Source organism: Aestuariivivens sp. NBU2969 (genome assembly GCF_019931125.1).
In the GTDB taxonomy this organism is placed as follows: domain Bacteria; phylum Bacteroidota; class Bacteroidia; order Flavobacteriales; family Flavobacteriaceae; genus Aestuariivivens; species Aestuariivivens marinum.
Window position 1 is genome coordinate 173,015 of record NZ_JAIOUU010000005.1, and the last position, 50,736, is coordinate 223,750.

Sequence of the window (50,736 nt, forward strand, 5' to 3'; positions counted from 1 at the left end):
TTGGTATTGCCTTCTAAATACAATTTGCATAAAATTTATGAGGCCTTAGGTAAAAAAGATGAATCTGAAATAGCTAAGAATGAAATCATTACCAACTACCCAGACTCTAGATATGCAATCATTTTAACCAATCCAGAATTGGCTGGTTTAGCGGATGACAACAGCCCAGAAAGTTTATACGAGGTACTTTATGAACAACATTTAAATCAAGATTACGAAACGGTAATAGCCAAGAGTGAGGAATATATAAATGCATTTGATGGCGACCCTATTGTTTCTAAATTTGAGCTATTGAAGGCAACGGCAACTGGCCGATTATATGGATATAAGCCGTATAGTGAAGCCATTAATTATATAGCTGTTACTTATGCAAACACCTCAGAAGGGATAAATGCCCAAGAAATACAATCTAGGGTGTTGCCGCAGCTATCAAGTACAGAGTTTGTGCAGGCCAACGATAGCATTTCAAATCATTATAAAGTTGTTTTTCAGTTTGATAAAGCGGATAGGGAAATCATGTTAGGCTTTCAGCAGGAATTGGATACTGTACTAAAAAACATGAAGTATTACGACCTTAAGTCATCTGTAGATGTTTATAGTCCTGAAACAGCTTTTGTACTTGTTCATGGGTTTAACAATGGACAAGTAGCACAGACATTTGACCAATTATTGACTAAGGAAGATAAACGTAAAATAGGAAAACCATATTTTGCAATATCATCACGTAATTATCAAATTATTCAAATCCATAAGAACTTGGAAGCATATTTAAGTTTAAATAACAATTAAGTTTACAAATTATGTTTACTGAAAACAAAAAAGACAAAAACATGACAGAAGGAGCATCAAGTCAAAACATTATTGCACAAGGCACCAAAATTGTTGGTGATATTAATAGTGAAGGAGACCTAAGAATTGATGGTGCCATTGAGGGCAATTTAAAAACCACAGGTAAGGTAGTTGTTGGTAAAAAAGGAACTATTAAAGGAACCCTTCAAGGGACAGAAGCTTATTTTGAGGGTAAGTTCGATGGCAAATTAGCCCTTTCAGGAACTTTAACCCTTAAAGCTACTGCCTACATTCAAGGCGAAGTGGTAGTAGGCAAACTGGCTGTAGAACCAGGTGCAACGTTTAATGTGACCTGTATGATGAAAGGAGCAGTAAAAGAAATGAACAATGGTCAACAACAAAGACAACAAGGATCAGGATCCGAAAAAACAGCTTAAAAATGTTGCAGCACTTTCTGGTGTTGCAGTGCAAATGGGTGTTACCATTTATCTATTCGTGCTTTTAGGTAAATGGTTGGATGTGAAATACAACAATGGAGACAAGCTATATATAATAATTATGACACTTCTGGGCGTTGGCGTTTCACTTTATGTAGTTCTAAAACAAATCAACAGAATTAATAATTAATGCAGAACCCTTTTTATCGCTTCGCTGTAAAAGTAACAGGTCTTTTGGCAATTACTTTAGTTTTACACTTGGGGTTTTTAAAACTTTTTGAACAGCCTTTGTTTGAAAATAAAATTGTATTATCCTATATCGTAAACCTGTTACTGGTAATTGGGGTTTTTGGACTACTTTATATTTTACGAAATAAGTATAAAAGTCAATTGGGATTTTTGTTTCTTGCAGGTAGTGTATTAAAGTTTACCGTATTCTTTATTGTTTTTTATCCTATTTATAAGCAGGATGAAGATGTTTCTAAATTAGAATTTGCTGCATTCTTTGTACCTTATGCAACGGGGTTGATTTTAGAAACCTTAAGTCTTAGTAAATGGCTTAATGAAATTGACCAATAAGTATTGTCTATAGCTTTTAACGCTATTGATAATTAGATCTATAGCTTTAAGAATCCCTATTTTCCCAGAAGCAAATTTCATTAAAAACCCCAATTCATTTTGCTCGAGGAAATAAAAGAAAAAATTGTTTTTGTTTTTGAGATAAAAAATTACCTTTGCAGCGATTTTTAAGCCACTCTTATATAAAGTGATATGCGAAAAAAAATAGCTTTAAAACCAATAACAGCATTACTTTTTTTATTAACCTTTGTCTCTTATGGAAAAGAACAGCATGGACACGATGAGTCTAAAGGAGATTTAAGGACTGAGATTAAGGAATATATCCAGCACCACTTATTAGATTCTTATGATTTCGGATTGTTTTCATATACTACTCATGAGGGTGTAGAAAGTCATGTTGGGTTTCCGTTACCAGTAATTCTATGGGATGATGGTTTAAAAGTATTTTCGTCTTCAAAATTCCATCATGGTGAAACTGTAGCTGAAGTAGATGGTAACCACTATATTTTGTATCATAATAAAATATATAAAACGGATGAAAGTGGCACTATTAATTATGATGCCGAAAACCATCCGACAAATGCAAAACCGTTAGATTTTTCTATTACTAAAAATGTGGCATTAATTGCTATGGTTTTTGCTATTTTATTTTTTATGTTCAGCAGAATGGCTAAATCATATAAAACCAATAATGGTATGCCAAAAGGGGCGGGGCGTTTTTTAGAACCTATTGTGTTATATGTACGTGATGAGATTGCCATTCCAAACATTGGGGAGAAAAAGTATAAAAAATACATGAGTTATTTGTTAACTGTATTCTTCTTTGTTTGGATAGTAAACTTATTTGGGTTAACACCAATAGGGATGAACGTGACTAACAATATAGCGGTGACTTTGTGTTTGGCATTAATCACATATTTTATCACTACGTTTTCAGGAAACAAAAACTATTGGAAGCATATTTTATGGATGCCAGGGGTTCCTGTGCCAATGAAAATCATATTGGCTCCGATTGAATTATTGGGGACCATTATTAAACCTTTTGCCTTAATGATTCGTTTGTATGCAAACATTACAGCGGGTCACGTGGTAATCATGAGTATTATAGGGATGATGTTTATTTTCAATAACTGGTTAGGTAGTTCATTGTCGTTTTTGTTGGCTTTTGTGTTGGGGATTTTGGAGTTGTTGGTTGCAGCATTACAGGCTTATATTTTTACAGTGTTGTCAGCATTGTATTTTGGTATGGCGGTCGAAGAACACGATCATCATTAATATTGAATGTTTAATTAATTAATTATATATTTTATGGAAATTCCAGCTATCGTAGGTGCAGGTTTAGTAGTAATAGGAGCAGGTATTGGTATTGGTAGAATCGGTGGTTCTGCTATGGAAGCAATCGCTCGTCAACCTGAAGCTACAGGAAAAATTCAAACCGCTATGCTTATTGCAGCAGCGTTAATTGAAGGTATTGGATTTGCTGCACTTTTTGCAGTGTAAAACAACTAGGAAACAGCTATAACGGTTGGTTATAGCTGTTCTTTTTAAATTAAATTAAAAAAACATGCCCTGAGCTTGTCTATGGGTAAAAATATAATTTATTATGGAAGAATTATTTGGAGGCTTTTCTTTAGGATTGTTCGTTTGGATGGCAGTTTTGTTTTTGGCTTTAGTTTTTTTGTTAAAAAAGTTCGCATGGAAACCTATTTTGGATGCTGTAGAAAGTAGAGAGGAAGGTATTAAAAATGCATTGGATGCTGCCGAAAAAGCCAAATTGGAAATGGAAAATCTTCAGGCAGATAACGAAAAGTTGTTAAAAGAAGCCAGAACAGAGCGTGAAGCCATGTTGAAGGAAGCTAGGGAAATGAAGAATAAAATGATTGAGGATGCCAAAGACGAAGCTAAGGAGGCTTCGGCTAAATTAATAGCTCAAGCACAAGCTTCTATTGAAACAGAAAAGAAAGCAGCTATAGCAGACTTAAAAGCGCAAGTGGCTAACCTATCTATAGAAATAGCAGAAAAAGTAGTTCGCGAAGAATTATCTAACAAAGACAAGCAAGTTAAATTGGTTGAGTCTATGTTGGGTGAAGCAACATTAAACTAGGGATAATGGCAGGAAGCAGAGCAGCAATACGTTATGCAAAAGCAGTTTTGGCATTGGCATCAGAGCAAAAGAAAGCCGATGTTGTGAATGATGACATGAAGTTGATCACCAATACTATTGACCAAAGTGCAGAACTTAGCGATCTATTGAATAATGCGGTAACAAAATCTGAAACTAAGAAAGCAGCATTGTTGGCTGTCTTTCCAAAGCTTAATGCTATTACAACGGGATTGTTCGACGTATTGATTACTAACAAAAGAATTGATATTCTAAATGAAGTGGCTAAAAAGTACAGCGTGCTGTTTGATCAATTAGAAGGTAAAGAAGTGGCCAAGGTAACAACAGCCTTTCCAATGACCAATGATTTAGAACTTAAAGTGCTGGCGAAAATCAAGAAATTAACAAATAAAGCGGTAGAGCTTGAAAATATAGTAGATGAAAACATTTTAGGGGGTTTCATTTTAAGAATTGGAGATCAGCAATATGATGCTAGTGTTTCTAACAAGCTTAACAAATTAAAAAGAGAATTTACATTAAACTAAAAAGTTGGTGACTAAGATTCTCGAAGTCACCTCGAATTAAATTAAAATAAGATGGCAGAAGTAAAACCAGCTGAAGTATCAGCAATCTTAAAACAACAACTTGCAGGATTTGAGGCGTCAGCTTCATTAAATGAAGTAGGAACAGTACTTACTGTAGGTGACGGTATTGTACGTGCATACGGATTGTCTAATGCACAATATGGTGAGTTAGTAGAGTTTGAAGGTGGCTTAGAAGGTATTGTACTTAACCTTGAGGAAGACAACGTTGGTATCGTGTTATTAGGGCATTCAAAGAACATTAAAGAAGGCTCTACTGTAAAACGTACCGATAAAATTGCTTCCATCAATGTAGGAGAAGATATTGTAGGCCGTGTTGTTGATACCTTAGGAAACCCGATTGATGGTAAAGGGCCAATTTCAGGAAAGACTTATCAAATGCCTTTAGAGCGTAAAGCACCTGGGGTAATATTCCGTGAGCCTGTAACCGAACCATTACAAACAGGTATTAAGTCTATCGATGCAATGATTCCTGTTGGTCGTGGGCAACGTGAGTTGGTAATTGGCGACCGTCAAACTGGTAAAACTACGGTTTGTATCGATACTATCTTAAATCAAAAGGAATTTTACGATGCAGGTGATCCTGTATACTGTATATATGTTGCTGTAGGTCAAAAGGCATCTACCGTAGCAAACATTGCTAAAACATTAGAAGATAGAGGCGCCTTGGCCTATACTACTATTGTTGCGGCAAACGCATCCGATCCTGCACCAATGCAAGTATATGCGCCTATGGCCGGTGCTGCAATTGGAGAGTATTTTAGAGATACAGGTCGTCCAGCATTAATTATTTATGATGATTTATCGAAGCAAGCAGTAGCATATCGTGAGGTATCTTTATTATTACGTCGTCCACCAGGACGTGAAGCGTACCCTGGAGACGTTTTCTATTTACACTCACGTTTATTGGAGCGTTCTGCAAAAGTGATTAATGATGATGCTATCGCTAAAAACATGAACGACCTTCCTGAATCGTTAAAGCCAATCGTAAAAGGAGGAGGTTCCTTGACCGCTTTACCGATAATCGAAACACAAGCAGGTGACGTATCGGCCTATATCCCAACTAACGTAATCTCTATTACAGATGGTCAGATATTCTTAGATGGTGATTTGTTTAACTCTGGTGTACGTCCAGCGATTAACGTAGGTATTTCGGTATCTCGTGTGGGGGGTAATGCTCAGATTAAATCCATGAAAAAAGTGGCAGGTACATTAAAATTGGACCAAGCACAATACCGCGAGTTAGAAGCGTTTGCTAAGTTTGGTTCAGATTTAGATGCTTCTACTTTAAATGTAATTGAAAAAGGTAAGCGTAACGTTGAAATCTTAAAGCAGGCTCAAAACGATCCTTATACAGTTGAAGATCAAATTGCAATTATATATGCAGGATCTAAAAACTTATTAAGAAATGTTCCTGTTGAAAAAGTTAAAGAATTCGAAAGAGATTTTATCGAGTTTTTAAATGCAAAGCATAGAGACGTTCTAGATACGCTTAAAGCTGGAAAATTAACTGATGAGGTTACTGATACTTTAACAAGTGTTTGTAAAGATTTAGCTGCGAAATATTAAGATTAAAGGTTAATAGTTAATGGTTAATAGGAAAACGTAAAACACCTATTAACTAATAACCAATAACTAATAACTAAAACCAAATGGCAAACTTAAAAGAAATACGTAACAGGATATCATCGGTATCTTCAACGATGCAGATTACCAGTGCCATGAAAATGGTATCGGCTGCGAAGTTAAAGAAAGCACAAGATGCTATTACGGCAATGCGTCCATATGCCGATAAGCTTACCGAGCTTTTACAAAGTTTGAGTGCAACGCTTGATGCTGATTCTGGGAGTAAATTTTCGACACAACGTGAAGTAAACAAGGTTTTAATTGTAGCTATAACTTCTAACAGGGGGTTAGCAGGAGCATTTAATTCCAACATTATCAAAGAAGTTAATAGATTAGCTTCTCAAACCTATGCAGGTAAAGATGTGTCTTATTTAGTAGTAGGCAAGAAAGCTAACGATGCGTTTAAAAAGACCAATAAGGTTATAGCCAATAAAAGTGAGGTATTCGATAGCTTAACTTTTGATAACGTTGCAGAGATTGCCCAATTGTTAATGGATAAGTTTGTTGCTGGTGAGTTTGATAAAATTGAAATTGTTTACAATAAATTCAAGAATGCAGCGACTCAAATTGTAATGACCGAACAATTTTTACCAATTGTTCCTGTTGAAGGAAGTGCCAATACAAACGCCGATTACATTTTTGAGCCTGGAAAAGTAGAGATTGTTGAGCAATTAATACCGAAGTCTTTAAAAACCCAATTATATAAAGGTATAAGAGATTCTTTTGCTAGTGAGCATGGTGCACGTATGACGGCCATGCATAAAGCTACCGATAATGCTAAAGAGTTAAAAGATCAATTAACTTTATCATATAATAAAGCACGTCAGGCAGCAATTACCAACGAAATCTTAGAAATTGTTGGTGGAGCGGAAGCCTTAAACAATTAAGTATAATCATGCTGAACTTGTTTCAGCACCTCTATTATATATAAACCTTACTGTTTCTAAGAATAGTAAGGTTTTTTTATGGAATAGAATTTGATTAATTACCTTTAAATAAAACCTTAAAGCCATGATTTTATTTCGTAACTGTATTACCTTAAGTATAATTGCCATTGTGTCTTTAAGTTTTTCTCAATGTGCCTCAATATTAAAATTACAAGATACAATTGCTGTAGATATAGGAGAAGTGTATTACCAAAGTTGGGTTGCAGGAGTAAAAGAAGGAGGTTCTGGTATAAATATTTATATACCTATTAAAAATAAGTCGGCGGAAATTGTTTTAGACAGTGTTTATTTTAAAAGGAAAGGGGTTAAATTAGAAGAAACAAACCCAAATCTTTATATTGGGAGGTTCTCTATAGCCACGACTAAACCAGATATTGTAATGACTAACAAACCCTTTGCTGAATATGGTAATAAAGCACCAAAAATAAAACAAGACAGCCCTTTTGATTTGAAGGAGGATGAATGTGTGTTGAGCTTTACAGAAAGAGGGAAAAGAAAATATTATAAAATTACTGGGATTATTAAAAATAAACCTATCTTTTATCCCAGCACCCCATCAAAGAAGCTTTAACTTATCTTTGGTCAGCGTTTTCTAAAAATGTATTTTTAGCGATATAAAAGGTATATATTTGAGTACATTAAGAACGTTTTTTAAAGACACCATTATTTATGGTTTAGCAACTGTCTTACCAAGATTAATGAATTTTATTTTGGTGCCTTTACATACAAGCACTTTAGAAACTTCTAGTTATTCTGACAATACTACGTTTTATGTTTACGCAGCCTTTTTTAATGTATTATTAACTTATGGAATGGAAACTGCATTTTTTAGGTTTTTTAGCAATAGTAGTGAAAAAGGGAAAGTGTTTTCAACGGCATTGATTAGTTTAACAGCAACTACAGTACTATTTTTTAGTATTGTTTTTAGTTTTAATGAGCAATTAGCTGCTTTAGTAAACCTTAAATTAAATTATTTCAATTTATTAATTGGGGTGCTAGTATTAGATACACTTGTGGTAGTTCCTTTTGCGTATTTAAGGGCAATAGGAAGACCTATCAAGTTTGCTGTAATAAAGCTTTCCAATATCACTATTTATGTAGTGCTCAATTTCTTTTTTCTTTGGGCTATTCCCAAATTTGGAATTCAGTTTTTTGATTATGACAGTAACGATTTGGTAAAATACATCTTTATTGCTAATCTATTAGCCAGCATAGCAACCTTAATATTGTTATTACCTTACTTCGTTAAGTCAAAAATTCAGTTCGATGTTACCATTTTTAAGCAATTATTTCGTTATGGCTGGCCGATAATGGTAGCAGGATTAGCCTATGTTATAAATGAGAATTTTGACAAATGGTTGTTGCCTGAAATGTTGGGAAAAGATATAAATGGAGCTTATAGCGGATGCTATAAAATTGCAGTATTCATGACCATCTTTATTCAAGGATTTAGATTAGGGGCAGAACCTTTTTTCTTTAAACATTCAAAGGAAACCAATGCTAAAAACACTTATGCACTTATTATGAATTACTTTGTAATTTTTGGAAGTTTTATGTTAATTTTCATAGTGGCCTACCTCGATATTTTCAAAGTTTTTTTAGTTAAAGACAAAAGTTATTGGATAGCTATGGATATCGTGCCTATAGTACTTTTGGCCAATTTATGCTTAGGTATTTATTTTAATTTGGCAATCTGGTATAAACTTACTGATAAAACACGGTATGGGATGTATTTATCAGTTATTGGAGCATTAATCACTATCGCGTTTAATTATATAATGATACCTAAAATGGGTTTTATGGCTTCGGCATGGGCAACATTGGCAGCTTACGGTGTAATGATGGTTTTGTCTTATATTTTAGGACAAAGGTTTTATCCTGTACCATACCAATTAAAAAAAATAGGCGCTTTTTTAGCTTTGGCTCTTATAATTTCTCTTTTAGTCTTATATACCAATAGTAATTATTACTTGAATACTGTTTTTGTTTTAGTATTTTTGGGAATTGTATTTTTTTCTGAGAAAAAGCAAATCAAACAATTGTTAAAACAATAATATGAATATTAAAATCATTAATAAATCCAATCACGATTTACCCCATTACGAAACCTTAGCATCAGCAGGGATGGATTTACGGGCTAATTTATCGGAACCAAGAACTCTAAAACCTTTAGAGCGTAGTATAGTAGGCACAGGATTGTTTATAGAACTTCCTGTAGGTTATGAAGCTCAGGTTCGTCCAAGAAGTGGTTTGGCAGCTAAAAAAGGCATTACAGTATTAAATGCACCTGGAACTATTGACGCCGATTATAGAGGTGAAATAGGAGTGATTTTAGTGAATTTATCCAATGAGGATTTTGAAATTCAAAATGGGGAACGCATTGCACAATTAGTGATTGCCAAGCACGAACGTACCGAATGGATTGAAGTTGAAGCATTATCTGAAACTCCAAGAGGAGAAGGTGGCTTTGGAAGTACTGGGGTAAAATAAATAGAGAATTACAATTAACGATTTTTGAAACCAGAATGTTAAATAAAACATTTGTTTACCTATCTGTTGACAATAGGTGTTTGGAAAAATTAAATTGACAACTAATAGAAAGACGACTTAACTCATAAAATGAAAATAATAGTCCCCATGGCAGGTCGTGGTTCCAGATTACGCCCACATAGTTTAACCGTACCAAAACCTTTAATTCCGGTGGCAGGAAAACCTATTGTACATAGGTTGGTAACAGATATTGCTAAGATATTAAAGCAACCAATAGAAGAGATCGCCTTTGTTTTAGGAGATTCCGCTTGGTTTGGAAATGATGTGATTGATAGCCTGGAAGATTTGGCCAAAAGCTTAGGTGCCAAAGCCTCTATTTATCGTCAAGATAAACCCTTAGGAACTGGTCATGCTATTATGTGTGCCGAACCTTCTTTGTCTGGACCTGCGGTAATTGCTTATGCCGACACACTAATTCGAGCGGATTTCGATTTGGACAATCAGGCCGATAGCGTGATTTGGACTAAACAAGTTGATAATCCAGAAGCTTATGGTGTGGTAAAGCTTAACGATAAAAAGGAAATTGTTGAGTTGGTAGAGAAACCCAAAATTTACGTAAGTGATCATGCTGTTATTGGCATATACTATTTTAAGGATGTGGGGGTTTTAAAAAACAAACTACAAGAGGTTTTAGATGAAAATATTACTAATGGAGGGGAGTACCAAATTAATGATGGTATAAAACGAATGATGGCCGAAGGCTTTATATTTAAAACAGGAAAGGTAGATGAGTGGATGGACTGCGGCAATAAGGCCATTACTGTTCAGACAAATGCCAAAATGCTAGGGTTTTTGCAGCAAGATGGCGAGGAACAATTGGTTGAGCCAACTGTTCAATTGGAAAATTCCCAAATTATTGAACCTTGCTTTCTTGGAGATAATGTTAAACTTATAAATACAACTATTGGACCTAATGTATCCATTGGTGAAAACTCGATAATAGAAAATTCCAACGTTAAAAATAGCTTAATCCAAACCTATACAACTATTAAAAACGCTAATTTAGACAACGCCATGATTGGCAATCATGTTACGTATAATGGAAATTATATTTCGGTTAGTATTGGCGGTTATTCAGTATTGGAATAATATTTTGTCATTCCCTTGAAGAAAGTAATCCTAATTAATTTAAATTTTTGGAATACTATTTGAAAAAGATTTGTTATATCCCATAATTTATGCAGACAAGGACCTATATAATTATTTTATCTTTTGGAATACTATTTCTTGTTCCTCGGTTTAATTCTGCTCAAGTGGATTTTAATAAAACACCTGATGATGATTTAGGTAATATTGAAGATCAGTTTCAGGAATATTTTTATGAAGCCTTAAAGCAAAAGGGGATAGAAAATTACGACCGTTCAGTTGAGGCACTTTTAAAATGTATTGGTTTAAATGATGAACCAGCTGTATTGTATTTTGAGCTTGGAAAAAATTACAACAAACTTAAAAACTTTGCTGCTGCCGAAGACGCCTTAAAAAAAGCGGTCAGCAAAGCACCTGATAATGAATGGTATTTGGATGAACTATATGGGTTTTATGCTGCTCAAAACGATTTCGAAAAGGCAATAGAAACCATTAAGCAACTGGTTAAGCACCACCCTGATTATAAAGAGGATTTGGCCACACTTTATGTAAGGACGAAAAAATATGATGAGGCATTAGCACTTTTAAACGAATTGGATAAAACACATGGCATTTCAGCAAACAGAGACCGGTTGCGTAATCAGATTTATAAAGCTACGGGACGTAAAAAAGAACAGATTAAGAATTTGGAACAGCGTGTTAATGATACTCCTAAAAAGGAATCCAATTACTTAGCACTTATTTTTCACTATAGTGAAAACAATCAAAAAGATAAAGCTTTTGAAACCGCAAAAGAGCTATTGAAAATTAACCCCAATTCCCAATTGGTGCATTTGGCTCTCTATAAGTTTTATTTAGACGACAACCAATCAGAGCAGGCCATTGAATCCATGAAGATTATTTTAAAAAGTAAAGAAGTCAAGCCCGACGCCAAGCTTAAGGTGTTATCCGATTTTGTAAAGTTTGTAGATAAATACCCGGAATACGAGGCCCAATTGGTTGAAGCTACGACCTTGGCAGAAAGTCAGAGCGACATTAAAACATTGGAAGAATTGGGGCAATATTACTTGGTCAAAGGAAACAAAGAAAAGGCCTTGAATTATTTTGAATCAGTGTTGCGATTAGACAATAATAACTTTAGTGTACTGCAAAATGTTTTATTATTGAAATTGGATCTAAATCAATTTGAACATGTATTGGAGCAAAGCTCTGATGCACTTTCAAAATATCCGTCACATCCACTATTTTATTTAATCAGCGGCGTTGCTTTGAATGCATTGAACCAACCAAATAAGGCATTAGAGGTTCTTGAAGAAGGCATAGATTATATTGTCGATAACACTAAAATGGAAATCGATTTTTATAACCAATTAAGTAAGTCTTATACTTTGTTAAACAATACAGCAAAGGCCAAAACGTTTAGTGATAAGGCGAAACAATTACAAACGTCTAATAAAAAATAGATTCTTGAAAAAGCACCATTATATACTCTTTTTATTTTGCATATTAGTATTAAACTGTAAGTCTTACAAAAGCTTAAGTTTAGGCGAAGCGAATTTAAATTTGACGACAAAGCAAGTTATAAGGGAAAATATTAAACGAACCCCAAAATTTAAAACTTTAGCTTCCCGGGTTAAAATTGATATTATTAATGGTAATTCCTCAAAAGGGTATACTGTTAACTTGCGTATGGAAAAAGATAAGCAAATATTATTGACTTCATCACCAATATCGTTAGTAAAAGTGCTTATTACACCAGATAAGGTGAGTTTTTATAACAAGTTGGACAACACTTATTTTGATGGTGATTATAAGTACTTAAGCAAAATTTTAGGTACTGATTTAGATTTTGAAAAGGTTCAAAATTTGCTTTTGGGAGAGGCACTATATAGCTTAAAAGATGGTTCGTATAGTTCATTCATTCACGATAAGAAATATGCCTTACAACCTAAAAGACAGCAAGGACTTATCGATATTTTCTATATATTAAATCCGTCGCATTTTAAAATAGAATCACAACAAATCTCTCAGTCAGTGTTATCAAGACATTTACAAATAGATTATTTACAATATCAGGAAGTGCAAAAACAATCATTTCCAGAGCGTATAAAGGTTATTGCTGTTGAAGCAATTGAGGAGTTAACGGTTGAACTGGAATTTAAAAGTATGTCATTAAATCAGGACTTAAGGTTTCCTTTTAAAATTCCTTCTGGATATGATGAAATACAATTGTAATGACTAAAAATAAGCACATATTTAGAGTTATATTAACCATGTTATTTTGTTTCACAACACTAGCTTTTTCACAAAACAGAAAGCTAGAACTTGAAACTCGTAGACAGGAATTACGTAGGGAAATCCAAAAAATGAATGCCTTACAAGCTGAAAACAAGTCAAAGGCCAAATCGGAATTATCACTTATAGAGGATTTCAATTATAAAATTAGTGTGCTTAATAATTTAATAAAGATCACTAACCAGCAAGCTAACTATTTATCTAGGGAAATCAATGCCAATCAAAAAAAAATATCTGCTTTACGTGATGAATTAAAAGCCTTAAAGGAAGATTATGCTGCCATGATAGTGAAGTCCTATAAGAGTAAAAACAAACAAAGTAGGGTTATGTTTTTATTGTCTTCAAACGATTTTAAGCAAGCTTACAAGCGCTTACAATACATTAAGCAATACACCAATCACCAGAGGCAACAAGGCGAAACCATTAAGGCAAAAACTCAAGAACTGCAACAGACAAATCAGGATTTATTGAAACAACGGGCAGAAAAGGAAAAGCTGATTGCAGACAATAGAACAACTCAAAAAACACTTGAATCTACAAGGCAACAACATGAAGTGTTGATGCGTTCCATTAAAAAGAATATTAATAAATATACGGCACAAATAAGAGCGAAACAGCAAGAGGCAGCCCGTATAGATAGAGAGATTGAAAAAATAATTAAGGCAGCCATAGTACTTTCAAATAAGCGGGCGGGTAAATCTACATCATCAACCAATTTTGCCCTAACACCCGAAGAAAAAATATTGGCCTCAAACTTTTTGGCCAACAAAGGAAAACTACCTTGGCCAGTAGAAAGTGGCATTGTAAAAGTACGTTATGGTACCCAACCCCATCCTATTAACAGGTCACTTACCATAAAAAGCAATGGTGTACGTATCGCAACTGAAAAGGGGGAACAGGTTCGCGCGGTATTTAATGGTGAAGTCATAGGTGTCATTTCACTTAAAAATGTGAATCCATTGGTTATGGTACGCCATGGCAATTATATTACTACCTATAAAAACCTTTCCAAAGTTTATGTAAAGGAAGGAGATAAGGTGAGTACTAAACAGGTTATAGGCGAAGTGGCTACCAATAAAGCTTCAGGGGAAACTATACTTAGTTTTGTGGTCTCTAAAGAAAGTACTACTCAAGATCCATCAACTTGGATTTATAAGATGTGAAAAATTCTAGCGAGTTAAATACAACGCCGTAGTAGGAGGGAAGGCAGTAATTTTTTTATTTGTCCAATATTAATTGAATATTTGTAAATACTTTATTTAAACAAAGCCTTTAATTCACTAGCATCGGAAGGTTTTATTTTACCTGCTAACAAAAGGCTTAATTGTTTACGGCGAAGAGCGGCATCAAAGCGTTCTTTTTCCAAAGCAGTTTCAGGTTTAATCTCAGGAACAGCAACGGGATGGCCTATATCATCAACAGCAACAAAGGTGTAAATGGCTTCATTAGCTTTAGTTTTTTCGCCTGATTCACGATCTTCAATCCATACATCAATGAACACTTCCATAGAGGTTTTAAAGGCTCTGGATACTTTAGCCTCAACAGTTACTACACTACCCAAAGGCACTGCTTTTGTGAAGGCCACATGGTTAACCGAAGCAGTCACTGTAATGCGTCTGCTATGGCGTCTGGCCGCAATACTGGCCGCACGATCCATACGGGCCAATAACTCGCCACCAAATAAATTATTTAAGGGGTTAGTCTCACCTGGCAAAACCATATCGGTAAGTACAGTTTTGGACTGTTCGGGTGTTTTTACATGCATTATTCCTGTTGTTTTAATGCTACAAAGGTAATATGCTTTTAAGTTTTAAGATATAAAAACAAACTTAAATTTTTATTGTCTCCAGTCTAACCAAAAGGTAAATGAAAAATCTTGTTATTTCTCCACCTTTACAATAAACATTCTGTCATGGGATGGGCTATTAGCTTTTAATTGCAGTGCTTTGGTAGCTAATTTTAAATCGTTAAAAGATTCATTGTAAATAAAGTAATAATTACTTTTGGAATCAAAGAAAAAGCGAATGTTTGGATACCCATAAGATTCTAAACTTTTTATAAAATCATCTCTTTTAGAGGCTTCTTTAAAAGCATCCAAAACTAAATAAAATCCGCTATTAATATTATCTATACTTTTTGCAATGTGAATAATGTTGGGACTTTTTCTAAAGTCAAAATCATCTCCTGTATTTGTATGCGCTAATTCAGAAGAAATTTCATCTATATCATTTTTTTCTGGTTGGTGAGTATCAACAGGACTAAAGTTATTGTAAAAAGACTTTTCATCTGATATTCTATCCACATCAATCCAGGCATCTTTATTATGGGTTTTTCGTATCTCCCTAACAGCTTTTAATGCATCGGGTCCAGTTTCGTAGCTGGCATAAACAACTTCGTGTAATCCATATTTATTAACACCTTTATATCTTGCTGGATAACCTAAGCTTTTAAGTTGATGGACCATTTTCACAGCGTTTTCCTCAACTCTAAAAGCTCCTGCGACAATATGATAGTTTCCTGCTTGTTTAATGGCATTAAGTGTAATTGCAGGAAGCGTATTTAAACTAAAAGTGGCCTCTTGGATTTTAGTTTCAAGTTGGTGATTAGCTTCTTCTTGGGCAACTTGGTTATGGGTTTCAATTTTATTCACATAATAATTTGAAGCTACATATCCACCTAAAGTCAAAGCAATTATAGCTACAGCAGCATACCTTAAATAAGACTTGTTTTTACGCTTTTCTGGAGTAACTCCAATAGGGATAACACGCTCAATAGCTTCAGCAGTTTCTTTATAGATTTCTCGAGCTACAGCTGGCGATTCAAACTTAGACAGACCAAAAGCATCAGTTAGATAGTTTAGCTGGTAGGTTGGCTCAAATAAAATTTTACCTTCCGTATTAAAAACTATTTCACCTATGTTTTTAAAAGTAAGTGTCTCACCTTGAGTTAAGTAAGACTTTAAAAGTTTTACGCGTTTATCTATTTTTTTATTGGCAACTTCAAAAGGGATTTTCTCTACTTCAGCAATATAATGGGCCAATAACCCATCATTTTTTTGGATTTGTTCATTAAAGGATAACACTTTTTTAGGAGGAAAAAAAGCATGGGTAGATTCTTCTATGCTAGCAGATACTCGGTGTGTTAAAAACGCACCAAATCCTGGGATGGTAACACATTCGTATCTGTAAAGTAAATCGCTAATGTAGGTTTCAAGTTGCATGAAAACAAAGTTAAAAAATTATGCATATTTAAGAAATTTAGAATATAGTATTTATTAACAGTTTAGAAAATTTCTTTACTTGCAGGTTGTAAAACAATGAATTTTGTATGACAGAAGATAACTTGCTTTATGCATTAGCTTTACAGCATGTGCCCAATATTGGTGATATTTTGGCCAAACGGCTTATTACCAATTGCGGTTCTGCTGAAGCTATATTTAAAGAGAAAAAGGAAAAACTACTTAAGATTTCTGGTATAGGGCAAGTTACGCTTTACGATTTTTTTAAAACAGATCATTTAAAAGCGGCTGAAGTAGAGTTAAGGTTTATAAAAGATAATGATATTAAGGTGTCCTATTTTGAAGATAGTTGCTACCCAACAAAGTTAAAGCATTGTATTGATGCACCCATATTGCTATTTGAAAAAGGGAATATTAATTTAGATTACTATCCTGTTATCAGTATTGTTGGTACACGTAAGATTACAAATAATGGTATAGCGTTTTGTGAAAAACTTATAGAAACCTTAAACCCCTATAACCCTATTATTATTTCGGGATTTGCTTATGGCACAGATATTACTGCACATAAAGCCGCCATTAAAAATGGTCTGCAAACCATTGCTTGTTTGGCACATGGGATGAATCAAATTTACCCTAAAACCCATAAACGCTATGTTGCTGATGTAGAGAAGCATGGTGGCTTCTATACCGATTTTTGGAGTAATGCCCCGTTCGATAGAAATAACTTTTTAAAGCGTAACCGCATTATAGCTGGATTAAGTGAAGCAACTATTGTAATAGAATCTGCTGAAAAGGGGGGGAGTTTGGTAACTGCTGATATCGCCAATTCCTATAACCGAGAGGTTTTTGCGGTACCAGGGAGAACCACAGATAGCCACAGTGTAGGATGTAATAATTTAATTAAATACCAAAAAGCACACATGCTTACCACACCTTTGGATGTGCCTTACTTATTGAATTGGAAATTGAAAGATGAAACCAAACCTGTTATTCAAAAGCAGTTGTTTGTTGAGTTGAGCAAAGAAGAGAAAATCATATACAACTATCTAAAGGCAAACGAGAAACAATTATTGGATACAATTGCTTTAGACTGTAACATGCCCATATTTAAGGTAAGCAGTACATTATTGAATATGGAACTAAAAGGCGTTATTCGCCCTTTGCCAGGGAAATTATTTGAGGTTATATAGTAGCAGGACTATTAGTTTCAAAAAACCTGATATTCCTAATTGTTAATATCCAACTTTTTCACGAACCCTATGCAATACCTCATTAGCAACACGCTTAGCTTTTTCGGCTCCAACAGCTAATGCCTTATCTATTTCGTTGAGGTTGTTCATATAGTAATTATATTTTTCACGAGGCTTTCCAAATCGTGTAATGAGCAGTTCAAACAAGGCTTGCTTGGCATGTCCGTAACCGTAACCGCCCTTTTGGTAATTAGCTTTCATAGCAGCAATTTCTTCTTCAGAAGCCAATAATTGGTATAATGCAAAGCAGTTACAAGTTGTCCAATCCTTTGGGTCTTCAAGCGGTGTACTATCTGTTTTTATGGACATGATTTGCTTGCGCAATTTTTTGTCGTCCAAAAAGATATTGATGGTATTGTCCCTGCTCTTGCTCATCTTTTCACCATCGGTACCGGGTATGAGCATTGTGTTTTCTTGAATTTTGGCATCAGGCAACACAAAGGTTTCTCCACCCATTTTGGCATGAAAACGGGATGCTACATCGCGAGTCATTTCTATATGCTGTAATTGATCTTTGCCAACTGGAATAATGTTGGAATCGTATAACAATATGTCGGCAGCCATAAGCATAGGGTAGGTAAACAAACCCGAATTCACGTCTTCCAAGCGGTCCGCTTTGTCTTTAAAACTATGCGCTAAAGTAAGGCGTTGAAATGGGAAAAAACAACTAAGATACCATGACAATTCAGTGACTTGAGGAATGTCACTTTGTCTATAAAACACAGTTTTTTCAATATCCAAACCAAAAGCCAACCAAGCTGCAGCTGTAGAATAAGTGTTCATTCTAAGGGCTTCAGCATCTTTTATTTGCGTTAAGGTATGCAAATTGGCAATAAACAAATATGAATCGTTTTTAGGGTCTTCAGCCATTTTAATTGCTGGTATAATGGCTCCTAAAATATTGCCTAAGTGCGGAGTGCCAGTACTTTGTATACCTGTAAGTATCCTTGCCATATTATGACCTGCAAAAGCAGATATCTTTTTAAGGGTTAAACGAAAGAAGCAAAGGTAATTTTTTTAATAGAAATGCTCAATACAATTGTGTATTTTTGGTATCTATGACTGTGTTTAAATATCTGTTTTGGTTGCTTTACCGTATATGGTTTTATGTATTGGTGGCATTGCCTATAATCATTTTGTTACCCGTTTTGTTGATTTCCATTTCAAAGGACTCTTGGTATCCTTTCTTTTTTAAGTTGACCCGTATTTGGGCCCGGATTATTTTAATCGGTATGGGCTTTGAGGTGAAAATTGAGCGGGAGCAAACTCCGGAACAGGGAAAAAGCTATATGTTTATTGCAAATCATACGTCTATGGCCGATATTATGTTGATGCTGGTTTCGGTTAAAAATCCATTTGTGTTTGTAGGGAAGAAGGAATTGGCTAAAATCCCATTATTTGGTTTTTTTTATAAGCGTACTTGTATTATGGTAGACCGAAGTTCTGAAAGAAGTAGAAAAGCAGTTTTTTTAAGGGCGCAGCGTCGCTTGCAACAAGGCCTAAGTATTTGCATATTTCCAGAAGGCGGTGTGCCGGAAGAACATATTGAGTTGGATAATTTTAAAGACGGCGCATTTAGATTGGCGATTAACCATAAAATACCAGTAGTACCATTAACATTCTTTGACAATAAAAAAAGGTTTTCCTATACCTTTTTTAGTGGTGGCCCAGGGGCTATGCGTGTTAAAATCCATGAGTTTTTGCAAACCAACAATTTAACTATTGAAGATACTAAAACTTTAAATAAACAGGCAAGAGCAGTTATTTTGAGTCAACTTAAAAATGATGCATAAAAAACTGCCCTTATATAGGGCAGTTTAATTTGATATTGGCATTTAAAGTCTTAAAAACCAATATCCAGATCTAACCAAAAACCTAAAATTTAATAGCAAACCCTGTATAAATCCCTATAAAATAAGGTTTAAAATTACCGGAGGTATTGCTAAATGTGTTTATTTGATATTTAAATAAGGGCTCTAAATTTAAGTCCAATTGTTTTGTTATTTTGTAATTAAGACCAAGACCTAAATTGGCACTATAACTTACTTTTTTAATATTATTGGCTTCACCAATAAGTGTCCGGGAGCTACTGGTTTCAGAATAGATTTTGTTTTCATTTAAGAAAAACGAACTAAAACCGCCGATAACATTAACACCTAATTTTTTATCTAAAAAGGTGTATTGTATTTCAAGAGGAATTTCAATGAAACCAAACTCTTGATTGAGAGACGTATTGGTTGCGGTAGAAAGTAACCCGCTACTAATCTTAGAGTTAAAGTTATCTGCACTAGCGAATGACATATTATTTGAAGTGTTTACGGAATTTAAAGTGTAGTTACTGGATTCCGATTTTATATTAGGCAATGCAGCACTTATAGCGTTTTCAGGAGCTCCTATTGACTGAAAAACAACAATATTGTTAGTGTTATATCCCAAACGGACTTTGTTAACACCCGAACGGATGCGCAATCTTTTATTGACGGCATAACTAGCTTTAATACCATAACTCATATTTAGTTCGCTCGTTTTAGCGTTACTGTTAAACTGTGGATCTATTGAAGAACCTTCACCCAAACTGTTAAAATAAACAGGCGCAGCGTTTGGGGCAACACTCCACCTGCTAAATTTCTCTTCTTCAATAAGCTCTTTGATGTTCTTGTCTATTAAATCTTCAATAGAAGGTTCTGTTTTGTCTTCTGCATTAGTTTGTGCTACTGCAGAAGTGTCAGTATTTTGTGCATTAAAACCAAGATCAGTTTCTCTAAACTTGATAGGAGAAACCTTATCATTAACAGTATTTTTTTGCGGATTGTTTAAGGCTGAATTGTTATTGGCAATTTTGGTGTCCTGGTCTTGTAATACATTATCCTTTACAACGTTGGGTGTATTGGTTTCAGCATCGTTACTATTTTTGTTGCGTTTTGAAAGCTTATTATGACCTTGTTCTTTAACATGTTCTGAAGCAATCGCACTTTGATTTTGCGATACTACAGGCTTGATTAACTTAGCAGGATTATTATTTAAAATGGAATTATCATTAAAGTCATCATTGCGTTCCTCAATCTGATTTTCTTTAGAATTAGCTATAACAGCTTCAGAATCTGAAGGAGCTAGATTGTTTTCGTTATTTTCATTCTTGGAAGAATCTTCAGTTGCCTTTTCTATTGCGTTGGGCGATTCAGTTTCAACAACTTGATTGATTGGAAGCTCTATTTTATTCCCAGAATTAAAATATAAACTGCCTAAGGCAAGTAACAACACCAATAGAGCAGCTACACCAGCATAACGCCACCAAATAGGAATAACGCGTTGCTTTTTATTTTTCTTATGGAGCTTTGCTTCAATATTAGTCCAAACGGCATCGCCGGGCGTTGCCTCAAAGTCCTTGAATTTTTCTTGGAATAATCTATCTATATGTTTTTTTTCACTCATTATAATGACTGAATATGTTCGCTTAGGTTGTAATTTTCAACAGTCTGCTTCAAAATTTGCCTAGCCCGTGACAGGTTGGACTTTGAAGTGCCGACACTTATCTTCAACATGTTGGCTATATCTTTATGTGAGTATCCATCCAATACATAGAGGTTAAAAACCAACCGATACCTATCGGGTAAATTTTGAATGGCTTTTAAAAGATAATCTAATGAAATAACATCTTCGTTAACCTCTATTTCAAAATCTTCGACTTCATTTTCATTGACAATGTTAAACACCTTCTCGGCCCGATACCGTTGTAAAGCGGTATTTATAGTAATGCGTTTTAACCAACCCTCAAAAGAACCTTTGCCTTTGTACTGTTCAATTTTATTGAAAATAGTTAAAAAGGCATCTTGCAAGTTATCTTCGGCTTGCGCATAATTAGCTGAATACTTTAAGCAAATTGAGAACAACTTGCTCGAAAAGAGCTTATATAATTCTTCTTGTGCTTTAGTATCATGGTTTTTACAATGTGCTATGAGTTGCTCTAAACTCAAATTAAAAACGCATTAAAGTTATTTTTATTAATCTATAACGGGTACCTCTATGGTTAAATATTGATCTTCACCCGTATTATCCTCACCTTGCCAAAACTTAAAGATGTAAGACCCATTACTAGTTACAATAAAATTAAAAGTAGCTTCAACCAATTCGTCCTGAAGGTCAGTACAGCTATTGTTTTCCATTTCATGTTCAAATACATAGTTAATTGGTGCTACGGTACGCATATTATTTTCCTTGACATAATAAAAATCCCTAAACGCATAACAGGTAGTTGGCCTGTAATATTTTACGGTTATAGGATACGTTTTTCCCAATTCAAATTCACTAGGAATATCAACACTTTCCACAGGCATTATTTCTAAAGTATAACTTGTGGAATCGTGGTCTGTACTACAAGACAGAAAAAAAATGAACAAACAACTAAGGGCAAAAATTTTTTTCATAGTATAATTTTCAACAATCTTTTTCCTTTAGATGCTATCGTAAATAAAAGGTTGCGCCAAAATCAAAAAAATCTCGAAATATTTCGAGATTTTTTAATGCTATTCTTTTTTAAGGAGTTCCTTTATTTTGTCTTCCAACTCTTCTAAAAGTTCTGGATTATCTTTTATTATAGCTTTTACAGCATCCCTGCCTTGGCCAAGTTTAGTTTCACCATAGCTAAACCACGATCCACTTTTCTTAATGATTTCATGTTCTACCGCAACATCCAATACTTCACCTACCTTAGAGATACCTTCACCATACATGATGTCGAATTCAGCAGCTTTAAAAGGTGGTGCAACCTTGTTTTTAACCACTTTTACACGCGTTTTGTTCCCCAATACATCTCCGTTACTATCTTTAATTTGGGTAGATCTTCTAATATCCAATCGAACCGAAGCATAGAATTTTAGTGCATTCCCTCCAGTAGTGGTCTCAGGGTTACCAAACATAACACCAATTTTTTCACGTAATTGATTAATGAAAATCACGGTACAATTGGTTTTACTAATAGATGCAGTAAGCTTTCTTAAAGCTTGAGACATTAAACGCGCATGAAGACCCATTTTAGAGTCGCCCATTTCACCTTCAATTTCACTTTTAGGAGTCAATGCAGCAACAGAATCAACGATAACAATATCTATGGCTCCAGAACGTATAAGGTTATCGGCAATCTCGAGTGCCTGTTCACCATTATCAGGTTGGGAAATGATTAAATTATCGATATCCACCCCTAACTTTTCAGCATAAAATCTATCAAAGGCATGTTCGGCATCAATAAAAGCGGCAATACCACCATTTTTTTGAGCCTCAGCTATAGCATGCAATGTTAAGGTGGTTTTACCTGAGGATTCCGGGCCATAAATTTCTATAACTCGACCTCTTGGGTAGCCACCCACACCTAATGCAATATCCAATCCTAAAGAACCTGATGAAATGGCCTCTACATCTACAACTGCAGCATCGCTCATTTTCATAACAGTTCCTTTTCCATAAGCTTTATCCAACTTATCCAAGGTAAGCTTTAGGGCTTTTAATTTTGCTTCTTTTTCACTCATTTATTTGTTGTTCTCTAGTTATGTATGCTAAAGTAATATAACTTTTTTCAGAATACAATTTTATCACGCAACCTTTTTACACAATTTACATCTACTAACTAAAAAAGGGAAAAATTTGCTATGAACATATTTGGTGTTTCAGGAGCTATCTGGTTAATGGCAACTGTAAAACCGCAGTGACTAACTATAATTTTGTTAAAGAAAAGCACTTTAAGGTACTAAGGTGCTTTTTTTATGGGTTCCATTTAAAAGTTGTACTTTTGCGATTTAATACCAAATAAGGATTGGTATATATAATTTCTTTAATCTTAAAATATTAGTATAGCATGCAACTGTACAATACATTAAGTGCAAAAGAAAGGGCAAGATTAATCGATAATGCAGGGCAGCATCGGTTAACACTTTCTTTTTATAAATATGCCAAAATTGGCAACCCTCAAGTTTTTAGGGATCATCTATTCATTACATGGCAGGCATTGGATGTTTTAGGTAGGATTTATGTAGCTTACGAAGGCGTTAATGCCCAATTATCACTTCCTGCAGATCGGTTTAATGAGTTCAAAAATCATTTAGATTCTATAGGTTTTTTAAAAGATGTTCGGTTAAACATTGCTGTTGAACAGCATAACAAATCATTTTTAAAGCTTAAGGTAAAGGTCAGGAAAAAGATTGTTGCTGATGGATTAAACGATGATACATTTGATGTAACCAACAAGGGTATTCATTTGGGAGCAAAAGCCTTTAATAAACTTATTGAAGATGAAAGCACTGTGTTGGTAGATATGCGTAACCATTATGAAAGTGAAATAGGTCATTTTAAAAATGCCCTAACACCCGATGTGGATACCTTTAGGGAATCGTTAGACATTATTGAAGCAGATTTAAAGGAGCATAAAGAAACCAAAAAACTGGTGATGTACTGTACGGGAGGCATTCGCTGTGAAAAAGCCAGTGCTTATTTCAAGCATAAGGGTTTTAAAAATGTATATCAATTAGAAGGAGGTATTATTGAATATACTAGGCAGGTAAAAGAGCAAGCACTTGAGAATAAATTTTTGGGACAGAATTTTGTGTTCGACGACCGCCGTGCTGAACGTATTAGTGATGATGTCATTGCCAATTGCCACCAATGTGGGGAGCCTTTCGATGTGCACACCAATTGTGCCAACGATGCGTGCCACTTGCTCTTTATTCAATGTGATCAATGCAAGAAGGAAATGAACAATTGTTGTTCTACTACTTGTAAGGAGATAAACGCCTTGCCTTACGAAGAACAAAAGGCATTACGCAAAGGGCAGGGCAATAGTAATGATATTTTTAAAAAAGGACGTGCTGGGCATTTGTTATATAAAAAAGATTTAAGGAACATTTTTGAAGTTTTAAAAACCAATAAGAAATAGAATTATGCAGCAGATAGAATTAATGGCTCCGGCAGGCAATTTTGAATCCCTGCAAGCCGCCTTGGATAATGGAGCAAATTCAGTGTACTTTGGAGTAGAACAACTAAACATGCGTGCCAGAGCCTCCATCAACTTTACTTTGGATGACCTTCAGGAGATTTCAGACCGATGTAAAGAAAAAAACGTAAGGACATATTTAACCTTAAACACAATTATATACGATCACGATCTATCCATTATAAAAACCTTAATTACAAAAGCGAAAGAGACTGATATTACTGCTGTTATTGCTATGGATCAAGCAGTGATTATGGCAGCTCGTGAAGCAGGCATGGAGGTGCATATTTCAACACAAATCAATATTACCAATATAGAAACAGTAAAGTTTTATGCGCTATTTGCCGATACCATGGTATTGAGTCGGGAGTTAAGTTTACGCCAAGTAAAAAAGATTACCGAACAGATTGAAAAAGACCAAATAAAAGGACCGTCTGGGAAATTGGTTGAGATTGAAATTTTTGGACATGGGGCATTATGTATGGCAGTATCCGGAAAATGTTACATGAGTTTACATTCTCAAAATTCATCGGCCAACCGAGGCGCATGTAAGCAAAATTGCCGAAAAAAATATACAGTTATCGACCAGGAAACGGGATTTGAAATGGAGTTAGACAATGAATATATTATGTCCCCAAAGGATTTGTGTACAATTGATTTTTTAAATGAAGTTATAGAAGCAGGTATTAAGGTCTTAAAAATTGAAGGCCGTGGTAGGGCACCAGAATATGTAGCTAAAGTGATAAAGTGTTATCGAGAGGCGATTGACAGTTTATATGATGGGACTTACAACAAAGCTAAGGTCATAGCTTGGATGCAGAATTTGGAAAAAGTGTATAACCGAGGATTTTGGAGTGGGTATTATCTAGGACAGAAACTAGGTGAATGGAGTAAGGGTTCGGGTTCTCATGCCACACAAAAGAAAGTGTATCTGGGTAAAGGAGTGCACTATTTTCCAAAATCGGAAATAGGCGAATTCAAGATTGAAGCTTACGATATTGCCATTGGTGATACCATTTTAATAACAGGGCCAACTACAGGAGCCAAAGAAGTTGAGCTAAAGGAAATGTTTGTAAATGACCAATGTTTGGGGAAAGCCATTAAAGGCGATTCAGTGACCATAAAACTGCCGTTTAGAATTCGCCCTTCTGATAAGTTGTATAAAGTGGTTGAAAATAAAGTAGAATTTTAATGGTCGTTATTACGCTCCAAAGGCAAAAGTGTATTGGCTGCAACTATTGTGTGGAATTGGCACCACAGCAGTTTCAAATGTCCAAGAAAGATGGGAAATCGGTACTATTACATTCAGCTGAAAAAAAAGGCTTCTTTACTTTAAAATCAAATGATGAAACCATATTGGATTCTTGTGAAAATGCATCAAAAGCCTGTCCGGTAAAAATCATTTCGGTAAAACATGTTTAAGTATATGGTTTGTTCTTTTTTAAGTACTGAGAATAATCATATATTTACAAAGGAAAATAAATTATGAACCTTCAGTTCGATATAAGTTAATTATTATCGAATTCAACATATAAACTATATGGCTTGTAACAGTTGTTCAACTGGAAAAGACGGTCAACCTAAAGGATGTAAAAAGAATGGCACTTGCGGTACGGATAGTTGTAATAAACTAACGGTATTCGATTGGCTGTCTAATATGTCGCTACCTAATGGTGAAAAACCATTTGATTGGGTAGAGGTACGTTACAAAAACGGTAGAAAGGAATACTACAAAAACACCGAGAATTTATCCCTTAGTATTGGTGATATTGTGGCTACCCAGGCTCAATCTGGGCATGATGTGGGGATGGTTACCCTTACGGGAGAACTGGTGCGTATTCAAATGAAACGCAAGAACTTAAGTATTAGCAATGACGGTGCCTTAAAGATTTACCGAAAGGCCTCCCAAAAGGATATTGATATTTGGTCAGCCGCCCGCGATAAGGAAGAATCCATGAAGGTTAAGGCTAGACAGTTTGCAATAGACTTAAAGTTGCAAATGAAGATTTCAGATATCGAATTTCAAGGTGATGCCAGTAAAGCCACATTTTACTATACTGCAGAAGAGCGCGTCGATTTTCGTGAGCTTATCAAAGTGTTTGCCCGTGAGTTTAGAATCCGTATTGAAATGAAACAGGTAGGATTTCGCCAGGAAGCATCAAGATTGGGCGGGATTGGATCCTGTGGTCGTGAATTATGCTGTTCTACTTGGTTAACCGATTTTCGTTCGGTAAGCACATCGGCAGCAAGATATCAGCAGTTGTCGTTAAATCCACTTAAATTGGCTGGACAATGCGGTAAATTAAAATGCTGCTTAAATTATGAGTTGGATACCTATTTGGATGCCCTTAAGGACTTTCCTAAAACAGATATTAAGTTACAGACTGAAAAAGGTATAGCTATTTGTCAAAAGATTGATATTTTTAAGGGTTATATGTGGTATGCTTATGAAGGCGAATGGATGAACTGGCATAGAATTACTGTAGAACAGGCTAATGAGATAATAGGATTCAATAAAAAGGGCAAAACTGTTACTAGTCTGGAAGAATATGTTTCAGATGTTATTGAAGATACTAAAACCGAATTTGAAAACGTTGTAGGTCAAGATAGTTTAACGCGTTTTGATAATCCAAAACGGAATAGAAAACGTAAAAATAGTAGGAACAGAAACAATAGAAATAAAAATAGAAGAAAGAAACCCCAAAACAGTAAAGATGCGTCTAATTAGTGTATGCCTTATTTTGTTTTCTATTGCTTTAATGATGGTTTCTTGCGATTCCAATCGTGTTTTTGATGAGTATAAATCAGTACCCAACGTCTGGCATAAGGATTCTATAACCAGTTTTAAAATAAACCCGCCAGATTCAATAAACCCATATAATCTGTTTGTTAATTTAAGAAATACCAATGTCTATAAATACAATAATTTGTTCTTAATTGTTGAGATGGTATTCCCACACGGTAAGACCATAGCAGATACGTTGGAATACAAAATGGCAGACCCAAGCGGTAAATTATTGGGAACAGGATTAACCGATATTAAAGAAAATAAATTGTGGTATAAGGAAGGGGTGGTGTTTAAAGAAGTTGGTGAGTATACCGTTAACATACAGCACGCCATGCGCGAAAATGGAAAAGTAAATGGTGTTGTAGAACTGGAAGGTGTTACAGATGTAGGTTTTAGAATAGAAAAGCCATAAAACACCAATTAACTTTAAAATACTTAAGGCACTTATAATTTTAGGCACTTTAGTTATGGCGAAAATAAAAAAACAAACCTCAAAGAACCAGGACTTTTCAAAATACATTCGTTGGTTTTGGATCTTGTTTTTAGCTGGAATAATTTCAATAGTAGTATTATTCTTGGTTGCTTCATGGGGATGGTTAGGGGAACTGCCAGACCATACTGTTTTAGAAAACCCTAAAACTAATTTGGCGACAGAAATTATTTCTTCAGATGGTGAAACACTAGGGAAATTTTATTATGATGATAATAGAACACCTGTAGGTTTTGAAGAATTACCGGAACATTTAGTAGAAGCCTTAATAGCTACCGAAGACGCTCGGTTTCATGACCATTCTGGAATAGATGCTCGAGGTACATTACGTGCGGCTGTTATGTTGGGCAGTGGTGGTGGAGCCAGTACTATATCTCAACAATTGGCAAAACAGTTATTTACCAAACAAGTTTCAAAAAGTAAACTGGAACGTGCTTTTCAAAAAGTAAGGGAATGGGTTATCGCTACCCGTTTGGAACGTCAATACACCAAAGAGGAAATCATCGCTCAATACTTTAATATTTACGATTTTCTTAATAATGCAGATGGTATTCGCAGTGCAGCCCGTATCTATTTTGGCAAGGAACCTTGGGATTTGGAGTTAAAAGAATCTGCTATGTTGGTAGGAATGTTTAAAAACTCGGCACTTTATAATCCTCGTGTTAGACCTGAAATTACAAAGGATAGACGCAATGTGGTATTGGCCCAAATGGAAAAGTATGGGTACATTACTGTACAGGTAAAAGATTCTTTACAGAAAACGGAGTTGGATTTAAACTATACACCAGAATCACATAGAGAAGGTATAGCGACTTATTTTAGGGAGTACTTAAAAACCTTTATGAAAGATTGGATTGAAAAAAATCCTAAGCCCGATGGAACTAAATGGAGTTTGTACAATGATGGATTAAAAATATATACTACTATCGATTCACGTATGCAACAGTATGCCGAAGATGCAGTTCAACAACATATGCCAAGGTTACAAGCTGAATTTTTTCATCAAAATACCCCAAAGCGTAACCCCACAGCGCCATTTTTAGAGTTAACGCCAGGAGGTATAGATACTTTATTGTTGCGTGCTATGCGACAAACTAAGCGGTGGAATAGGATGAAATACGATTTAAAAAAGAGCAATGAAGAAATAGAACAATCTTTTTTTAAGCCTGTACAGATGACGGTTTTTGAATGGAAGGATGGAAAAGCTTCAGAAAAAGACACCATTATGAAACCCATTGACTCCATGCGTTATTATAAATCGTTTTTAAGAACTGGTATGATGTCCATGGATCCGCAAACAGGTCATGTAAAAGCTTGGGTAGGCGGTATTAATTATAGACACTTTCAATACGATATGGTCAAGCAAGGGAAACGCCAAATAGGATCAACCTTTAAGCCGTTTGTATATACAGCTGCGATTGATCAATTGCATTTATCACCTTGCGATGAAATACCGGATACGCCATTTTGTATTGAAAAGAACAAGTATGGAAACCCGGAAGAATGGTGTCCTAAAAATTCTGATGACGATTATGGTGGGGTACGCACTTTAAAAAATGCTTTGGCGAATTCTGTAAATACGGTTACTGCTCGATTGATAGATAAAGTAGGTCCATTGCCAGTAAAAGAATTAGCAGAAAAGTTGGGTGTTGAATCTAATATTCCACCTGTGCCATCCATTGCACTAGGAACTCCAGATTTAAGTGTTTACGAAATGGTAGGGGCTTATGCTGCTTTTGCCAATAAAGGGGTGTACACCAAACCTGTTATGGTCATGCAGATTGAAGATAAAAACGGAACCATTTTGTATCAATTTAAACCCAATACCCGTGATGTGTTAAGTGAGGAAACAGCCTATGTAACCGTAAAGCTGTTAGAGGGGGTTACACAATATGGCTCAGGGGTTCGTTTAAGAACCAAAGGGGCAGATGCTTATAGGCCAGATTATAAGGAAATTGCAACTGGATATCCTTATGAATTTACCAATCCTATAGCTGGAAAGACGGGAACCACACAAAACCAAAGCGATGGTTGGTTTATGGGTATGGTACCTAATTTAGTAACTGGTGTATGGGTAGGTGGAGAAGATCGAGCTGTTCATTTTTCATCTATTACTTATGGTCAAGGAGCAGCTATGGCCTTACCAATATGGGGTTTGTATATGAAAAGTTGTTATGCCGATGAGGAGCTAAACATCTCTAAAGATGAATTTGAACCACCTGCAGCCCTTTCTATAATTGTAGATTGTTCAGAGGAAGGGAAGAGCACCATTATTGATGATATCCAAGAAGAGGCTGTTCCCGAGGGATTGGATTTTAATTAAGTCTTCCGTCCTACAGTCCCTTCTCATTTCAGGGAAGGAATTAGGTTTGTGTTTTATTTTAAATCTTTCTCTTTTTAAGGAGAGGAAGTCTATATGGTTTTAGCAAAGGCTATAAAAAAACCTATCGATTCTGGGTTTTTCATAGAATCTATATTAATGGATTTTTCCAAAGGCATTTTTAACAAGATTTTTTTGACTGGAGCTTCCATTTTTTTGCCACTTATAGTATAGGGAATGTCTTGGACTTCAATAATAGTATCAGGAACGTGCCTTGGCGAGTATTCTTTTTTAAGCTGTTCATTTATTTGGGTTTTTGTATCGTCTGTTAAATCAAAACCAGATTTCATTTTTACAAACAATGGCATAAAATGTTTACCACCATTTAATTCTAAATTCACAATGAGGGCATCTTCTATAGTTTCTATTTTGTTAATACTTCGGTAAATTTCACTTGTACCAATACGAATGCCATGTCGGTTTAAGGTAGCATCCGATCGTCCATAAATAACGAGTCCGTGGGTTTTGGAATTTATCTTTATAAAATCACCGTGTCGCCATTTTCCTGGATAATGTTCAAAATAACTGGCCTTGTAATGTGCTTTATTAGGATCGTTCCAAAAATATATGGGCATGGAAGGCATAGGTTGGTCTATTGCCATTTCACCTAGTTCATCTTCTATGGGATGCCCATTATCATCATAAGCATATAGAGAGACACCTAGGGCACGACATTGAATTTCACCAGCATGAACAGCATAAAAGGGTGTACCACCCACAAAGGCTGTACATACATCGGTACCTCCAGCCATTGAACATAGCCAAACGTTTTGTTTAATGTTTTCGTAGACATATTCAAAAGCTTCATAGGGCAATGGTGCCCCTGTAGAACTAATGGAACGGATTGATGCTAAACTGTATTTTTCTTTTAGAGAAATATTTCTTTTCATACTTGCCACTAAAAATGGTGCGCTTGTGCCAAAGTGGTTAATTTTAACGTCTTCCGAAAACTCCCAAAGCTTGTAGAAATCTGGGGAAGTTGGGGACCCATCATATAATACAATAGTTGCACCCAGTAATAAAGGAGATTGAAGGAAGTTCCACATCATCCAGCCCGTAGTGGTAAACCAAAAATAGCGCTCACCCTCATGTACGTCATTTTGAAATGCTAAATATTTTAAGTGTTCCAATAAAATGCCGCCATGAGAATGTACTATGGCTTTAGGTAAGCCAGTTGTTCCAGAAGAATATAATACCCAGATGGGGTGATTAAAATCTACAGGTTCGAACAACAGTGGTTCGCCCTTTTTTTTAAATATGTCTTTAATGTCTATATAATCCTTTGGGAAACTTTCAACAGCATTTTTGTTTAGGTAAGGTAATACAATAACCTTTTCTAAAGTAGGTAGAGCATTGGCGATGGCTTTAGAAACCCCAGTTTTATCATAAGGTTTTCCATTATAGTAATATCCATCAACAGTTATAAAAACCTTAGGTTTAATTTGTGCAAATCGGTCTATAACACTTTCGCTACCAAAGTCTGGTGATGTACTGGACCAAATAGCTCCTATGGAATTAGCTGCTAAAAATGAAATTGTCGCTTCGGGGACATTGGGTAGAAAGGCAACCACTCTATCACCTTTGGTAAGGCCGATAGATTTTAAATAAGTAACCATAGATGCGACCTTTTCCCGTAATTCATTCCAAGATATCTCAAGGTAAACGCCTTGTTCATTGTTAAATATTATGGCCGTTTCTTCACTTAAATGGGAATGTCTAAAAATATGTTCGGAATAGTTTAATGTTGCACCTAAAAACCATTCAACATCGGGCATAGTTCCTTTTGTTAAAACAGTGCAGTAAGGTTGATGTGAAATAACACCAAAATAATCCCAAATGCTTATCCAGAAATCTTCAATATGGTTTACAGACCATTGCCATAGCTCATTATAGGTATTAAGTTGTAGCCCCTTGTTATTGGCTAACCATGTTTTATACTTATATAAATGGCTGTTTTCTTTCAAGGCAATTGAACCTTCCCATAATTTTTTTTGATGCATTTATCCTTTTTTAAGAGGTTTAAAGATAATGATAATTCAAGGAAAAAAACAGGTTAAGATATCGTTGAAATTAAAGCTGTCAAGGTGAAATGTTAAAAAAATATGTATTTCAACGATTTAATATGTTTTTAATCTTATATTTAAAAAAAAAGTTTCATATTTACAATCCCCAAATAAACCTAACCAATGTTTAGATTTGCCTCAAGTCTACCATAAATTTTAACCTACTTAATGATGGAGCCAAATCTACCTGAGCAAATAGAAATTAAAGACAGTAAACTGAAAGAAACATTTCAAGAACATTTACAATTTTTAAAAGGTTTACTGTATATAACGAAAAAAGTATTCATGCTATAATCCTTTTGGTATAGCATGAATTAACTTTTTTGTGTACTCCGTTTTAGGGTTGTTATAAATTACATCGGCATCATCCAACTCTTCGACTTCACCTTTATTCATTACTAATAGTTGGTCGCTCATATACTTTACTACGGCCAAATCGTGTGAAATAAAAATATAGGTAAAGCCAAAATCTTCTTTTAGTTCGTTCAACAGATTTAGTACTTGTGCTTGTACTGATATGTCTAATGCCGAAACAGATTCGTCACATACTATTAATTTGGGTTGTAATGCAATGGTTCTGGCAATACCTATACGTTGGCGTTGTCCACCCGAAAATTCATGCGGATAACGGTTAAAATAACCTTCTAACAAACCAACCCGATTTAAAATATCCAATACTTTTGCTTTACGCTCTGCATAGGTAGTGCCTATACCATGTACTTTCATAGGCTCCATTATCGCTTCGCCTACTGGAATTCTGGGATTTAAGGATGAAAAAGGGTCTTGAAAGATGATTTGGATTTCCTTTCTCAGGGTTCGAATGTTGGCTCTTGATAGTTTGGTAATGTCTGTTCCCTTATACAAAATAGTACCTGCCGTTGCCTTATCGAGTTGTAAAATGGCATTACCCAAAGTTGATTTCCCACATCCCGATTCACCTACCAAGCCTAAAGTTTCTCCTTTGTAGAGTTTAAAGCTCACTTGATTTACGGCCTTGAATACCGATGGTTTGGTAAACCACCCCGATTTTGAGATATATTCCTTTTCAACATCAACAACTTCCAATAATGGCGGATTGCTGTACAGCTTTTTGTGAAAGGCTTTACGCTGTTGAGGTGTTATAATATCTTTTGAAAAGGTGTTGTTTAGATAATTTTGTATGGTAGGCAGTGTTTTAAACCGAGTATTTAATGAAGGTCTTGAGTTTATTAAGGCTTTGGTATAATTGTGCTGCGGATTTTTAAATATGGATGTTACGTCACCCTGTTCAACAATATCGCCTTTGTACATCACTAGTACTCGATTCGCGATTTCGGAAATTAAAGCCAAATCGTGGGTAATGAAAATGATGCTCATTTTAGTGTCTTCCTGTAAGGCTTTTAAAAGATTTATAATATCCTTTTGCACTGTTACATCTAGTGCTGTAGTAGGTTCGTCAGCTATTAAAATATCGGGTTTACATGCAATGGACATGGCTATCATGACTCGTTGTTTTTGTCCGCCAGAAATTTCATGTGGATAAGCATCAAAAATACGGGAAGGCGTTGGCAACTTTACTTTTTCGAATAATGCAATGGTTTTTTCCTTTGAAGCTGATTTTGATAAGCTGGTATGTTGTAACAATATTTCCTGAACTTGTTTTCCACAGGACATGGACGGATTTAAGGAACTCATGGGTTCCTGAAAGATCATAGCTATCTTTTTACCCCTAATATGTTGAAAATCTTTGTTCGAAAGTTGCGTTAAATCTTTATTGTTATAAACAATAGAACCTGAAGTTATATTTGAAATGCGCTTGGGAAGCAAGCCTAAAATAGCCAAGGACGACACTGACTTCCCCGAACCCGATTCACCAACAATACCAAGTATTTCATTACTGTATAATTGATATGAGATATTATGGATGACCTCATTCTCTCCAAAGGTGATGGAAAGGTTTTCTATTTGTAATAAAGGGTTGTTATTTAGTTTCAAGTTTTTATGTCTATGCACTGGTTTTTATGTTCTTTGACTAAACATGAATAATCTCATCATCACTTAAAAGGTTATCTCCCCGTAACCTTAAAAAGATTTGGGCTACGGCGATGGTATCTTTTTCGCAATAGGTTATAATACGATCTATATCCTTGTCTTCATAATAAACACGGTACACTTCACTACCATCAATGTCATCTTTTGGCGATGGGATACCTAAAACATTAGTTAATAGTTTAAGGGAGGTGTAGGTTTTATAATCCCCGAATTTCCAAAGTTCTAAGGTGTCCAAATGTGGTACTTCCCAAGGTTTCTTGCCAAATAGATTCAACTTGTAAGGCAACTCCATATTATGAATAATCATGCGGCGTGCAATATAGGGAAAGTCGAATTCCTTGCCATTGTGGGCGCACAATAAATGTTTTGCTTGACTGAAATGTGAAATGAGTAGGGTTTTAAAATCTTTTAATATAGTGATTTCATCACCATAAAATGAGGTGACACGAAATCGTCTATGGTTACCTTGAAACGTAAAATATCCCACCGAAATACAAACTATTTTCCCAAACTCTGCCCAAATACCGGCACGTTCGTAAAACTCTTCGGCGGTAAAGTCTTCTTTACGTTGGTATTGTGATTTTGCATCCCAAAGCACCTGTTTTGTATCATCCAACTCTGAAAAGTCTTGGGTTTCTGGAACAGTTTCTATATCTAGAAACAGAATGTTTTCGAGGTTGAGTTTATTGATCATGGGCTAACATATTATAAGCTTCTTCAATATATACATCTACATCTTCGGCAAATTCACCAATAAATGTTTGAGGCGTGCGTTTATGTCCCAGTCTAACGACAATGATGTTATTGGGCCTATCTACAATAACCATTTGCCCTAAATGACCTCGCATAATAAAAAATGATTTGCTGTCTTTTTCATAAAGCCACCAACCATAACCGTACTGTGGACTTTCAGCAAAGCGAGGTGTAATCGCTTTGGAAACAAACGTAGAATCCAAAATCTGCTTACCATTCCATTTGCCATAGTCTTTGTAAAGTTTGCCAAATCGGGCAAAATCCTTGGCATTGCTGGCAATACAACAATAGGCTTTTACCATATCGTTAGCTTCACTATCCACTTGCCATAAGGTTTCATTTTCACAACCCAATGGTTTCCAGAAACTATCCTCTAAATACTCATATAATTTTTTGCCAGTCGCCTTTTCTATGACCATGCCCAGCATTTGCGTATCACCACTAGCGTATTTAAAGTATTGTCCAGGCTGTTCAACAACTTTTACTTTATCCAATATCATGGTGTTTAAATCGTCATCAAAATATGCTCTTGTGGTAATGGAAAATGGAGAATAATAAGCTTCATCCCAATTAGAACCTGAGGCCATACTCGATAAATCCCCTACCGTTAATGTTGCAGCCAAACCATCACAGTATTCTGGTAAAAAATCACAAACGGGTTGGTTTAAACTTTTAATGTAACCGTCCATAATGGCCTTGCCCAAAAGACCAGTTACATAACTCTTGGCCATGGAAAAGGAATTGGATTTGGAGTTTTCATTAAAACCATCATAATACTTTTCAAACCAAATGCTGTCATTTTTTATAATAACAAAAGCAATAGTGCTATAAGTGTTATTGGCATTAGTAAGGATATCTGTTTCTTTAACTTTATTATAGTTTTTGTGATTGGGCCAAGGTTGGGGTGTTCCGTTTTTAATAACTTGATTGTCGAAATTTTTGTAGTCTTCCAAAAATGCAGTGGTATGGCCATTTAAATAAATGTTCTTAACGGCTTTTATAAGGTAATCGGTATCGGTTACATAGAGAGCAATTACAAGCAATACTAATAGAACAGCCAACCATTTTAGAGCTTTTTTTATTTGTTTCATATGAGGTTTTATATTGTAATAAATATAGAAAAATTAATTTACCCTATACGTGTACAACATTCTTAAATTAAAACAATCTTTGCTGTTTATAGGGGCTTTCATGCTCTAGCAGCCACTGTTTTCTATGAAGTCCTCCAGCATACCCTGTTAAACTGCCATCGCTCCCAATTACTCGATGGCAGGGAACGACAATCCAAAGTGGGTTTTTAGCATTGGCATTGGCCACAGCACGAATGGCCTTTATATCACCCAGTTGTTTGGACAGCTCTAAATAAGATGTAGTTTTACCAAAGGGAATACACTCCAATTGTTTCCAGACCTGTTTTTGGAAATCGGAGCCTTGCGGATTTAGTTTTAGGTTAAACTCATGTCTTGTGCCCTCAAAATATTCGTTAAGTTGCATAACACAATCTTCTAATGTCTCTGGGATAACATCAGTTACTTCTTCTACTGAATTAAGCACTGTTATTTCAGTAATACCATCTTCGCTACCAATAATTTTGGTAAATCCCAAAGGCGATGTTATGATGCAGCTTTCCATTAGTTTTCTGAAGTATTATCTATATAGATGCCCAATTTTTTGGCTCGGGTTTCCCAGCTTTTCCGAGCTAAAAGCTGCAAATCGGACACATTGTCGCTTTCGTCCATAATCTCAAGACCCAATAGAGTTTCAATAACATCTTCCATGGTTACCAAGCCGCTAACACTACCATATTCATCGACTACTAAAGCCATATGGTTTCTGCTTTCCACCAACTTTTCAAAAAGAGTAGGAATAGGCAAATTTCTGTTTACTACAATAATATCCCGTTTGATATCAGATAGTTTTTTGGAGCTATTGTCCAGAGCCATTTCCTTGAACACGTCGTCTTTTAAAACAAGTCCGGTAATGTTATCCGAATTGTCCCTGTAAACAGGAATTCTAGAGAATCTCAGGTTTAGATTTTTATTAAAAAATACTTCAACAGTTGAGGTTTCGTCTTCCGTTTTCATTACTGTTCTAGGAGTCATCACATCCTTAGCAAAAACTTGTTTAAAGTTGAGTAGGTTTTTAATAATAAGGCTTTCGTTTTCCTGAAATACCCCTTCTTTATGTGCCATATCGGTCATTGCCATAAAACTTTCCCTGCTCAGTACACTGCCATGGTGTCCCTTTCCTCCAATTAGTTTTGTAGTGAGTTGAAGCAACCAAAGTAATCCGGTCCATTTTAAAGGGAAGATTAAAACGGTAAGGGTTTTTGAGGTAAAATTAGCTAGGCCTTTCCAGTAAGTGGCACCAATGGTTTTCGGAATAATTTCGGAAGCCACTAAAATTAAAAAGGTCATAATAGCCGAAACAATGCCTACAGTGTTAATTCCTAAAAATTCAATATTATGTAGGCTTTCGGCTTGAATACCCACCATCATGGCACCCAATGTATGAGCAATGGTGTTTAGGGTAAGAATAGCAATTAAAGGCTTGTCGACATCTTTTTTTAAGGTTTCCAACATTAAAGCATAATCTTTGCCTTCCTGTTTTTTAATGTTTATAAAGGTAGGAGTTATACTAAGTAAAACGGCTTCGAGAATTGAACATAAAAACGAAAAGAAAATGGAAATAGTTGCCCAAAAAATTAATGCGCTCATAGCTTGTTTTAAAGGACTAAAATACTAATTATTTTCAATTGTATTGGCTGTTTAGAACACTTGTTGTAAAGTTGGGTAAACCAGAAGCTGATTAAAAAAAGTAGAACAATAAATCACATAAATCAACAAATAAGGTTTTGAAGCTACAAAAGTATTTTGTTTTTAATTGTATTAATCAATGTCTAAAACAACTTTAGTTGCCCATGTTTGTAACTGTTATGAAGTGTAGTGTTGAGCTTGGGCATCCCTTTATCATTAAAATATTTCTGCCTAGCCAATTTCACCAGATTGTTTATCTGTTCTGCTATTTGGCCTTCACCACGCATTCGTTTACCGTAACGACTGTCATTTAACGAGCCACCATGGCAACTTTTAATTTGGTTCAGTATTTTTTCAGATCGATCGGGCATGGTCTTTTTTACCCAATCTGTAAAAATCTCGCCAATAGCACCATTCAATCGTACTATAGTATGCGCAATAGATGATGCGCCGTGTTCTGAAGCAGCTTTAGCCAAGGGTAAAACCTCATGGCTGTTAATGGAGGGGATTAGTGGGGCCAACATGACATTTACAGGAATGCCATGGTCGCTTAATGTTTTAACCGTTTCCAAACGTTTATTAATGGTTGCCGTTCTGGGTTCAAGAATACGCCTTGTGTCCTCGGAAAGAGAGGTAATGGATACATTAACTGCTATCAATTGATCTTCCGAAAGGGCTTTTAAAATCTCCAAATCCCTTAATATCAATGCGTTTTTTGTAATTATGGTTACAGGGTGCTTATATTTTAAGAACACGTTTAAACATTTTCTGGTGATTTCAAATTGTTGCTCGGCAGGCTGATAACAATCGGTGTTGCCTGATAAAACAATGGGATGGGCTTTCCAGCTCTTCTTTTTCAGTAAAACTTCCAATAATTTTGGGGCGTCTTTCTTAACTAGAATACGTCGCTCAAAATCCAATCCGGCACTATAGCCCCAATATTCATGACTGTTTCTGGCATAACAATAGATACAGCCATGTTCGCAGCCTTGGTAAGGATTCATACTGTACATTAAACCCAAATCGGGACTATCCACTTTATTTACTATGGTCTTTGGGAAAACTGGCAGATAAAGTGTTTTGTTTTTATCGGCCGGTTCGCTTTCCTTTCTACAAAATTCCAAAAAGTCGTTACGTATTTCATGGCTCAGTTCGAAGAAACGATTAGGGACGTTAAGTTGTGCACCACGTCCTTTTATGGCATTTTTTTGGTTCATTGTAGTAAAATTATGGGTTGAATACTTAATAGAGAACACTTTAAAATTAGATATAATTTGAATGGTAAACTGTTAAAACAAAAACGGGTTATCAACAAATGTGGTTTTGTGTTGCCATAAAAAATGTCGAACTTAGTCTGCACCAGATATGTAGTGTATTTTACAAATTTTGAAATAGTGTCTGTTATGAATAAACCATCCATTTTTTTAATACTTTTTGCTTTTGTTTTTTTATCCTGTAGTAAAACGAAGTCAGAGGAAAGCCTCAAAGAAGTAAAACGTCCAAATATTATTTTGGTGTATATGGACGATATGGGTTATGGCGATTTGGAATGCTATGGAAATCCACTTATAAAGACCCCTAACATCAACAAAATGGCTCAGGAAGGCCTAAAGTTTACCTCGTTTTATGCGCCTAGTTCGGTCTGTACACCCTCCCGTGCGGGGTTGCTTACTGGGAGATATCCTGTTAGGAATGCACCAAACAATTTTGGTCCAGAATCTTCCACGGGTTTGCCTCTAACCGAGGTCACTATTGCCAATGTTTTAAAAGAAGCGGGATATAAAACGGGAGCGATTGGCAAATGGCACTTGGGACACTTGCCACAATACCTTCCTACCGCTCGGGGATTCGATTATTTTTTTGGTCTGCCCTATAGTAACGACATGATTTTACCTTGGTGCCCTTGGCTAACCGAAGATGACAGGTTGTATATGTATGAAAATGATAAGCCGATTAAGGAAATTGGAAAGCAGCAGAATCGTTTGATGCTCGATTATTCCGAAAAGGCAATAAACTTTATTAAGGAACACAAAAACGAACCTTTTTTCCTGTATTTGGCCCATGCCATGCCCCATTTGCCCATTAGTGCCCCGGAAGAATTTAAAAGTACTTCGCAAGCAGGCTTGTACGGCGATGTTATTGAAACTATAGATTGGACTATTGGCGAGCTTCTTAAAACCTTAAAGGAAAATAATTTAGAAGAAAATACCCTTGTTGTATTTACTAGCGATAATGGCCCTTGGCATAACTTGCCCGACCGTATGTTGGCCGATGGCGTGGAACGCTGGCATACAGGATCAGCGGGATTTTTTAGGGGCGCCAAAATGACAACTTATGAAGGTGGCTCCAGGGTACCTGCCATTATGTATTGGCCCAATACCATTAAAGAAAATCAAGTGAATAGAGATATCGTATCGGGGTTGGATTTGTTCCCAACATTTGTAGCCTTGGCGGAAAGCAAAATACCCAATCAATATCCTATAGATGGGGAAAACCTATTGGGGTTGATTAAGGAACAACAGCATTCACCACGTACGACATTGATGTACTGCTCGGGCAAGACCATTGAAGCCATTCGTGAGCAGGAATGGAAACTACGAATCACCGAAACCGATAGTGTACAACTCTTTAACTTAAATGAAGACCCAAGTGAACAATACAATCGTGCTGCTTCATTTCCAGAAAAAGTGCTACAGTTAAAATTAAAAATGAAGGCTTTTGCGAAAGAAACGGGATCGGAGGTTATTAGTGGGTTATAACTGTATACATTTGTTAATGTCGAAGGATCATTCATTCTGAGAGTGATTATACATCTCTTAAAGAGGGGATTCATATTTTTTGTTAGAAATGACCTAAATATCTAACATTGGTTATTTAATTTTTAGATTTTTGATTTTTATAACTGGAACAGGAGTTAAGTATTATTCCCCAGTAAAATCAGCCTTTCGTTTTTCTAAGAAAGCAGAGGTACCTTCCTTAAAATCTTTAGTGCCAAATGCATTTCCAAAGGCATTGATTTCGACCTTGTAGCCATCAACACCATCTTTATAATTGGCATTAATGGATTTAATGGCTGCTGCAATAGCAACTGGTGAGTTTCGGGAAATTTTAATAGCGAGTTTTTCGCATAGAGGTAAAAGATCTTCGTGAGATGTAACATGGTTTACCAAGCCATAACTTAGCGCTTGGTTGGCATCAATCATTCCAGCAGTCATTATAAGTTCCATAGCACGACCTTTACCAATGAGTTGTGGTAAGCGCTGTGTACCACCATAACCTGGGATAACCCCTAAAGACACCTCAGGTAAGCCCATTTTAGCATTATCGCTAGCTACCCTAAAATGACAGGCCATTGCCAATTCAAGTCCACCGCCTAATGCAAACCCATTAATTGCTGCAATAACAGGGGTGCTTAAATTTTCAACAAAATCGAATAAAAGTTGTTGCCCATTAGCAGCTAATAGCGTACCTTCTTCAGCATTAAAATGGGCAAATTCAGTAATATCAGCACCAGCAACAAAAGCCTTGTCGCCACCGCCAGTGACAATTATAACCTTGATATTTTTATCCTTATTGGCTGTATCAAACGCATCATGTAGTTCTTGTATCGTATCCTTGTTTAAGGCGTTTAATTTATTGGGACGGTTAACGATGATAATAGAGGTACTGTTATGGTTTTTGGAAATAATATTTTGGTAGTTCATGATGTTATGCTTTTGGGAATACTACTTTAAACATAGTGCCTTTGTCTTTCTGAGATTCAAAAGAAATGGAACCGTTATAGGTTTCAACAATGTTTTTAACCATTGCCAAGCCAAGCCCCATACCGCTTGATTTTGTAGTAAACTTAGGTTCAAATACCTTGTCCTTGTTTTCTTCTGGAACACCAGAACCATTATCGGTAACAGTTATAATCACATTGTTGTCCAGTTCGCTTACGTGGACTATAATTTGTGGAGTGTCAATTTTTGAAATGGCTTGTATTGCATTTTTAACCAAATTAGTAACCACTCGGATGAGCTGAGTTCTGTCGAACTTAGCAATAATTTCTTCGGCATCCCTAGTAAATATAATATATTCTTCGTTAAATATATCTAATGCTAATTTAACAATATTAACCACGTTTAAGGTTTCGTTTTGCTGCGCGGGCATTTTGGCAAAAGTAGAGAATGCCGATGCAATGGAGCTCATTGTATCGATTTGTTGGATTAAGGTTTTGCTATATTCATCTACTTTAGAGATGATAGTTGAGTCTTTTGGATCAAATTTTCGTTGAAAGTTTTGAACGGTCAAACGCATGGGAGTTAAAGGATTTTTAATCTCGTGCGCCACCTGTTTGGCCATTTCTCGCCAGGCCTGTTCACGCTCACTGGTCGCCAACTTAACAGCGCTCTCCTCCAACTCGTCAATCATACTGTTATAGGAGTTTACCAAAGTGGATATTTCTTCACTTGTATCGTCTATAACAATCTTTTCATTCCGTTTTTCCAGTCTAATAGTATTTATTTTGTCACTAATGGCTTTTAAGGATTTTGTAATGTATCTAGACAACCAAAAGGAAATTACTATGGCCATAATTAATACAAACAAATAGACAAAGCTTAAACGTGTTAGAAATTCGTTAAGTTCTCTTGCTAAAAAGTCGTCTCGTTCTAAATAAGGAAGATTTAAAATAGCTAAGGGCTTAAATTTTCTATCGGTGATATAAGTGTACGACGACAGATACGCTTCTCCATTTTCTTCATGTTTATCTACAAACCTATGGTCGGCAGTATTGGAAACGGCATTTAAAATTTCAGATCTTAAGCAATGGTGCAATGTGTCCTGTGCCAATATGGCCTTTGAGGACTTCAAAAGTGTGCCTTCTAAATCGTAAAGATTAATCTGTAAGGAGTGTATGTCGGCTATTTTATTAAGTTCATCTTTAAAGATGAGAGGTATTTTTTCTGTTAAAACTGGATATGAAGTTTCCTTGATAACATTTCCTAAATGTCGTTGTATGGCTCTTTCCTTACGCTGTAAACGTTGTTTATGGTAGTCTTTGGTCTCTTCGTTATATTGGTAAATAGCCACAAGCGCTATAATTATTGATGCCACAAGCACTAATAAAATCATAGCAATAAAAATGCGGGTACGTAAGGACAGGCTCTTAAGTTTCATTGGCATAAATATAACAATAATCACACCAACTCTTTTCCAAGAAATTCTAAAAAAATAAAACCAAAAACTAACAATTTATTTGTTTAGGGTATCGAATTTAAAATTCCCTCTAGGCTTCAGGATTTCGTTCCCTAATATTCTTATAAACTTTAAAACCTAACATAATAAGAACACCTAAAACCATTAGACCAATAATTCCCCAAACCCAATTTATTGTACTTTTTAAAATCGCCAAAAACACTACGGCAAATAAGATAAAGGTGGCGCCTTCATTCCAAATACGCATAAAGCTAGATGATTTATTTATTACATCTTGCTGCAGTTGCTTAAAATACTGATGCGTTTTTAAGTGATAAATAAAGAGCATTATCACAAAGACTAGCTTAACTTTCATCCAGCCATTGTATAGTAGGGGATAATTTAAAATTAGCAGAATAACAGCAAATATAGTCGCCAAAATAGCCGAAGGCCAAGTAATAATATACCACAAACGTTTGGCCATGAGTTTTAATTGCTTTCCAAGGATTTCCTTTTCTGGTAAAGGTTTATAAAAGGCTTCAATTTGATACACAAACAATCTTGGAATATAAAATAAGCCCGCAAACCAAGTAATAACAAAAATGAGATGGAAGGCTTTGATGTACTGGTAGTATTCTAAAAATTCATCCATAATTATATAGTTTAAACATTGATATTGGACCATTTGTTTATCCAATTCGCCAATAATTCAACAAATTCTTGGTCGTCATTTAAACAAGGGATTGTGGTATATGAATTGCCTCCCATTTCATGAAAAATCTCCTGACCTTCCATTGCAATTTCTTCTAGAGTTTCTAAACAATCACTAACAAAAGCAGGAGTAACAATAGCCATATTTTTAATACCTTGTTTTGCCAAACGTTCAATGGTACGATCGGTATACGGTTGCAACCACGGATCGAAGCCCAATCGCGATTGAAATGAAGTTGAGTAAGAACCTTCCTTTAAATCAAGCTTTTTTGCAACCAATCTAGTAACTTCCATACATTGGTGTCTATAGCAAAACTCATGGGCATTACTTGGAGTAACACAGCATTTACCATCAATTCTGCAATGCGATTTGGTGACATCGCTTTTTCGAATATGGCGTTCTGGAACACCATGGTAAGAAAAGAGTAAATGCTCGTATGGTTTATTTTCTAAATGTGTCTTAATGGAGTTTGAGAGTACTTTAATGTAATCGGGATTGTTGTAAAATGCAGGAACAGTTTCTGTTTTTAACTGTGGGAAATGAGTTTGCCTTATTTTTTCAGCTAAAACTAATATGGTTTCGGTAGTCGCCATTGCAAATTGCGGATAAAGAGGAAACAACAACACTTCATCTACCCCTTTATCAACCAACTCCCGGAATCCTTTTTCAATGGTCATACTGCCATAACGCATCGCCAAAGCTACTGGTACATCAACTTCTTTTTGTACTTTCTTTTTAAGTCTTTCAGAGATGACTATAAGCGGACTGCCTTCTTCCCACCATATTTTTTTATAGGCTGCAGCAGAGGCTTTAGGTCTTGTTTTTAAAATAATGCCCCTTACCAGTAAAGCTCTGGCAGTGTAGGGGATATCTATAACCCGTTCGTCCATTAAAAATTCGCCCAAATATTTTTTTACATCCTTTGGTTCAGGGCTATCGGGTGAACCTAGGTTTACGAGTAAAATTCCTTTCATTTATAACTAATTCAAAGACATTAAATACTTTTTTGGTGTAGTGCCATACTTTTTCTTAAAAGCAGCTATAAAATGGCTCGCTGTACTATAGCCCACTTTATGCCCTACTTCATTAACGTTGTTCTCACCAGATTCTAATAACTTGCGGGCAAATTCCATTTTATAATCAAACAAAAAACTAAATACTGAATCCCCATAAATCTGTTTGAATCCTTCTTTTAATTTTTTAATATTTAAACCAATTTCATCAGCCAAATCCTGTAATGTAGGAGGTTCGGCCATTCGCGCTACAATTATATCCTTGGCTTTCCTTATTTTAATTACATTAGTCTCATCGACCAAAAATGGACACTGCTCCACATCAGCCTCTTCGCTTCTGTTAAAATACAGACTTAGTAATTCGTATGCTTTTCCTTTAAAATATAGGCTTTTAATTGATGAATTAAGGCTGTAGTTAATCATTTGGTTTAATACTATGGCCATTGATGGTGAAATAATACCGTCCTTATAATATTTTTTGTCCTTATTATCAGCATTTAAAAACGAAATATAATCGGCTTCTTCTGAGAACAAACTATGAAATTTTTTAATGGTAATTAGGATGGAAACAATCCATGAATTGGGATCCAATTGTAGGTCAATGGGTAAATTTCGTTGCGGATTGTATAATAATAAGGAGTTTTCTTCAGGAATATCCAAAACATAACTTCCTTGGTTAAAAACAAACTTGGTTGTGCCTTTTATACAAAAGTGAAACTGGATAAAATCGCTATCTATTTCTTTTGTAAGATTTTGAGCGACATTTTTTTCGTTTTTATGAGTTAAAATTAAAAAGCCAACATCTATTTTAGTCTCTTCAAAAGATCTTTCAGCGATATTTTCTAAGTTAATTTTTTTATCCATTTTCGAAATTTATTTAGATTGATTCTAAATATAAGACTTCAAAACCATTGAATTCACTACAAAAGTATGACATTTATCATATTATTTTAAAAAAAATGTTTAAAAAACAACAAGCGACATTAAAAGTTCTTTCATCGTTATTTTTTTTTAAACTATCATTCTACATTTGTTTTGATTATCAGGAATTATATCATGGATAAGTACAATATTTCACGTAGTAATTACTTTTATGCCATTGGATTAAGTTACAAAAAGGCCGATGCGCATATTAGAGGTCGTTTTAGTTTAAATGAAGACGGCAAAGAAAAACTACTTCACCAAGCGAATGAGAGTGGTATCGAAAGTCTTATAGTAACTTCCACATGTAACCGTACTGAAATTTACGGATTTGCCCAACACCCTTTTCAACTTATAAAATTGCTTTGCGATAATACAGAAGGAACCGTAGAGGAGTTTCAAAAGGTAGCTTACATCTATAAAAACCAGGAGGCTATTGCTCATATGTTTCGTGTAGGTTCTGGATTAGATAGCCAAATATTGGGTGATTTCGAAATTATAAGTCAGTTAAAGACAAGTGCCCGTATATCAAAAACAATTGGTTTACTGAACCATTTTACAGAACGTTTGGTGAATGCAGTGATACAGGCCAGTAAACGTATTAAAACAGAAACCGATATTTCTTCTGGAGCTACATCGGTATCTTTTGCTTCGGTACAATACATATTTAATACTATGGAAGATGTTACCAATAAAAATATACTTTTGTTTGGTACTGGTAAAATTGGAAGAAACACCTGTGAAAATTTGGTAAAGCACACCAAAAATGAGCATATTACTCTTATTAACCGCACTAAGGATAAGGCCGAAAAAATTGCTGGTAAATTCAACTTATTGGTTAAGGATTATGCTAATTTACAGGAGGAAATAAGCTATGCTGATATTTTAATTGTGGCTACTGGAGCTCAACGGCCTACCATTGACAAACATCTCCTTCAATTAAAAAAACCTTTGTTGATTTTAGATTTATCAATACCAAAAAATGTTAATGAAAATGTAAGGGAATTAGAAAAAGTGTCGCTCGTTCATCTTGATCATTTATCGCAAATTACAGATGAAACGTTGGAAAAACGTCGTGAACATATTCCTTTAGCAGAGTCTATCATAGAAGAGGTTAAAGCAGAATTTAACTGTTGGTTGGAAACACGAAAATTTGTGCCCACCATTAAAGCATTAAAGCATAAGTTAAGCGATTTTGCTGCCGCAGAGTTGGAGACACAGCGTAAAAAACTAACTGATTTTAACGAGACTCAAGCTGAATTGATCAGTAACAATATTATTCAAAAAATAACCAATCACTTTGCCCATCATTTAAAGGAAGATGGTGTTTCTACAGATGAAAGCCTCGAACTTATTAAAAAAGTGTTTCAGTTAGAAGAACTTTCAAAAACCAATGTCTAAAATTATAAGAATCGGCACGCGCGATAGTGAATTGGCATTATGGCAAGCCAAAACTGTACAGCAACAACTTGAGCATTTAGGATATAAAACTAAATTAGTTCCTGTAAAGTCTACCGGAGATATTGTTTTGGATAAGCCTCTTTACGACTTAGGTATTACAGGTATTTTTACACGTACTTTAGATATCGCAATGCTCAACCACGATATTGATATTGCAGTACATTCCCTTAAAGATGTTCCTACTGTTTTACCAAAGGGTATTGCTCAGGTGGCTGTTTTGAAACGAGGAAATGTTAACGATACCTTGGTTTTTAAAACCAATGAAGAATTTTTAGGTGCCAAACATGCCGTTATTGCTACAGGAAGTTTACGTCGTAGAGCCCAATGGCTTAACCGATACCCTACACATACTGTTGAAGACTTAAGGGGGAATGTAAACTCCAGATTGCAAAAACTAAAGAAAAATACCAACTGGGACGCTGCTATTTTTGCTGCAGCGGGTATTGGTAGAATAGGTATTCGTCCAGAGCAATCTATCAACCTTAACTGGATGGTACCAGCACCTGCACAAGGTGCTATTATGATAACGGCTTTGGCAGAAGATGAATTTGCAAGATCTGCCTGTGCTGGATTAAATCATGAGGAAACCGAAATTTGTACCACTATTGAACGTGAGTTTTTAAACAAACTGGAAGGCGGTTGTACGGCACCCATTGGAGCATTGGCACAAATAAAAAATGATGAAGTGTCCTTTAAAGGCGTTCTACTAAGTATCGATGGCTCTAAGAAAATAGAAGTCTCACGAATTGAAAAATTGGGGAAGCATAAGGATTTAGCCTCCTTTTGTGCCAATTATATTATAGAACGTGGGGGCAAGCGTTTAATGGATTCAATAAGGCAATCCAATAAAACCGTAAATATATATTCTACAAAATCGCTTAGTGAAGAACAAAGGCTGTTACTGCATGAAAAAGTGGTAGTCGAAAGTAGTGATTTCATAAAAATAAGCTTAAACCGCATTCATCCACAGGTAATGAAAAATGAATTACAAAATGTTATTATTACGAGTAAAAATGCTGTAGAAGCACTATTGCACAATTTTTCTAACATCGAATTGCAGTTCAAAAATATTTATTGTGTGGGTCGTAGGACGAAAAGATTAGTTGAAAATAGAATAGGCCCAGTAAAACATGCAGAAAAAAATGCCAAAAAGTTAGCCGAATATTTGGTTGAGTTTATAGATGGTACCGAAGTAACCTATTTCTGTAGTGATTTAAGGTTGGATGATTTGCCCAATATTCTGGAACAAAACCATATTAAGGTTAACGAAATTGAAGCCTACCAGACCAAATATGATGGTGCTAAAGTAGATGATACTGTTGAAGGTGTTATGTTTTATAGTCCATCTACAGTTGAAAGTTATGTGCAAAAAAATCCTAAAGAGATTATTGCGTTTTGCATAGGGGAAACCACTGCCAAAGAAGCACAAAAACATTTTAGTGATGTAAGAGTTGCTAAAGTACCTACGGTAGAAAGCGTGATTGAATTAGTGAACGAACATTATATATAATTATCATTACTAGTAACATAGCGACATGCTAAACTATATAAATAAACCGATTGCCAAAGTAAAATTTTTTGCTTTGCAATGACTTTAAAATAAAATATGATAAAAAACGATTTATTTTTAAGAGCATTAAAAGGAGAAACTGTCAATCGTCCTCCTGTATGGATGATGCGTCAAGCAGGACGATATTTACCTGAATTTATGGCTATTCGTGAAAAATACGACTTTTTTACTAGATGTCGAACACCAGAATTAGCTAGTGAAATTACGGTACAGCCTATTCGTCGTTATGGTATGGATGCTGCTATATTGTTTAGTGATATTTTGGTCATTCCCCAAGCGATGAATATTGAGGTACAAATGAAACCTAACTTTGGTCCTTATTTACCAAATCCTATACGTACTTCTAAAGATGTAAATGAGGTTATTGTTCCAGACGTAACCGAAGAATTGGATTATGTTTACCAAGCTATAAAAGCAACCAAGGAATTATTGAGCGATGAAATTCCATTAATTGGCTTTGCTGGTTCACCGTGGACCATCCTATGCTATTGTGTACAAGGACAGGGTAGTAAGACCTTCGATAAAGCTAAGGAGTTTTGTTTTACTAATCCCATAGCTGCCCATCAATTGCTTCAAAAAATAACCGATACCACCATCGCTTATTTAAAGGAGAAAGTAAAAGCTGGCTGTAATGCCGTTCAGGTTTTCGATTCATGGGGAGGTATGTTAAGTCCTATAGATTATCAAGAGTTTTCTTGGCAATACATCAATCAAATTATTGAAGCCTTAAAAGATAATGCACCTGTAATTGCCTTTGGTAAAGGCTGCTGGTTTGCTTTAAACGACATGGCTAAATCCAACGCTTCGGCACTGGGTGTCGATTGGACATGCTCTGCACAAAATGCACGTTATTTAACTGGAGGAAATATAACGTTACAGGGTAATTTTGATCCAGCTCGGTTATTGTCCCCACCCTCTGAAATAAAGCGAATGGTACATCAAATGATAAATGAGTTTGGAAAGGATAAATACATTGTAAATTTAGGTCACGGGATTTTACCCAATGTACCATTGGAAAACGCCAAAGCCTTTATTGATGCTGTAAAAGAATACCATGCTTAAAAACATAGTTATAGGAATTAAAGCCTATTTTGGTGTCTTTGGGTTGATTTCAAAGCTCAAGCTTTGGAAATATTTTGCAGTTCCTATGTTAATAAGTTTAATAACGGCAGTAGCTATTTTTGGAATGGCCTATGGTTTGTCAGATAATGTTGTGGATTATATAACTAGCATTTTTCGATCTTGGAATAGTTATGAATGGGTAAAAACTACCTTTCGAATTCTTACTGGACTTATAATAATTGTTATTGGCTTAATCCTTTTTAAACACATTATTATGGCATTATCAGCGCCATTTATGAGCCCGGTATCCGAAAAAATAGAAGCTTATTTAGCAGGAAGCACATCACTTCCACACAGAAATACGACGTTTTTACAACAGTTATGGCGAGGCATTCGTATTAACAGCAGGAACTTGTTTATGGAGTTACTGTTAACCATTCCCATTCTATTATTGAAGTTTATTCCTGTGGTTAATATTTTTTCAACGGTTCTCTTGTTTTTGGTGCAGTCCTATTATGCTGGTTTTGGTAATATGGATTACACTTTAGAACGTCATTTTAGGTATGGAGAAAGTTTGAAATTTGTTCGACAGCATAGAGGTCTAGCCATAGGCAACGGCATTGTATTTATATTACTATTAATAATACCTTTAATTGGGGTTGTTTTGGTATTGCCCCTTTCGGTTACTGCAGCTTCGTTAAAAACAGTTGAAGCATTAGAACTAAAACACAAGCCCAATGCTACTTCGTTTTGAAAATTACTATATAGTACCTATTCAAATTAAGGATGCATATCCTATTTATGATTTTGTTATAGCTAACGAAGACCGACTAAAAATGTATTTCCCTTTAACATTAAAGAAAAATTTAACGCCTGAACTATCAAAGATTTTTGTTAAAAAAAAAGTAAGGAAGTTTCGAAAAAACATGGAGTTTTTATATACTATAAATGAAAATAACATCAAAGAATTGTTAGGATTAATTTATTGAGTTATTAAGTTACGTTCTGTTTTATTTGATTCCAATATATAGGTTTTTTATTAATCATTCTCATAATGGAATTGTGCCAAATATTTT

Annotated in this window: 49 protein-coding genes (1 of these 49 running past the window's edge); 30 read left to right on the forward strand and 19 right to left on the reverse strand. The window is 35.3% G+C overall.

Annotated features, from left to right (window positions below; genetic code table 11):
- From K7G79_RS06080 to K7G79_RS06160, 17 genes are all read left to right on the forward strand, one after another.
- On the forward strand, positions 1 to 789 hold the 3' end of the coding sequence (locus K7G79_RS06080; protein ID WP_223550156.1) for a hypothetical protein. Its footprint begins 1,800 nt before the window's first position; the window shows 789 of its 2,589 coding nt (coding positions 1,801-2,589); its start codon lies off the left edge, out of view; it ends in the stop codon at positions 787 to 789.
- Positions 790 to 800: 11 nt separating this feature from the next.
- Entirely contained in the window at positions 801 to 1,226 is a 426-nt protein-coding gene (locus K7G79_RS06085; protein ID WP_223550158.1) for a polymer-forming cytoskeletal protein, read from the forward strand.
- Entirely contained in the window at positions 1,177 to 1,416 is a 240-nt protein-coding gene (locus tag K7G79_RS06090) for an AtpZ/AtpI family protein (RefSeq protein WP_223550160.1), read from the forward strand. Before K7G79_RS06085 ends, K7G79_RS06090 begins: the two co-directional genes overlap by 50 nt.
- Positions 1,416 to 1,805: a hypothetical protein gene (locus K7G79_RS06095; RefSeq protein ID WP_223550162.1), complete on the forward strand. Its 390-nt coding sequence runs from the start codon at positions 1,416 to 1,418 to the stop codon at positions 1,803 to 1,805. The genes K7G79_RS06090 and K7G79_RS06095 overlap by 1 nt, the downstream gene beginning before the upstream one ends.
- 192 nt (positions 1,806 to 1,997) lie before the next feature.
- A complete protein-coding gene (gene atpB / locus K7G79_RS06100) occupies positions 1,998 to 3,080 on the forward strand; it encodes a F0F1 ATP synthase subunit A (RefSeq protein WP_223550164.1) in 1,083 nt (360 codons plus the stop codon).
- Between the two features lie 33 nt (positions 3,081 to 3,113).
- Positions 3,114 to 3,305, forward strand: a complete 192-nt coding sequence (gene atpE, locus K7G79_RS06105) for an ATP synthase F0 subunit C (RefSeq protein ID WP_102756010.1) — start codon at positions 3,114 to 3,116, stop codon at positions 3,303 to 3,305.
- Between the two features lie 103 nt (positions 3,306 to 3,408).
- Entirely contained in the window at positions 3,409 to 3,909 is a 501-nt protein-coding gene (locus K7G79_RS06110) for a F0F1 ATP synthase subunit B (RefSeq protein WP_223550166.1), read from the forward strand.
- Between the two features lie 5 nt (positions 3,910 to 3,914).
- Positions 3,915 to 4,451, forward strand: a complete 537-nt coding sequence (gene atpH, locus K7G79_RS06115) for an ATP synthase F1 subunit delta (RefSeq protein WP_223550168.1) — start codon at positions 3,915 to 3,917, stop codon at positions 4,449 to 4,451.
- Between the two features lie 51 nt (positions 4,452 to 4,502).
- Positions 4,503 to 6,077: a F0F1 ATP synthase subunit alpha gene (gene atpA, locus K7G79_RS06120; protein WP_223550170.1), complete on the forward strand. Its 1,575-nt coding sequence runs from the start codon at positions 4,503 to 4,505 to the stop codon at positions 6,075 to 6,077.
- Positions 6,078 to 6,160: 83 nt separating this feature from the next.
- Positions 6,161 to 7,021, forward strand: coding sequence for an ATP synthase F1 subunit gamma (atpG, locus tag K7G79_RS06125; RefSeq protein ID WP_223550171.1), 861 nt, complete (start codon positions 6,161 to 6,163; stop codon positions 7,019 to 7,021).
- Positions 7,022 to 7,145: 124 nt separating this feature from the next.
- A complete protein-coding gene (locus tag K7G79_RS06130) occupies positions 7,146 to 7,652 on the forward strand; it encodes a hypothetical protein (protein WP_223550173.1) in 507 nt (168 codons plus the stop codon).
- 58 nt (positions 7,653 to 7,710) lie between these two features.
- Positions 7,711 to 9,135: an oligosaccharide flippase family protein gene (locus K7G79_RS06135; RefSeq protein WP_223550175.1), complete on the forward strand. Its 1,425-nt coding sequence runs from the start codon at positions 7,711 to 7,713 to the stop codon at positions 9,133 to 9,135.
- A gap of 1 nt (position 9,136) precedes the next feature.
- Positions 9,137 to 9,571 (forward strand): dUTP diphosphatase, encoded by a 435-nt coding sequence (gene dut / locus K7G79_RS06140; protein ID WP_223550177.1) that lies wholly within the window; start codon positions 9,137 to 9,139, stop codon positions 9,569 to 9,571.
- Positions 9,572 to 9,700: 129 nt separating this feature from the next.
- Positions 9,701 to 10,720 (forward strand): sugar phosphate nucleotidyltransferase, encoded by a 1,020-nt coding sequence (locus K7G79_RS06145; protein ID WP_223550178.1) that lies wholly within the window; start codon positions 9,701 to 9,703, stop codon positions 10,718 to 10,720.
- 89 nt (positions 10,721 to 10,809) lie between these two features.
- The gene (locus K7G79_RS06150) at positions 10,810 to 12,180 is read left to right on the forward strand and encodes a lipopolysaccharide assembly protein LapB (protein WP_223550181.1); all 1,371 of its coding nucleotides are present in this window, start codon (positions 10,810 to 10,812) and stop codon (positions 12,178 to 12,180) included.
- Between the two features lie 100 nt (positions 12,181 to 12,280).
- Positions 12,281 to 12,952 (forward strand): DUF4292 domain-containing protein, encoded by a 672-nt coding sequence (locus K7G79_RS06155; RefSeq protein WP_223550182.1) that lies wholly within the window; start codon positions 12,281 to 12,283, stop codon positions 12,950 to 12,952.
- Positions 12,952 to 14,175, forward strand: a complete 1,224-nt coding sequence (locus K7G79_RS06160; RefSeq protein WP_223550184.1) for a murein hydrolase activator EnvC — start codon at positions 12,952 to 12,954, stop codon at positions 14,173 to 14,175. Before K7G79_RS06155 ends, K7G79_RS06160 begins: the two co-directional genes overlap by 1 nt.
- 92 nt (positions 14,176 to 14,267) lie before the next feature.
- Here the strand turns inward: K7G79_RS06160 and K7G79_RS06165 are convergent, their stop codons facing one another.
- Together K7G79_RS06165 and K7G79_RS06170 are read right to left on the reverse strand one after the other, a co-directional pair.
- Complete coding sequence (locus K7G79_RS06165) at positions 14,268 to 14,777, reverse strand: acyl-CoA thioesterase (protein WP_223550186.1); 510 nt, start codon at positions 14,775 to 14,777, stop codon at positions 14,268 to 14,270.
- A gap of 114 nt (positions 14,778 to 14,891) precedes the next feature.
- Positions 14,892 to 16,232, reverse strand: a complete 1,341-nt coding sequence (locus tag K7G79_RS06170; protein WP_370634195.1) for an SPOR domain-containing protein — start codon at positions 16,230 to 16,232, stop codon at positions 14,892 to 14,894.
- Positions 16,233 to 16,339: 107 nt separating this feature from the next.
- On the opposite strand from K7G79_RS06170, the gene dprA reads away from it, so the two are divergent.
- Positions 16,340 to 17,443, forward strand: a complete 1,104-nt coding sequence (gene dprA / locus K7G79_RS06175; protein ID WP_223550188.1) for a DNA-processing protein DprA — start codon at positions 16,340 to 16,342, stop codon at positions 17,441 to 17,443.
- A gap of 42 nt (positions 17,444 to 17,485) precedes the next feature.
- On the opposite strand, the gene trpS is transcribed toward dprA, so the two are convergent.
- Positions 17,486 to 18,457, reverse strand: coding sequence for a tryptophan--tRNA ligase (gene trpS, locus K7G79_RS06180; RefSeq protein WP_223550190.1), 972 nt, complete (start codon positions 18,455 to 18,457; stop codon positions 17,486 to 17,488).
- 104 nt (positions 18,458 to 18,561) lie between these two features.
- On the opposite strand from trpS, the gene K7G79_RS06185 reads away from it, so the two are divergent.
- The gene (locus tag K7G79_RS06185; RefSeq protein ID WP_223550191.1) at positions 18,562 to 19,296 is read left to right on the forward strand and encodes a 1-acyl-sn-glycerol-3-phosphate acyltransferase; all 735 of its coding nucleotides are present in this window, start codon (positions 18,562 to 18,564) and stop codon (positions 19,294 to 19,296) included.
- A gap of 82 nt (positions 19,297 to 19,378) precedes the next feature.
- On the opposite strand, the gene K7G79_RS06190 is transcribed toward K7G79_RS06185, so the two are convergent.
- The 4 genes from K7G79_RS06190 to recA form a co-directional block, all read right to left on the reverse strand.
- On the reverse strand, positions 19,379 to 20,935 hold the full coding sequence (locus K7G79_RS06190) for a hypothetical protein (protein ID WP_223550193.1): 1,557 nt from the start codon (positions 20,933 to 20,935) through the stop codon (positions 19,379 to 19,381).
- On the reverse strand, positions 20,935 to 21,477 hold the full coding sequence (locus K7G79_RS06195) for an RNA polymerase sigma factor (protein WP_223550195.1): 543 nt from the start codon (positions 21,475 to 21,477) through the stop codon (positions 20,935 to 20,937). Before K7G79_RS06195 ends, K7G79_RS06190 begins: the two co-directional genes overlap by 1 nt.
- A gap of 27 nt (positions 21,478 to 21,504) precedes the next feature.
- Positions 21,505 to 21,927: a hypothetical protein gene (locus tag K7G79_RS06200; RefSeq protein ID WP_223550197.1), complete on the reverse strand. Its 423-nt coding sequence runs from the start codon at positions 21,925 to 21,927 to the stop codon at positions 21,505 to 21,507.
- A gap of 99 nt (positions 21,928 to 22,026) precedes the next feature.
- The gene (gene recA, locus K7G79_RS06205) at positions 22,027 to 23,025 is read right to left on the reverse strand and encodes a recombinase RecA (protein WP_223550199.1); all 999 of its coding nucleotides are present in this window, start codon (positions 23,023 to 23,025) and stop codon (positions 22,027 to 22,029) included.
- Positions 23,026 to 23,351: 326 nt separating this feature from the next.
- Here recA and K7G79_RS06210 point away from each other — a divergent pair, with 326 nt between their 5' ends.
- The 6 genes from K7G79_RS06210 (at position 23,352) to K7G79_RS06235 (ending at position 30,083) form a co-directional block, all read left to right on the forward strand.
- Positions 23,352 to 24,425, forward strand: a complete 1,074-nt coding sequence (locus K7G79_RS06210; protein ID WP_223550200.1) for a rhodanese-related sulfurtransferase — start codon at positions 23,352 to 23,354, stop codon at positions 24,423 to 24,425.
- A gap of 4 nt (positions 24,426 to 24,429) precedes the next feature.
- Positions 24,430 to 25,674 (forward strand): peptidase U32 family protein, encoded by a 1,245-nt coding sequence (locus tag K7G79_RS06215; protein WP_223550202.1) that lies wholly within the window; start codon positions 24,430 to 24,432, stop codon positions 25,672 to 25,674.
- Positions 25,674 to 25,904, forward strand: a complete 231-nt coding sequence (locus K7G79_RS06220) for a ferredoxin (protein ID WP_223550204.1) — start codon at positions 25,674 to 25,676, stop codon at positions 25,902 to 25,904. The genes K7G79_RS06215 and K7G79_RS06220 overlap by 1 nt, the downstream gene beginning before the upstream one ends.
- Positions 25,905 to 26,022: 118 nt before the next feature.
- Positions 26,023 to 27,210: a regulatory iron-sulfur-containing complex subunit RicT gene (locus K7G79_RS06225; protein WP_223550206.1), complete on the forward strand. Its 1,188-nt coding sequence runs from the start codon at positions 26,023 to 26,025 to the stop codon at positions 27,208 to 27,210.
- A complete protein-coding gene (locus tag K7G79_RS06230) occupies positions 27,197 to 27,682 on the forward strand; it encodes a gliding motility lipoprotein GldH (protein ID WP_223550208.1) in 486 nt (161 codons plus the stop codon). Before K7G79_RS06225 ends, K7G79_RS06230 begins: the two co-directional genes overlap by 14 nt.
- 55 nt (positions 27,683 to 27,737) lie before the next feature.
- Entirely contained in the window at positions 27,738 to 30,083 is a 2,346-nt protein-coding gene (locus K7G79_RS06235) for a penicillin-binding protein 1A (protein WP_223550210.1), read from the forward strand.
- Positions 30,084 to 30,172: 89 nt separating this feature from the next.
- On the opposite strand, the gene K7G79_RS06240 is transcribed toward K7G79_RS06235, so the two are convergent.
- The 7 genes from K7G79_RS06240 to K7G79_RS06270 form a co-directional block, all read right to left on the reverse strand.
- Complete coding sequence (locus K7G79_RS06240) at positions 30,173 to 32,140, reverse strand: acetoacetate--CoA ligase (protein WP_223550212.1); 1,968 nt, start codon at positions 32,138 to 32,140, stop codon at positions 30,173 to 30,175.
- Positions 32,141 to 32,491: 351 nt separating this feature from the next.
- Positions 32,492 to 34,177 carry an ABC transporter ATP-binding protein gene (locus K7G79_RS06245; RefSeq protein WP_223550214.1) on the reverse strand — a complete coding sequence of 562 codons (1,686 nt, stop codon included), beginning with the start codon at positions 34,175 to 34,177 and terminating at the stop codon, positions 32,492 to 32,494.
- A 37-nt stretch (positions 34,178 to 34,214) separates the two neighbouring features.
- Positions 34,215 to 34,928 (reverse strand): 3'-5' exonuclease, encoded by a 714-nt coding sequence (locus tag K7G79_RS06250; RefSeq protein WP_223550216.1) that lies wholly within the window; start codon positions 34,926 to 34,928, stop codon positions 34,215 to 34,217.
- Positions 34,918 to 36,078 (reverse strand): serine hydrolase, encoded by a 1,161-nt coding sequence (locus K7G79_RS06255; protein ID WP_223550218.1) that lies wholly within the window; start codon positions 36,076 to 36,078, stop codon positions 34,918 to 34,920. The genes K7G79_RS06250 and K7G79_RS06255 overlap by 11 nt, the downstream gene beginning before the upstream one ends.
- Positions 36,079 to 36,145: 67 nt before the next feature.
- A complete protein-coding gene (locus K7G79_RS06260) occupies positions 36,146 to 36,619 on the reverse strand; it encodes a methylated-DNA--[protein]-cysteine S-methyltransferase (protein ID WP_223550219.1) in 474 nt (157 codons plus the stop codon).
- Entirely contained in the window at positions 36,619 to 37,704 is a 1,086-nt protein-coding gene (locus K7G79_RS06265; RefSeq protein ID WP_223550221.1) for a CNNM domain-containing protein, read from the reverse strand. Before K7G79_RS06265 ends, K7G79_RS06260 begins: the two co-directional genes overlap by 1 nt.
- Positions 37,705 to 37,886: 182 nt before the next feature.
- Positions 37,887 to 38,960 carry a PA0069 family radical SAM protein gene (locus tag K7G79_RS06270; protein WP_223550223.1) on the reverse strand — a complete coding sequence of 358 codons (1,074 nt, stop codon included), beginning with the start codon at positions 38,958 to 38,960 and terminating at the stop codon, positions 37,887 to 37,889.
- A 186-nt stretch (positions 38,961 to 39,146) separates the two neighbouring features.
- On the opposite strand from K7G79_RS06270, the gene K7G79_RS06275 reads away from it, so the two are divergent.
- The gene (locus K7G79_RS06275) at positions 39,147 to 40,502 is read left to right on the forward strand and encodes a sulfatase (protein WP_223550225.1); all 1,356 of its coding nucleotides are present in this window, start codon (positions 39,147 to 39,149) and stop codon (positions 40,500 to 40,502) included.
- Positions 40,503 to 40,664: 162 nt separating this feature from the next.
- Here K7G79_RS06275 and K7G79_RS06280 read toward each other — a convergent pair whose 3' ends face one another.
- The 5 genes from K7G79_RS06280 to K7G79_RS06300 all read right to left on the reverse strand — a co-directional run bounded on the left by K7G79_RS06280 (position 40,665) and on the right by K7G79_RS06300 (position 45,510).
- Positions 40,665 to 41,447 carry an enoyl-CoA hydratase/isomerase family protein gene (locus tag K7G79_RS06280; protein ID WP_223550226.1) on the reverse strand — a complete coding sequence of 261 codons (783 nt, stop codon included), beginning with the start codon at positions 41,445 to 41,447 and terminating at the stop codon, positions 40,665 to 40,667.
- 4 nt (positions 41,448 to 41,451) lie between these two features.
- On the reverse strand, positions 41,452 to 42,903 hold the full coding sequence (locus tag K7G79_RS06285) for an ATP-binding protein (RefSeq protein WP_223550228.1): 1,452 nt from the start codon (positions 42,901 to 42,903) through the stop codon (positions 41,452 to 41,454).
- Positions 42,904 to 43,012: 109 nt separating this feature from the next.
- Positions 43,013 to 43,573, reverse strand: a complete 561-nt coding sequence (locus K7G79_RS06290) for a CopD family protein (protein WP_223550230.1) — start codon at positions 43,571 to 43,573, stop codon at positions 43,013 to 43,015.
- Between the two features lie 11 nt (positions 43,574 to 43,584).
- Positions 43,585 to 44,607 (reverse strand): ferrochelatase, encoded by a 1,023-nt coding sequence (hemH, locus tag K7G79_RS06295; RefSeq protein WP_223550232.1) that lies wholly within the window; start codon positions 44,605 to 44,607, stop codon positions 43,585 to 43,587.
- A gap of 6 nt (positions 44,608 to 44,613) precedes the next feature.
- The gene (locus K7G79_RS06300) at positions 44,614 to 45,510 is read right to left on the reverse strand and encodes a helix-turn-helix transcriptional regulator (protein WP_223550234.1); all 897 of its coding nucleotides are present in this window, start codon (positions 45,508 to 45,510) and stop codon (positions 44,614 to 44,616) included.
- 192 nt (positions 45,511 to 45,702) lie between these two features.
- Between K7G79_RS06300 and hemA the strand changes: the two genes are divergently transcribed.
- From hemA to K7G79_RS06320, 4 genes are all read left to right on the forward strand, one after another.
- A complete protein-coding gene (gene hemA / locus K7G79_RS06305; protein WP_223550235.1) occupies positions 45,703 to 46,968 on the forward strand; it encodes a glutamyl-tRNA reductase in 1,266 nt (421 codons plus the stop codon).
- Positions 46,961 to 48,538, forward strand: coding sequence for a hydroxymethylbilane synthase (hemC, locus tag K7G79_RS06310; RefSeq protein WP_223550237.1), 1,578 nt, complete (start codon positions 46,961 to 46,963; stop codon positions 48,536 to 48,538). The genes hemA and hemC overlap by 8 nt, the downstream gene beginning before the upstream one ends.
- A gap of 96 nt (positions 48,539 to 48,634) precedes the next feature.
- Positions 48,635 to 49,660 carry a uroporphyrinogen decarboxylase gene (hemE, locus tag K7G79_RS06315; protein ID WP_223550239.1) on the forward strand — a complete coding sequence of 342 codons (1,026 nt, stop codon included), beginning with the start codon at positions 48,635 to 48,637 and terminating at the stop codon, positions 49,658 to 49,660.
- Positions 49,653 to 50,414 carry an EI24 domain-containing protein gene (locus K7G79_RS06320; RefSeq protein ID WP_223550240.1) on the forward strand — a complete coding sequence of 254 codons (762 nt, stop codon included), beginning with the start codon at positions 49,653 to 49,655 and terminating at the stop codon, positions 50,412 to 50,414. Before hemE ends, K7G79_RS06320 begins: the two co-directional genes overlap by 8 nt.
- The last annotated feature ends 322 nt before the right edge of the window (positions 50,415 to 50,736 follow it).

Coding starts and splice junctions, on each gene's coding strand:
- K7G79_RS06255 (WP_223550218.1), bottom strand. CDS start 36,078: ATGAAACAAATAAAAAAAGCTCTAAAATGGTTGGCTGTTCTATTAGTA.
- dprA (WP_223550188.1), top strand. CDS start 16,340: ATGACAGAAGATAACTTGCTTTATGCATTAGCTTTACAGCATGTGCCC.
- K7G79_RS06290 (WP_223550230.1), bottom strand. CDS start 43,573: ATGGATGAATTTTTAGAATACTACCAGTACATCAAAGCCTTCCATCTC.
- hemA (WP_223550235.1), top strand. CDS start 45,703: ATGGATAAGTACAATATTTCACGTAGTAATTACTTTTATGCCATTGGA.
- K7G79_RS06185 (WP_223550191.1), top strand. CDS start 18,562: ATGACTGTGTTTAAATATCTGTTTTGGTTGCTTTACCGTATATGGTTT.
- K7G79_RS06160 (WP_223550184.1), top strand. CDS start 12,952: ATGACTAAAAATAAGCACATATTTAGAGTTATATTAACCATGTTATTT.
- K7G79_RS06110 (WP_223550166.1), top strand. CDS start 3,409: ATGGAAGAATTATTTGGAGGCTTTTCTTTAGGATTGTTCGTTTGGATG.
- dut (WP_223550177.1), top strand. CDS start 9,137: ATGAATATTAAAATCATTAATAAATCCAATCACGATTTACCCCATTAC.
- atpG (WP_223550171.1), top strand. CDS start 6,161: ATGGCAAACTTAAAAGAAATACGTAACAGGATATCATCGGTATCTTCA.
- K7G79_RS06095 (WP_223550162.1), top strand. CDS start 1,416: ATGCAGAACCCTTTTTATCGCTTCGCTGTAAAAGTAACAGGTCTTTTG.
- K7G79_RS06210 (WP_223550200.1), top strand. CDS start 23,352: ATGCAACTGTACAATACATTAAGTGCAAAAGAAAGGGCAAGATTAATC.
- K7G79_RS06270 (WP_223550223.1), bottom strand. CDS start 38,960: ATGAACCAAAAAAATGCCATAAAAGGACGTGGTGCACAACTTAACGTC.
- K7G79_RS06225 (WP_223550206.1), top strand. CDS start 26,023: ATGGCTTGTAACAGTTGTTCAACTGGAAAAGACGGTCAACCTAAAGGA.
- K7G79_RS06145 (WP_223550178.1), top strand. CDS start 9,701: ATGAAAATAATAGTCCCCATGGCAGGTCGTGGTTCCAGATTACGCCCA.
- K7G79_RS06280 (WP_223550226.1), bottom strand. CDS start 41,447: ATGAACTACCAAAATATTATTTCCAAAAACCATAACAGTACCTCTATT.
- K7G79_RS06300 (WP_223550234.1), bottom strand. CDS start 45,510: ATGGATAAAAAAATTAACTTAGAAAATATCGCTGAAAGATCTTTTGAA.
- K7G79_RS06285 (WP_223550228.1), bottom strand. CDS start 42,903: ATGAAACTTAAGAGCCTGTCCTTACGTACCCGCATTTTTATTGCTATG.
- atpH (WP_223550168.1), top strand. CDS start 3,915: ATGGCAGGAAGCAGAGCAGCAATACGTTATGCAAAAGCAGTTTTGGCA.
- hemH (WP_223550232.1), bottom strand. CDS start 44,607: ATGAAAGGAATTTTACTCGTAAACCTAGGTTCACCCGATAGCCCTGAA.
- K7G79_RS06230 (WP_223550208.1), top strand. CDS start 27,197: ATGCGTCTAATTAGTGTATGCCTTATTTTGTTTTCTATTGCTTTAATG.
- hemC (WP_223550237.1), top strand. CDS start 46,961: ATGTCTAAAATTATAAGAATCGGCACGCGCGATAGTGAATTGGCATTA.
- K7G79_RS06085 (WP_223550158.1), top strand. CDS start 801: ATGTTTACTGAAAACAAAAAAGACAAAAACATGACAGAAGGAGCATCA.
- hemE (WP_223550239.1), top strand. CDS start 48,635: ATGATAAAAAACGATTTATTTTTAAGAGCATTAAAAGGAGAAACTGTC.
- K7G79_RS06090 (WP_223550160.1), top strand. CDS start 1,177: ATGGTCAACAACAAAGACAACAAGGATCAGGATCCGAAAAAACAGCTT.
- K7G79_RS06150 (WP_223550181.1), top strand. CDS start 10,810: ATGCAGACAAGGACCTATATAATTATTTTATCTTTTGGAATACTATTT.
- K7G79_RS06130 (WP_223550173.1), top strand. CDS start 7,146: ATGATTTTATTTCGTAACTGTATTACCTTAAGTATAATTGCCATTGTG.
- recA (WP_223550199.1), bottom strand. CDS start 23,025: ATGAGTGAAAAAGAAGCAAAATTAAAAGCCCTAAAGCTTACCTTGGAT.
- K7G79_RS06265 (WP_223550221.1), bottom strand. CDS start 37,704: ATGAGCGCATTAATTTTTTGGGCAACTATTTCCATTTTCTTTTCGTTT.
- K7G79_RS06240 (WP_223550212.1), bottom strand. CDS start 32,140: ATGCATCAAAAAAAATTATGGGAAGGTTCAATTGCCTTGAAAGAAAAC.
- atpE (WP_102756010.1), top strand. CDS start 3,114: ATGGAAATTCCAGCTATCGTAGGTGCAGGTTTAGTAGTAATAGGAGCA.
- K7G79_RS06170 (WP_370634195.1), bottom strand. CDS start 16,232: ATGCAACTTGAAACCTACATTAGCGATTTACTTTACAGATACGAATGT.
- K7G79_RS06235 (WP_223550210.1), top strand. CDS start 27,738: ATGGCGAAAATAAAAAAACAAACCTCAAAGAACCAGGACTTTTCAAAA.
- atpA (WP_223550170.1), top strand. CDS start 4,503: ATGGCAGAAGTAAAACCAGCTGAAGTATCAGCAATCTTAAAACAACAA.
- atpB (WP_223550164.1), top strand. CDS start 1,998: ATGCGAAAAAAAATAGCTTTAAAACCAATAACAGCATTACTTTTTTTA.
- K7G79_RS06165 (WP_223550186.1), bottom strand. CDS start 14,777: ATGCATGTAAAAACACCCGAACAGTCCAAAACTGTACTTACCGATATG.
- K7G79_RS06215 (WP_223550202.1), top strand. CDS start 24,430: ATGCAGCAGATAGAATTAATGGCTCCGGCAGGCAATTTTGAATCCCTG.
- K7G79_RS06260 (WP_223550219.1), bottom strand. CDS start 36,619: ATGGAAAGCTGCATCATAACATCGCCTTTGGGATTTACCAAAATTATT.
- K7G79_RS06220 (WP_223550204.1), top strand. CDS start 25,674: ATGGTCGTTATTACGCTCCAAAGGCAAAAGTGTATTGGCTGCAACTAT.
- trpS (WP_223550190.1), bottom strand. CDS start 18,457: ATGGCAAGGATACTTACAGGTATACAAAGTACTGGCACTCCGCACTTA.
- K7G79_RS06200 (WP_223550197.1), bottom strand. CDS start 21,927: ATGAAAAAAATTTTTGCCCTTAGTTGTTTGTTCATTTTTTTTCTGTCT.
- K7G79_RS06250 (WP_223550216.1), bottom strand. CDS start 34,928: ATGATCAATAAACTCAACCTCGAAAACATTCTGTTTCTAGATATAGAA.
- K7G79_RS06275 (WP_223550225.1), top strand. CDS start 39,147: ATGAATAAACCATCCATTTTTTTAATACTTTTTGCTTTTGTTTTTTTA.
- K7G79_RS06320 (WP_223550240.1), top strand. CDS start 49,653: ATGCTTAAAAACATAGTTATAGGAATTAAAGCCTATTTTGGTGTCTTT.
- K7G79_RS06190 (WP_223550193.1), bottom strand. CDS start 20,935: ATGAGTGAAAAAAAACATATAGATAGATTATTCCAAGAAAAATTCAAG.